At 37.0% G+C, this 57,671-nt stretch carries 46 protein-coding genes (2 of these 46 running past the window's edge); 25 read left to right on the forward strand and 21 right to left on the reverse strand.

The window, feature by feature from the left end:
* Nucleotides 1–926 carry the 5' portion of a right-handed parallel beta-helix repeat-containing protein gene (locus NDQ75_RS10560; RefSeq protein WP_202027442.1) on the reverse strand. Its footprint begins 772 nt before the window's first position, so 926 of the gene's 1,698 nt are visible here — the first part of the coding sequence; it begins with the start codon at nt 924–926; the stop codon falls past the left edge of the window.
* A 340-nt stretch (nt 927–1,266) separates the two neighbouring features.
* On the opposite strand from NDQ75_RS10560, the gene NDQ75_RS10565 reads away from it, so the two are divergent.
* The 4 genes from NDQ75_RS10565 (at nt 1,267) to NDQ75_RS10580 (ending at nt 5,669) form a co-directional block, all read left to right on the forward strand.
* Nucleotides 1,267–2,352 (forward strand): EpsG family protein, encoded by a 1,086-nt coding sequence (locus NDQ75_RS10565; RefSeq protein ID WP_202027443.1) that lies wholly within the window; start codon nt 1,267–1,269, stop codon nt 2,350–2,352.
* A gap of 122 nt (nt 2,353–2,474) precedes the next feature.
* A complete protein-coding gene (locus NDQ75_RS10570; protein ID WP_202027444.1) occupies nt 2,475–3,365 on the forward strand; it encodes a glycosyltransferase family 2 protein in 891 nt (296 codons plus the stop codon).
* Nucleotides 3,362–4,483 (forward strand): glycosyltransferase family 4 protein, encoded by a 1,122-nt coding sequence (locus NDQ75_RS10575; protein WP_202027445.1) that lies wholly within the window; start codon nt 3,362–3,364, stop codon nt 4,481–4,483. The genes NDQ75_RS10570 and NDQ75_RS10575 overlap by 4 nt, the downstream gene beginning before the upstream one ends.
* 28 nt (nt 4,484–4,511) lie before the next feature.
* Nucleotides 4,512–5,669 carry a glycosyltransferase family 4 protein gene (locus NDQ75_RS10580; protein ID WP_202027446.1) on the forward strand — a complete coding sequence of 386 codons (1,158 nt, stop codon included), beginning with the start codon at nt 4,512–4,514 and terminating at the stop codon, nt 5,667–5,669.
* A gap of 26 nt (nt 5,670–5,695) precedes the next feature.
* On the opposite strand, the gene NDQ75_RS10585 is transcribed toward NDQ75_RS10580, so the two are convergent.
* Nucleotides 5,696–7,030, reverse strand: coding sequence for a phenylacetate--CoA ligase family protein (locus NDQ75_RS10585; RefSeq protein WP_202027447.1), 1,335 nt, complete (start codon nt 7,028–7,030; stop codon nt 5,696–5,698).
* Nucleotides 7,031–7,252: 222 nt separating this feature from the next.
* On the opposite strand from NDQ75_RS10585, the gene NDQ75_RS10590 reads away from it, so the two are divergent.
* The gene (locus tag NDQ75_RS10590; RefSeq protein WP_242513619.1) at nt 7,253–9,532 is read left to right on the forward strand and encodes a TonB-dependent receptor plug domain-containing protein; all 2,280 of its coding nucleotides are present in this window, start codon (nt 7,253–7,255) and stop codon (nt 9,530–9,532) included.
* A gap of 16 nt (nt 9,533–9,548) precedes the next feature.
* Nucleotides 9,549–9,905 carry a heavy-metal-associated domain-containing protein gene (locus NDQ75_RS10595; protein ID WP_202027448.1) on the forward strand — a complete coding sequence of 119 codons (357 nt, stop codon included), beginning with the start codon at nt 9,549–9,551 and terminating at the stop codon, nt 9,903–9,905.
* 30 nt (nt 9,906–9,935) lie between these two features.
* On the opposite strand, the gene NDQ75_RS10600 is transcribed toward NDQ75_RS10595, so the two are convergent.
* The 3 genes from NDQ75_RS10600 to NDQ75_RS10610 all read right to left on the reverse strand — a co-directional run bounded on the left by NDQ75_RS10600 (nt 9,936) and on the right by NDQ75_RS10610 (nt 13,740).
* On the reverse strand, nt 9,936–10,280 hold the full coding sequence (locus NDQ75_RS10600; protein ID WP_202027449.1) for a hypothetical protein: 345 nt from the start codon (nt 10,278–10,280) through the stop codon (nt 9,936–9,938).
* Nucleotides 10,281–11,564: a tyrosinase family protein gene (locus NDQ75_RS10605; protein ID WP_242513620.1), complete on the reverse strand. Its 1,284-nt coding sequence runs from the start codon at nt 11,562–11,564 to the stop codon at nt 10,281–10,283. It abuts the gene before it with no gap.
* A 91-nt stretch (nt 11,565–11,655) separates the two neighbouring features.
* Complete coding sequence (locus NDQ75_RS10610; protein WP_202027450.1) at nt 11,656–13,740, reverse strand: fibronectin type III domain-containing protein; 2,085 nt, start codon at nt 13,738–13,740, stop codon at nt 11,656–11,658.
* Nucleotides 13,741–14,097: 357 nt separating this feature from the next.
* Between NDQ75_RS10610 and NDQ75_RS10615 the strand changes: the two genes are divergently transcribed.
* The 7 genes from NDQ75_RS10615 (at nt 14,098) to NDQ75_RS10645 (ending at nt 20,890) form a co-directional block, all read left to right on the forward strand.
* Complete coding sequence (locus NDQ75_RS10615) at nt 14,098–14,703, forward strand: sugar transferase (protein WP_202027451.1); 606 nt, start codon at nt 14,098–14,100, stop codon at nt 14,701–14,703.
* A 12-nt stretch (nt 14,704–14,715) separates the two neighbouring features.
* Nucleotides 14,716–15,804, forward strand: a complete 1,089-nt coding sequence (locus NDQ75_RS10620) for an ATP-grasp domain-containing protein (protein WP_202027452.1) — start codon at nt 14,716–14,718, stop codon at nt 15,802–15,804.
* Between the two features lie 63 nt (nt 15,805–15,867).
* The gene (locus NDQ75_RS10625) at nt 15,868–17,016 is read left to right on the forward strand and encodes a BamA/TamA family outer membrane protein (protein WP_202027453.1); all 1,149 of its coding nucleotides are present in this window, start codon (nt 15,868–15,870) and stop codon (nt 17,014–17,016) included.
* A 160-nt stretch (nt 17,017–17,176) separates the two neighbouring features.
* A complete protein-coding gene (locus tag NDQ75_RS10630; RefSeq protein ID WP_202027454.1) occupies nt 17,177–17,950 on the forward strand; it encodes a hypothetical protein in 774 nt (257 codons plus the stop codon).
* A gap of 31 nt (nt 17,951–17,981) precedes the next feature.
* Entirely contained in the window at nt 17,982–19,034 is a 1,053-nt protein-coding gene (locus NDQ75_RS10635; RefSeq protein ID WP_202027455.1) for an HAD family hydrolase, read from the forward strand.
* Between the two features lie 3 nt (nt 19,035–19,037).
* Nucleotides 19,038–19,412 (forward strand): VOC family protein, encoded by a 375-nt coding sequence (locus tag NDQ75_RS10640; RefSeq protein WP_202027456.1) that lies wholly within the window; start codon nt 19,038–19,040, stop codon nt 19,410–19,412.
* Nucleotides 19,413–20,149: 737 nt separating this feature from the next.
* Entirely contained in the window at nt 20,150–20,890 is a 741-nt protein-coding gene (locus NDQ75_RS10645; protein WP_202027457.1) for a tyrosine-protein phosphatase, read from the forward strand.
* Nucleotides 20,891–20,909: 19 nt separating this feature from the next.
* On the opposite strand, the gene NDQ75_RS10650 is transcribed toward NDQ75_RS10645, so the two are convergent.
* From NDQ75_RS10650 to NDQ75_RS10665, 4 genes are read right to left on the reverse strand one after another with little or no spacing between them, the layout of a single operon-like run.
* Complete coding sequence (locus NDQ75_RS10650; protein ID WP_202027458.1) at nt 20,910–23,261, reverse strand: GumC family protein; 2,352 nt, start codon at nt 23,259–23,261, stop codon at nt 20,910–20,912.
* Complete coding sequence (locus NDQ75_RS10655) at nt 23,261–24,025, reverse strand: polysaccharide biosynthesis/export family protein (protein WP_202027459.1); 765 nt, start codon at nt 24,023–24,025, stop codon at nt 23,261–23,263. The genes NDQ75_RS10650 and NDQ75_RS10655 overlap by 1 nt, the downstream gene beginning before the upstream one ends.
* A gap of 10 nt (nt 24,026–24,035) precedes the next feature.
* Nucleotides 24,036–25,997, reverse strand: a complete 1,962-nt coding sequence (locus tag NDQ75_RS10660) for a polysaccharide biosynthesis protein (RefSeq protein WP_202027460.1) — start codon at nt 25,995–25,997, stop codon at nt 24,036–24,038.
* The gene (locus tag NDQ75_RS10665) at nt 25,994–27,127 is read right to left on the reverse strand and encodes a DegT/DnrJ/EryC1/StrS family aminotransferase (protein WP_202027461.1); all 1,134 of its coding nucleotides are present in this window, start codon (nt 27,125–27,127) and stop codon (nt 25,994–25,996) included. Before NDQ75_RS10665 ends, NDQ75_RS10660 begins: the two co-directional genes overlap by 4 nt.
* Before the next feature lie 529 nt (nt 27,128–27,656).
* On the opposite strand from NDQ75_RS10665, the gene NDQ75_RS10670 reads away from it, so the two are divergent.
* Nucleotides 27,657–29,057 (forward strand): nucleotide sugar dehydrogenase, encoded by a 1,401-nt coding sequence (locus tag NDQ75_RS10670; protein WP_202027462.1) that lies wholly within the window; start codon nt 27,657–27,659, stop codon nt 29,055–29,057.
* A 230-nt stretch (nt 29,058–29,287) separates the two neighbouring features.
* Here NDQ75_RS10670 and NDQ75_RS10675 read toward each other — a convergent pair whose 3' ends face one another.
* On the reverse strand, nt 29,288–30,559 hold the full coding sequence (locus NDQ75_RS10675; protein ID WP_202027463.1) for a tetratricopeptide repeat protein: 1,272 nt from the start codon (nt 30,557–30,559) through the stop codon (nt 29,288–29,290).
* A 24-nt stretch (nt 30,560–30,583) separates the two neighbouring features.
* A complete protein-coding gene (gene gyrA, locus NDQ75_RS10680) occupies nt 30,584–33,136 on the reverse strand; it encodes a DNA gyrase subunit A (protein ID WP_202027464.1) in 2,553 nt (850 codons plus the stop codon).
* A 269-nt stretch (nt 33,137–33,405) separates the two neighbouring features.
* On the opposite strand from gyrA, the gene NDQ75_RS10685 reads away from it, so the two are divergent.
* The 3 genes from NDQ75_RS10685 (at nt 33,406) to NDQ75_RS10695 (ending at nt 38,260) form a co-directional block, all read left to right on the forward strand.
* Nucleotides 33,406–35,958 carry an ATP-dependent Clp protease ATP-binding subunit gene (locus NDQ75_RS10685; RefSeq protein WP_202027465.1) on the forward strand — a complete coding sequence of 851 codons (2,553 nt, stop codon included), beginning with the start codon at nt 33,406–33,408 and terminating at the stop codon, nt 35,956–35,958.
* A gap of 292 nt (nt 35,959–36,250) precedes the next feature.
* Nucleotides 36,251–37,627, forward strand: coding sequence for a 30S ribosomal protein S6--L-glutamate ligase (gene rimK / locus NDQ75_RS10690; protein WP_202027466.1), 1,377 nt, complete (start codon nt 36,251–36,253; stop codon nt 37,625–37,627).
* A 234-nt stretch (nt 37,628–37,861) separates the two neighbouring features.
* The gene (locus NDQ75_RS10695; RefSeq protein ID WP_202027467.1) at nt 37,862–38,260 is read left to right on the forward strand and encodes an STAS/SEC14 domain-containing protein; all 399 of its coding nucleotides are present in this window, start codon (nt 37,862–37,864) and stop codon (nt 38,258–38,260) included.
* Between the two features lie 33 nt (nt 38,261–38,293).
* On the opposite strand, the gene hutH is transcribed toward NDQ75_RS10695, so the two are convergent.
* Both hutH and NDQ75_RS10705 read right to left on the reverse strand, forming a co-directional pair.
* Nucleotides 38,294–39,805: a histidine ammonia-lyase gene (gene hutH, locus NDQ75_RS10700; RefSeq protein ID WP_202027468.1), complete on the reverse strand. Its 1,512-nt coding sequence runs from the start codon at nt 39,803–39,805 to the stop codon at nt 38,294–38,296.
* 94 nt (nt 39,806–39,899) lie between these two features.
* Nucleotides 39,900–41,438, reverse strand: a complete 1,539-nt coding sequence (locus NDQ75_RS10705; protein ID WP_202027469.1) for an NAD(P)H-hydrate dehydratase — start codon at nt 41,436–41,438, stop codon at nt 39,900–39,902.
* A 481-nt stretch (nt 41,439–41,919) separates the two neighbouring features.
* Between NDQ75_RS10705 and thrA the strand changes: the two genes are divergently transcribed.
* The 3 genes from thrA to thrC are packed head-to-tail and all read left to right on the forward strand — an operon-like array spanning nt 41,920 to nt 46,618.
* Nucleotides 41,920–44,367 (forward strand): bifunctional aspartate kinase/homoserine dehydrogenase I, encoded by a 2,448-nt coding sequence (gene thrA, locus NDQ75_RS10710; RefSeq protein WP_202027470.1) that lies wholly within the window; start codon nt 41,920–41,922, stop codon nt 44,365–44,367.
* A gap of 11 nt (nt 44,368–44,378) precedes the next feature.
* Entirely contained in the window at nt 44,379–45,299 is a 921-nt protein-coding gene (locus NDQ75_RS10715; RefSeq protein WP_202027471.1) for a homoserine kinase, read from the forward strand.
* Nucleotides 45,300–45,316: 17 nt separating this feature from the next.
* On the forward strand, nt 45,317–46,618 hold the full coding sequence (thrC, locus tag NDQ75_RS10720) for a threonine synthase (RefSeq protein WP_202027472.1): 1,302 nt from the start codon (nt 45,317–45,319) through the stop codon (nt 46,616–46,618).
* Nucleotides 46,619–46,852: 234 nt separating this feature from the next.
* Here the strand turns inward: thrC and NDQ75_RS15925 are convergent, their stop codons facing one another.
* Nucleotides 46,853–46,981, reverse strand: coding sequence for a hypothetical protein (locus NDQ75_RS15925; protein WP_262895535.1), 129 nt, complete (start codon nt 46,979–46,981; stop codon nt 46,853–46,855).
* Nucleotides 46,982–48,166 (reverse strand): MFS transporter, encoded by a 1,185-nt coding sequence (locus tag NDQ75_RS10725; RefSeq protein ID WP_242513621.1) that lies wholly within the window; start codon nt 48,164–48,166, stop codon nt 46,982–46,984.
* An 87-nt stretch (nt 48,167–48,253) separates the two neighbouring features.
* On the opposite strand from NDQ75_RS10725, the gene NDQ75_RS10730 reads away from it, so the two are divergent.
* On the forward strand, nt 48,254–48,820 hold the full coding sequence (locus tag NDQ75_RS10730; RefSeq protein ID WP_202027473.1) for a Crp/Fnr family transcriptional regulator: 567 nt from the start codon (nt 48,254–48,256) through the stop codon (nt 48,818–48,820).
* Nucleotides 48,821–48,827: 7 nt separating this feature from the next.
* Here the strand turns inward: NDQ75_RS10730 and NDQ75_RS10735 are convergent, their stop codons facing one another.
* Complete coding sequence (locus NDQ75_RS10735) at nt 48,828–49,355, reverse strand: DUF421 domain-containing protein (RefSeq protein WP_202027474.1); 528 nt, start codon at nt 49,353–49,355, stop codon at nt 48,828–48,830.
* 110 nt (nt 49,356–49,465) lie between these two features.
* Nucleotides 49,466–50,425: a helix-turn-helix transcriptional regulator gene (locus NDQ75_RS10740; protein ID WP_202027475.1), complete on the reverse strand. Its 960-nt coding sequence runs from the start codon at nt 50,423–50,425 to the stop codon at nt 49,466–49,468.
* Between the two features lie 630 nt (nt 50,426–51,055).
* Between NDQ75_RS10740 and NDQ75_RS10745 the strand changes: the two genes are divergently transcribed.
* The 3 genes from NDQ75_RS10745 to NDQ75_RS10755 all read left to right on the forward strand — a co-directional run bounded on the left by NDQ75_RS10745 (nt 51,056) and on the right by NDQ75_RS10755 (nt 53,900).
* Nucleotides 51,056–51,550, forward strand: coding sequence for a DinB family protein (locus tag NDQ75_RS10745; protein WP_202027476.1), 495 nt, complete (start codon nt 51,056–51,058; stop codon nt 51,548–51,550).
* Nucleotides 51,551–51,633: 83 nt separating this feature from the next.
* Entirely contained in the window at nt 51,634–51,849 is a 216-nt protein-coding gene (locus NDQ75_RS10750; RefSeq protein WP_202027477.1) for a hypothetical protein, read from the forward strand.
* A gap of 428 nt (nt 51,850–52,277) precedes the next feature.
* Entirely contained in the window at nt 52,278–53,900 is a 1,623-nt protein-coding gene (locus NDQ75_RS10755; RefSeq protein ID WP_202027478.1) for a DUF6377 domain-containing protein, read from the forward strand.
* A gap of 37 nt (nt 53,901–53,937) precedes the next feature.
* On the opposite strand, the gene NDQ75_RS10760 is transcribed toward NDQ75_RS10755, so the two are convergent.
* From NDQ75_RS10760 to NDQ75_RS10770, 3 genes are all read right to left on the reverse strand, one after another.
* Nucleotides 53,938–54,528, reverse strand: coding sequence for a TetR/AcrR family transcriptional regulator (locus NDQ75_RS10760; protein ID WP_202027479.1), 591 nt, complete (start codon nt 54,526–54,528; stop codon nt 53,938–53,940).
* A gap of 90 nt (nt 54,529–54,618) precedes the next feature.
* A complete protein-coding gene (locus tag NDQ75_RS10765) occupies nt 54,619–55,368 on the reverse strand; it encodes an SDR family oxidoreductase (protein ID WP_202027480.1) in 750 nt (249 codons plus the stop codon).
* 220 nt (nt 55,369–55,588) lie between these two features.
* Entirely contained in the window at nt 55,589–56,605 is a 1,017-nt protein-coding gene (locus NDQ75_RS10770) for a bestrophin family protein (RefSeq protein WP_202027481.1), read from the reverse strand.
* A gap of 89 nt (nt 56,606–56,694) precedes the next feature.
* Between NDQ75_RS10770 and NDQ75_RS10775 the strand changes: the two genes are divergently transcribed.
* The gene (locus tag NDQ75_RS10775; protein ID WP_202027482.1) at nt 56,695–56,970 is read left to right on the forward strand and encodes a UBP-type zinc finger domain-containing protein; all 276 of its coding nucleotides are present in this window, start codon (nt 56,695–56,697) and stop codon (nt 56,968–56,970) included.
* Between the two features lie 14 nt (nt 56,971–56,984).
* Here NDQ75_RS10775 and NDQ75_RS10780 read toward each other — a convergent pair whose 3' ends face one another.
* Nucleotides 56,985–57,671, reverse strand: partial view of an FAD-dependent oxidoreductase gene (locus tag NDQ75_RS10780; RefSeq protein ID WP_202027483.1) — the 3' end only. Its footprint extends 963 nt past the window's final position; 687 of the gene's 1,650 nt are visible here — the last part of the coding sequence; its start codon lies beyond the right edge, outside the window — the gene reads right to left on this strand; its stop codon occupies nt 56,985–56,987.

Below are 57,671 nucleotides of genomic sequence, written 5' to 3' on the forward strand. Positions count from 1 at the left end.
AGGTTATTTCTTCGGTTAGCATCGAAAGTACAATTGCTCACTACAATGTTTTGTGAAGGAATATAATTCGGTTGAAAGTTGTGGTTTAAACTATGTATTTTCATTCCGTCTCCAGACCCCATGCTCATGACAACATCTTTAATTTCAACATCCTGTGCGCCGTGCAATTCCAAAAGATGTCCCCATTCATGTGTTCCGCCAGAGCTATAATCGTGCTCGTCCCTATCACCATGCAAGTTTCCTCCAGTAATAGTAACATTAGAATCGTCTCGAATCGCCAGAAGAGCATATTTCTTTTTGTCATTTGGAAACACTCGTAAATGGGTATTGCTAGACATTTTTAGATTGAAATCAGAAGGGACATTGACCGCTTCTTTTGATGGATAATAATTCTGATTCGTAGTAGTACTGGTTACCTTGGAAACTTCGAAATAGGCATCAAATTCATCAATTTCGAAAGTAGTTCCTCCCAATCGCTTAATCTCGTAAATCAATCCTTCCAATTTTTGATTATTATCCAAGGCAACTTCCGAAGAAGTTTCCCCTTGAACAATATCCCAACGTTCGGGATCAAAGAAAAAAGTAGGTTCTTTAAGTTGTGCATCTCCAGTAATAGTCAATTGATAATTCAATAATTTACCATCTATTACACCTCCTGAAAAATCTAGGGTTCCGTTTATGATTTCTCCTCCTTTAAATTCAAAATTTACATTGGAAGGCAATACAACAGTTTTTCCTTCCAAATCAAGCTTACAATCAATCTCAACGGTGGAGTTAGCGGATACATTATCTAATGTAAAATCGCAGGGAGTGGATATAATTTCACCATTTCCATCTGGAGTATCGGTATTGTCGGTGAGTGCATCGTTTAATAAGTCCTCATTATTACAAGAGAATAAAAATAGGAAACTTAAAAGCACTATCATAGGTTTAAGGCTTCGGTACATAAGTAAGTTATTAGTTTTAAGGCTCTTACAATTAAAATCAAAAATCTTCATGTTGCTACTAATTACGTTTAATGGTTTATTTCTTCGATGAAATACACTATACTTACGTGAGGCTCAATAGGTTTGGATTACACAATTTAAATTTTAACGAAATTATTTCAACATGGTCGATAACTGCTCCCCATCTGCCATGATGAAACTATCTTTGAGTTAACTAGAATTCTGATTTTCAGAAAGATTACAAACCAATTAATTCAATTAGTGATTAAACCAAAAACTGATTGAATATAAAAAAACCAACCAACACTAGATTGCACCAATGGAACCAGCTATTTTCTATCCAATTTTTATCAATACGTGCCTTTTAATAATGGTATTTATGGTGCTTCATGCGTTGATATTGGATATCAATAGCAATAAGAATATAGTGTTTATAAATATTAGTGGTTATTTTCTTCTACTATTCTCTATTCTATTTATTGGTTTGAGGCCCGTTAGCGGAAAGTATTTTGGAGATATGATTACATATGCCAGGTATTTTGATTATTACCAAAGTGGCGGAGCAATTGCAATGGATAAAGACTGGGTTTTTCATTATTTTATGATGCTTAACGCTCAAGTTTTTCCTAAAGCCATTTTCTTTACAGTTTGCGCATTTCTTTACATTTTTCCAATGTACCGATTTTCAAAATCCATCTCAAAAAAATATTGGTTTTATTGTTTTTACCTTTTATTAGTTTCTTTTTCATTTTGGAGTTATGGCACCAACGGTATTAGAAATGGCGTGGCTACCTCCTTATTCCTTTTGGCACTGTCTTATCGCTCCAATATTTTAACGATGTACATCATCTTTTGTTTGGCATATTTAACCCACCAAACCATGTTGTTGCCCATCGTTGCTTTCAGCCTTACTTATTTTGTTAAAAAACCAAAATTGTATATCGCTGGTTGGTTAATAGCCATTCCGCTATCATTAGCTTTGGGCAGTTTTTGGGAAAATCTGTTTGCCAGTTTGGGTTTTGCGGATGAACGGCTCAGCGGATATCTAACCGGGGAAGCGGACCCAAATTCGTTTAAAAGCACTGGTTTTCGATGGGATTTTTTAATTTACAGTGCTTCAGCAGTGTTTACCGGTTGGTATTTCATTTTTAAAAAGAAATTCAAAGACCCTTTTTACCTGCAGTTGTTCCATACCTATTTAATGGCTAATGCTTTTTGGATTTTAGTTATACGCGCTAATTTTTCCAATCGGTTTGCTTATTTATCGTGGTTTTTAATTGGGATAGTAATTATTTATCCTTTTCTGAAACAAACCTTTTTTAAGTTTCAGCACCTCACTATAGGCAAAGTCGCCCTGGCATACTTTGGATTTACCTTTTTTATGTTTTATGTCTATTACTCCTGAAAAAATTCAATTATGAAATGCCCATTAAAAAATATAAACACCAACGCTATTACTAATTGGGCATTCCACCTGCTTACCAACAAGGTAGGCTTGACCATTATAAACAAATGAATATGAAGCAAATGAAAAAGATAACCGTTTTCACACCAACTTATAATCGCGCATATTGTTTAAACAAATGCTATGAAAGTTTGCTGAAACAAACCAACAAGGATTTTGTGTGGCTGCTTATAGATGATGGCTCCAGCGATAATACCAAAGAATTGGTTGCCCAATGGCAAAAGGAAAACAAGATTTCCATACAATACCATTTTCAAGAAAACCAAGGTATGCATGGCGCGCACAATACAGCCTATTCTTTAATTGAAACCGAATTGAATGTTTGTATCGACTCTGATGATTACATGCCTGAAGATGCCATTGAAAATATTTTGAACTATTGGAATTCAATTGACAATAAAAATGAGCTTGCCGGTATTATAGGTCTCGATGCTTATGAGAACAACACAATTATTGGCACAAAATTTCCTGATAATATTACCAATGCTACTTTGGAGGATTTATATTTTAAATACCACTGCAAAGGAGACAAAAAACTAGTGTATCGAACGGAAATCATTAAAAAATTTCAACAGTACCCTATTTATAAAGGAGAACGATTTGTTCCTTTAGGCACATTGTATTTGCTTGTGGATAAAAAATACAAACTGGCTTGCCTCAATGAAGTTTTATGCATTGTGGAATATATGGAAGACGGCTCGTCTAGAAATATTGTCAAACAATATTTTAGACATCCAAAAGGATTTCAGTATGCGAGAATGCTAAATATGAAATATTCCAATTACCTAAAAGTACGGTTTAAAAATGCCGTGCACTATGTGTCGCATAGCTTACAACTTAAAGACAGCTCTTTCTTAACAAAAACACCAAACAAAATGCTTACCATAGCGGCTATTCCTTTTGGCTGCCTACTTTACGGATATGTATTTTACTTTAACCGAATAAAGAAATGAAATTATTACAAATAATAAATTCGTTATCACCGGGCGGAGCGGAAAAATTGGTGGTTGAAACCGCTTTGCAATACAGCAAACAAAACTTTGATGTAAGCATTTTGGTTTTAACAGCACCTGAATCTCCTCTTCTGGAAAAAATTAAATCATATTCAGAAATAAATTTTATCAATCTGAATTGCAAGAACGTTTACAATCCGCTTAACAGCATAAAAATAAAAAAACACCTAAAGAATTACGACCTCATCCACGTACATCTATTTCCTTGCTTATATTGGGTTGCTTTGGCCTCCATCATCAGAAATTCTAAAGTTCCCATGATATTTACGGAACACAATTCTTTCAATAAACGCAGAAAAAATGCAATTTTAAAACAAGCAGATAAGTTTTTCTATCGGTATTACGATACCGTTGTGACCATATCCAATTCGGTTCATCAAAATCTAGAAAAACATTTAGGGGAAGGTTATCACCTTCAAAAAATTTACAACGGCATTCATACCCAAACTTTTTTTAATGCCAAGCCTTACGAAAGGGAGGAATTAGGTCTTGTAAAATCTGATCGTATTCTTATTCAAGTAGCCAGTTTTACCCCTCAAAAGGATCAGGCCACACTTGTAAAATCGCTTTTGAATTTACCAGACCGTGTTAAATTACTACTTGTAGGAAAAGGTCCCGAATTAGTAACGATGAAAAATTTGGTTTCAAGTCTTAATCTACAGCTCAGAGTCCAGTTTCTGGGTGTCCGCAATGACGTTCCAAGATTATTGAAAACTGCAGATATCGTAGTTCTATCAACCCATTATGAAGGTTTATCGCTTTCTTGTATTGAAGCTATGGCTTGCGGAAAACCTTTTGTGGCAAGTGATGTGTCCGGTGTTACCGAAGTTGTTGAAAATGCTGGAATATTAGTAGAAGAAAACAATCCATTAGAATTGAGTAATTCCATCTGTAGATTAATGGAAGACAGTAACTATTCAGAAAAAATCACGCAAAACTGCCTTAAGAAAGTGCAACAATTCACTATTGATAAAATGGTTGAGAATTACATTAATCTATATAATGAAGTCTTCCAAAAAAGTCAAAAGCAACTCGTAGCCCAGGCCTCACAATCATAGTGCTCCAACCTTTTCAAAAACAATTGAAATGAAAACCATTATTCGCGTTACCACTGTTCCACAATCATTTTCCGGATTATTAAAAGGACAACTGAAATTTATGAGCAATCATTATCGCATGGTAGCCATTTCCAGTGAAGGTAGCGGAAATAAAAGTCTAAAAGAAATAGCAAAACAGGAAGATGCCGATTATCACATTGTAAAAATGACTCGGAAAATCACTCCTTGGTCCGATCTCCAAGCCGTATATAAACTTTATCAAATTTTTAAAAAAGAAAAACCTTTTGTAGTTCATACGCATACCCCAAAAGCTGGAACCTTGGGTATGCTTGCCGCGAAACTCGCTGGTGTAAAAAACAGATTGCACACGGTGGCAGGTTTGCCGCTTGTGGAAGCAGAAGGTTCTAAAAGACAACTATTAAATTCCGTGGAGAGATTTACCTACCATTGCGCTACTAAGGTATATCCCAATTCTTACGGTTTATCAGAGATAATTCTCAAGAACAAATTTACCAATCCAGCCAAACTAAGCATTATCGCAAATGGAAGTTCCAACGGAATTAATCTAGAATACTTTAATCGAAAAGAAATACTTGAACAAGATATCCTCCATTTAAAAAAGCAATTAAATATTACCGAAACCGATTATGTTTTTATTTTTGTAGGGCGTTTGGTAGGCGATAAAGGCATCAACGAGTTGATTAAAGCGTTTAGTGATTTCAGCAAAAAATATGATTCCGCAAAACTACTTTTAGTGGGTTCTTATGAAGAAAATTTGGATCCGCTGTTACCAGAAACAGTTGAAGTTTTGGAAAATCACCCTAAAATTATTCCTGTTGGTTGGCAAAAAGACGTTCGCCCTTATTTTCGTTTAGCGAAGGCCCTTGTTTTCCCGAGCTATCGGGAAGGTTTCCCCAATGTAGTTATGCAGGCGTGTGCTTTTCATCTCCCAAGTATTGTTAGCAACATTAATGGCTGCAACGAAATTATTAAAGATGATTTTAACGGATTCATAATTCCTGTAAAAGATGAAAAAGCTATTTATAATGCTATGGAAAAAATGATGTCCCTTTCAGAAGAAAAACACAAAGAAATGTCTTTGAATGCCTATCAAGCAATTGCTGAAAAATACGATCAGAAATTAGTTTGGCAGGAATTATTGAAGGAATATCAAAAACTGGATTAATTTTTTGTCTTCTAGTTTTACGATAACTAGTCTTCCGACTTTAAAGCATACAAATCACCTTCAGACAACTTATTGATTACCAATTTTCGTTTTCCGGAATTTAGAACTGGAATGTCTGTTACGTATTCAATTTCAATTTGGGCGTTCTTACCCAAATGCTGTTTAAACTCTTCCACAATTTGTCGCTCCGCATCAAATTCATTGTTAACATTCAACTTAATTATATACTTGTGAGCATATTCCTGTATAAACTGAAACTGTTTGATATGTGGGTATTTTAAAATATGATAGGTAACATACGAATTAATGGGTTCGCCATTCACATTGTAAATAATATCCATTTTTCTTCCCTCAATCTTTTTTAAATAAGGAAGTTTTTCCTTTCCATCAGATTGTCCTAAATATCCAATATCCCCGGTATCATAGCGTAGCAACGGCATACTTTTATTGAAGTAATCGGTAACTACAATTCTACCCATTTGCCCAGGTTCCACAGCTTCGTCCTTGTCTGTTTTGAGTATTTCAACATAATAACTGGCTGTATTTATGTAAAAGTTATCATCCTTCGGAAACTGTTGGGCAATTATACCGTTTTCCACATTGGAGTAACGCGAAACTACAGGAGCACCGAAATAATATTCCAGTTGCTTTTTTACAATCGGCGACAAATATTCAGACATAGCCACTACCGATTGCATGGGATTAGAAATTGGTTTGTAATGGTTTGCTTCTAAGTAATTGCAAATGGTGGTGAGCGCCGATGCGTATGCCAAAAGACTTTTGGGCGATGTATCTTTTTCTATATCCGAAATTAACTTTTTAATGTCTCTATCCGAAAGATTGGCCACCGGATGCATTACCACATTTTCAGCGAAAGCAGCTAAAGAAGATTTCGCATTGTATTTATCCCAATGACGTAAATAATAAAGTCGTTGCCCAATATGGTAACCAGCCTTTTTGGCAAAGTAAAGGGTGTCTGCGGTGTTTCTTAAACGTTTTTCTTTATCGTGAAAAACCTTAAATGGCGTTCCTGTGGAGCCACTAGTGTATTTGGAGTAGAGCTTTTCCCCTAAATATAAAGACGATTTAAAGTTTTCAAAATACTCCCTAACTATATTTTTATCGATTACTGGGAAATCTGATAAGCATTCTACGCTTTTCATTTCATGGTAAAAAGGAACCGTGCTTTTGGCGTGCTCTAAAATAGTTTTCAGTCTATTTTCAAGTAAACTTTGAACCGATTGGTCTTCATAATTTTCAAGGATATAAGCAATATCCAAATACTGCTTTTTCACTTTCGATCCGCGCATCGCATCAAGGCTCCAAAAGAGCCGCTCCCGTATTGTATTTCCAAATATCATTTACATTATAGCTTATATGAAATCGACCTTTCTCATGACCTGAAAATTAGAGGATTGAATGAATTATTTTGATAAACGCAAATCATCCCTAGAAAAATCGATTTCATCTAAAATTAAATCAATTACGCACTGGATTTTCTAATTTTCTGTCAATGGTTAAAAATCTCTTTGAAATACGAAAAACAACCATAGCAAATAGTTGACGATCCTAGTTACTAAATAATGATACTGAAAATTCCTAACAATAGTTTTTTCTGGCTTGCCTTGATGGGAATCTGTTTGGGCTTTTTCCCGAATAACGTTTTTGGCCAATTAAAAATTAAAGGAAATATAGCCGCTTACAACGATCAAAAAGCACCGTTTCCGTTAAGTGGTGCTAAAATATATTGGTTGCAAGGGAATAATGAAACCATAAGTGATAGCGAAGGTGATTTTAGCATCCCGTTTAGTAAGGCATCAAAAAGAATTATCATCAGCTATCCGAATTTTAGAAACGATACTTTATTGGTTAACCGACCTGATTTGGGCAGGATTATTCTCTTTCCTGAAATTGCCTTGGAAGCGGTAATTGTGGAAGAAAATGTTAATCCGCTACAGCGGTCACTGTTTGATGTTCAAAATGTGGTTACCGTAGATAGTCGGGAAATGCTGAAAGCGGCGTGTTGTAACCTTTCCGAAAGCTTTGAAACCAATCCGTCCGTAGATGTAAATATTTCTGATGCCGCTACTGGAGCAAAACAAATACAAATGCTTGGGCTTAACAGTCCGTACCTGCTTTTTACTCAAGAAAATATGCCTTCCATAAGGGGTGCTTCTCAAGTTTACGGACTCTCATTTATTCCGGGGTCTTGGATTGAAAGCATTCAGATTACCAAAGGAACGGGTAGTGTTTTAAATGGTTTTGAAAGTATTACTGGTCAAATAAATTCTGAATTAGTGAAACCTTTTATCGACAAGGAATGGTTTTTAAATTTCTACGGAAACAGTTATGCCCGCTTTGAATTGAACGCAAGGCATAACGCCGATATTTCAGAAAAATGGGCAACCGGAATTTACTTACATGCAAACAAAAGAACCGCAAAAGTCGATGAAAACGAAGATAATTTTTTAGACACTCCCCTCGCCCAACAAATAAATTTCATGAACCGATGGCAATACAGCGATGCTGAAAAAGGGTGGGTTGGCTTTTTCAACGTTCAATATTTATTTGATGAAAAACAAACAGGGGAAATAAATTTTAATCCTGATAAGGATAAATTTACTGAAAATACTTGGGGAAGTGAGGTTCAAACAAACCGTATCGATGTTTCTTCAAAAGTTGGCTACGTGTTTCCAGATCTTCCTTTTCAAAGTTTCGGACTTCAACTCGCGTTTTCCAATCACGATCAAAATTCCTACTACGGATTTAGAACTTACGACATTCAGCAACAATCCTTTTATTCCAATGCTATTTTCAACAGCATCATTGGGAGCACACAACACAAATACAAAACGGGCATTAGCTTTACTTACGATGGTTTTCAGGAAAGTATAAACACCCAAAATTATAACCGAAAAGACAATTCCATTGGTGCATTTTTCGAGTACACCTATAACAACTTGGAAAAACTAAGCTTTGTAGCGGGTATTAGAATTGACAACCATAACCGATTGCATACTTTTTTAACGCCTCGTTTGCATCTTAGATATGCACTTTGGGACAAAGCCAACATTCGAGCGTCGATAGGAAGGGGAAAACGAAGCGCTAATATTTTTGCTGAAAACCAACAGCTGTTTTCAAGTAACCGACAAATAATAATTGAAAATAGTGAAGGGTCAACGTATGGATTATCCCCAGAAACAGCATGGAATTATGGAATAAGTTTTACTCAGAAACTTTATCTATGGAACAGAACCCTTGTCTTTTCTACTGATTTTTACCGAACAGATTTTGTAGATCAAGTGGTGGTAGATTGGGAGAATCCACAAGCGGTTTCCTTTTACAATCTCGATGGAAGTAGCTTTGCCAATAGTTTTCAAATCGACATAAATTATGAACTTATCCAGAATGTAAACCTTCGAGCTACCTACAAAAATTATCAAGTAAAAACCAATTACCAAAGTGGAAATCTGCAAAAACCTTTTCAACCGGAACATCGCTTTTTTGTAAATGCAAACTACGAAACCGTGAAGCAACCAAGTGGGAGGCAATGGCGTTTTGATGCTACTCTAAATTGGTTGGGAAAGCAGCGCTTACCCAATACACAAAGTAACCCAGAAATTTATCGAGTAGAAGAATCTTCCCCATCTTACAGTATTTTAAATGCACAAATCACTTATTCCTTTACCAATAAGTTTGAAATCTACGCAGGAGGAGAAAACATTAATAATTATACACAACCCAACCCTATTTTGGCCAGTGATGACCCATTCGGGGAATATTTTGATAGTACGCTTAGTTACGCTCCTGTTCTTGGAGGTGTTTATTACGTGGGATTCCGATTTAAAATTCAACGACAATAATTAAAACCATATAAAAATGAAAATAAAATACACAATTTTAGCCTTGTTAATGAGCCTTTTGATGAGTGCTCAAGAAAAAAACAAAAAAGAAACCTTCCTTGTATCTGGAAATTGCGGTATGTGCGAATCGCGCATTGAAAAAGCAGCTATAAAAGTTAAAGGTGTTAAATATGCTTCATGGGATATCCAATCCAATGAATTAACCATAATTTTTAACGAAAGGAAATGCCAGCTTAAAGAAATAAAAAAGGCTATTGCTGAAGTTGGTCACGATACGGAAGAAATAAAAGCATCTGATGAAAATTACGAAAAACTACCCGCCTGCTGTTTATACCGCGATCCAAAAAGCAAAGAAATGATGCATCCAGAGTAGCCTTTAATCAAATACAAATTTCCATTGCAATCACTCATCGACCTGCATGCGGATTAGAATATTTCTATTGATGGTATCAATACTGTCGATAATATAAGTAACACGATTATTCCGTTGTGATAAGGGAACATAGATACCGTAATTTTTACCTTCCACGTACACCATTAAAATCGCTTCTTCAGTAAAATCATTGTATATAGTTTGGTAATAATCCGATTGTTCATTAGGCTTTAACTCCCCCTGTAAATTGGTGCCAAATACGCGAATATGCGTTAACGTATGCTTGGTTTTGTTTGCTACCCTAAAGTTGAGTTCCTCTTGATATAAAAAGCTTAGCATTAAAAGCAGTAATGCAACACCAATTGTTTTCATCATTTACATTTTAACCACTTTTTTTGCCACTAAGGTTTCTCCATTGGCATCTACCACTTTCACCACATAAGTTCCAGCGGCCAAGCCGTACAAATCATTTATTTCAATAATGTCTGTAAATTCAAAAAATTCTTGTTTAATAAGTGCGCCTGTAAGGTTATAAATTTCTACCACACAATCTTTTTTCTTATTTAAAGTGATGGTAATTTTATTATCGAACGGATTTGGAAAAGTTTGCATGACCACTGCCGGATCTTTAGCATCCATTTCCCCTTCGCTCCAAAGCCAAACCTGCTCCAATTCTACATCGTCGAATGGTTTCTTTTCCCTCGGATATTGTTGCTGATTATTTCTAGCCAATAAAGAAGTGGTTTCCGCATCAATGGAAGCTCGAAAATTAGAACCGCTTTCTGCCAAAAAACCTGGTGTTAAAATCACTTCGGAAATAGATTGTAAATGACTCGTAGTGTTTTCAGCAGCAATAAAATTATCTCCCGCCTGAATGGTAAATCGGTAATAAAACAATTCTTCTGGTAAATGCGTGTTACTAACAATATAATTATCTAAAGTAGCTAGTCCATTTTCAGCATAAAATACGCCCAAAGCCCTACTATCTACAATGCTATTGGGATTTACGAGTGGTAAGGTTTCTCCATCAAAAACATAAGTACCATCGTACCGAAGCATATCGGTTCTTAAATAAAACGAAGCATCATGGGTTTCTTCCCAATCGTGCCAGAGTTTATCGACAAAAGTATGGTGCAAATAGAAAACAGGATCTCTTGGGGAAGCCGATGTAACCATAGCTCCACTCACCCATCTGTGGGCGCCGCTATGCGGTAATTGTCTTTCAAAAAAGTTAGAGAATTCAAAAAAATCAGACATTTGCAGCATGTTGGTAATGCTCTGTGGAGATGGCAACAAACCGTCGTGGCCAAAATTTCTATTGAGGCTCCAATTATCCTCAAAGCTTCCCATAAAATCTTCCTCCCAAAGTGGCGAAGTTTCCAACCTATCAGCTGAAGAATCCCAATACGGAATTGAAAGTTTCGGATTAATAGCCTGCATCGCTTGCTCGGTTTCAAACATTAACATTCTGTGCCATACCAAGAAAATCTCTTTGTCCTGCTCATTCGGAAGATTAAAATGAATATCCATTTGATTGGCATCAATGTTATCCATATTAAAATAATCCATATGGAAATTGGCCATGTCCGTTATCATGTCCGCTCCGCTCCTTAATTGATAAAAAGCGTTTACCAGTTCTGTTTTCTCGTAATCTGTCATCTCCAGATAGTTTTTTCTAATACTTTGACCAAAACAAAACTGGGTACAACAAATCAAACACAACGCAGCGATTTTTATATGAAAGGAAAAGTTATTCATCACCTAAACCCATTTTAGATTCCAATTCCTCCACACGCTTTAATAACGCATTAATCAACTGGTTCTCTTCTTCTAATTTTCTAATCTTTTTCTCTTGCTGAAGGGTATAAAGCGTAAGTTCTTCTATTTTGCGTAACAATTTGGCATCCATGTCACCCAGGGCGATACCATATTTTTCAATTTCTGAAGCACTCGGCACATTCATTAAATGTTTATGCTGAAGAATATGCTGTTCAACCTCTTCCAGCTTAGGAAGATGATACGCTTCTTCGAAAACGTAATCCGGCCAATTTCCTTGTAGCGCAACACGCACCTCCTCGGCAACAACATTTCCGGCAACTGCCAAGCGATAACCCAAAGTTGCTGTTGTTCCAATCCCTACATTGCCATTTGCGAAAAGATTGTTCGTTTCCCAATCCACTGATGGTAAATTTGCATTTTCACTGGTATAATCCACTATCCCTCCGGTATTCCCTCCTGTGGTCGTAACCGATGCCGTGTTGCTCACCGTGGAAGTATTCCCAGCCGCATCATGCGCAAAAACCGTAAAGTCGTAAGTTGTTTCAGCGGTCAATCCATTCACCGAAAAATTTGTTGCTCCTCCGGTTAAGCCGATGCTAGCACCGTCCTGAAAAACTTCGTAATCCGTCACGCCAATATTATCTGTGGAAGCCGTCCAAGCTAACGAAGTTCCCGTAACCGTAGTTCCCGAAGCGGTAAGGTTGGTTATCGCTGTTGGCGCTTCCGTATCGGTATTGGAAAGTGTTGTTACCGCAGCGGTATTGCTCACCGCCGAAGTATTCCCGGCCGCATCGAGTGCCAAAATCGTAAAGTTGTAAGTTGTTTCAGCAGTTAGTCCGTTGACTCCAAAATTGGTTCCTCCGCCCGTTAAACCGATACTAACACCGTCCTGAAAAACTTCATAATCCGTCACACCTACATTATCCGTGGAAGCTGTCCAAGCCAAAGAAGTTCCCGAAGCAGTAGTTCCAGATGCAGAAAGGTCGGTTATCGCTGTGGGTGCTTCCGTATCGGTATTGGAAAGTGTCGTTACCGTTGCGGTGTTGCTCACCGCGGAGGTATTCCCAGCCGCATCATGTGCTAAAACCGTAAAGTCGTAAGTTGTTTCAGCGGTCAATCCGTTGACTGTAAAATTGGTAACACCGCCTGTTAAACCAATACTCGCACCATCCTGAAAAACTTCGTAATCCGTTACACCAATATTATCCGTGGAAGCCGTCCAGGTCAAAGAAGTTCCAGTAGCCGTAGTTCCAGAAGCGGAAAGGTCGGTAATCGCTGTTGGAGATTCCGTGTCGGTGTTCGAAAGTGTTGTTACCGTCGCCGTATTGCTCACTGCGGAAGTATTCCCAGCCGCATCATGTGCCAAAACCGTAAAGTTGTAAGTTGTTTCAGCAGTCAATCCGTTGACTGTAAAATTGGTAGCCCCGCCTGTTAAACCGATGCTAACACCATCCTGAAAAACTTCGTAATCCGTCACGCCAATATTATCTGTGGAAGCCGTCCAAGCCAACGAAGTTCCTGTAGTCGTAGTTCCCGAAGCGGCAAGGTCGGTTATCGCTGTGGGGGCTTCCGTATCTTGAGGAGCACTTGAAAATATACTTACATTATCAATCAATACCATATCACCAGAAATATTATTTCTAGAACTCGGACTCGTATAAACACGAATCGTGGCCGTATTGCTGTTGGCAGTGACGGTAAAATTGTATTCCGTCCAGTTGTTCGAACCAATACCCGTTGTATTAAAGCCGCTTAAACCAGACCAATTAGCAAAAGCAGGTGAAAAAGATTGTGCTCCCCGTTTTGCCCAAATTGAGATGTTGTATTCTTCGCCATTTACAACGCTAAATGTATATTCCGCTACTCTACCGCTAGACACTCCCGTAGAAGTTATCTGCAAAGAATACGTTCCATTCTGCACATCCGTATCTATCGATTCGAGACTTGCACCTGGATTCCATCCGTTAGTTGAGTTGGATTCATTTGTAATCGATACAGCATTGGCATGCGTATGCAAGTTTTGTGCATTAATGCTACCGTAAAATAGTGCTGACACTAAAAAAAAGTAAAAAGGTTTCATGTTTTTGGTTGTTAGGTTTTACCATAACCGTAAGAAGACAGGAATCTTTTGGGGAAAGTATCTAAGTATAAAATTAGCCATTGTTGAAAGGGAATATCAGATAATTCCACCAAAAGCACCAATTTTCTTCAAAATACATAACACTCGACAAAACAGCTACTTACACCGTTAAAATGCGAATGTTCGTCGCATTGGTACTTCCATTAACTTTAGCGATGTTTATTGCTTTTTATGGAACATTTTTTTTGCTACCCACCGATTAGCCTAACTTTAGTTTTGATTAATAGCCAAGAATTTTAGTATTGAAAATCGTATTCAAAAAACTTCAAGAAAATGTATTTACATTTTTTCAAAAGATTATTGGATGTTTTTATAGCATCCCTTGGCTTGCTTATTCTTCTACCGTTATTTATAGGGATTTGGCTGGCTCTGCTATTTATTAATGAAGGAAATCCTTTTTTCTTTCAGCATCGTCCAGGAAAAAATGAAAGCATATTCAGACTTATAAAATTTAAGTCGATGACGGATAAAAAGGATAGCAACGGAAATCTTTTGCCAGACAAGGACCGAATTACTCCTTTCGGTCAATTTATCAGAAAATACTCTTTGGATGAAATTCCGCAGTTGCTAAACGTTTTAAAAGGAGATATGAGTTTGGTTGGCCCAAGGCCTTTGTTAATTAGATATCTACCATTATACAACGATTTTCAGAAGAAAAGACACGCTGTAAAACCGGGTATTACTGGCTGGGCACAAGTAAATGGAAGAAACGGTATTTCTTGGGATCAAAAATTTCATTACGATGTATTTTATGTGGAAAATCTAAGTTTTTTCTTAGATATAAAAATCCTCTTTCTGACATTTTTCAAAGTATTAAAAACAGAAGGCATTAATCAAAAAACCGGGGTTCCCATGGTTCCATTTACCGGTCAAAACTAAATTAAACGAACAATGGCTATTACAATTTTAATAAATGGCGTTGGCGGCCCAACACCTAGAAGTATTGCTCGATCGCTGCATAAGTATGGCACCCAACCCTATAATCTTATTGGTACGGATATAAACCCAACCGCGTACGGATTGTATCAAAAAGAGCTCTACCAAAAAACATATTTAGTGCCTCCTGCCGGCCATGATGAATATTGGGAAACCATCGAAAGTATCGTTAAAGAAAATGACGTAGAAATGGCCATTGTACAACCTGAGCATGAAGTTATTGAATGGGCCAAGTATAAAGAAAATGGTAATGAATGGCCGTGCAAAGCTTTTATTCCTGAATATGGTTTGGTTAAAAACTTAATCAGTAAATCTTTAATGTCTTCTATTTTAAAGGACATTCATTTAGTTCCTCCTTCCGTAATTATTAATCCGAAGAAGATTGATTTCGACACCCTGGAAAACACATTACAATATCCTTTTTGGATTCGGTCGGCATCGGGTTCGAGCGGATTGGGTTCTTTAAAAGTAACGAGCAGGGATAGTTTGAAAACTTGGATAATGATAAATCCTAAGGTTGAAGAATTTATTGCAAGTTCATTCTTACCCGGTCGAAATCTGGCTTGTAAACTACTTTATAAAGATGGGAAGTTGCTTCGCGCCGCTTGTGCGGAACGGGTAAATTATATAATGAGTAAAGTTGCTCCTTCTGGAATTACTGGCAATACCTCTTTTGGTAGGCTTTTAAACGAACCAAAACTAATAGAAAAATCCGATGAAGCTTTGCGATACCTCACCCAGAAAACCAATACCAAGCTAAATGGCTTTTTTACCGCAGATTTTAAAGAAGATAAAAACGGAACCCCCTTTATTACCGAAATCAACGTAAGAATGGTGGCTTTTAATTTATCCTTTGCGGCTGGTGGAGCCAACTTCAGTCAGGATATCGTGGACTTGCTTTCAGAAAAAAGTAATTTCGATTTTCAGTATAAAATGTACGAATCTGAAAAAGACCTTATTTTTTTAAGGGATGTGGATGCAGACCCCATTTTGATGAAAGAGAAAGATTTAAAAACGATGAATAAACTGGTTCAAATTGACTAAAAGTTGATTATTTTCTTTTAATTTAGTGGTGCTTTTACTCCTCCAAACCCATAAATTTTGTTTATGCGGTATCATTGCACCAATTTTTTTGTTAGCCTTATTTTTCTGGTAATTTCTGTTGCAGAAGGCCACTGTCAAAAAAAACGAAAATTATCTTTTAGGGATTCACTGGATGGTAAATTTGACGTCAGTGAGTTTCTTACACACCCTGTTGGATTTATTCCTTTAATACAACCTATAACAGAACCTGCTCTTGGCGATATTGGTGTTATGGTCTCCCCTATTTTTATAAAACCTAATAAATATCAGTCGGAATCTAAATACGTTCCGCCAAATATTACTTCCATATATGCCACTTATACGGCCAACAAATCGTTTTTCTTTGGTGGTTTTCATAGTGCGCATCAAATTGAATTAGGATTTAAATATTCTCTAGCCATGGGTTACGGCTCTGTAAATCTTAATTTCTACCGAAACCTGCCCATAATTGGCGATAGTGAGTTTGAATTTAATTTTAAATCGTATCCCGGTTTTGGGTCGATTTTAAAACAAATTGGCAATTCTGAATTCTATATCGGTTTAGAGTATCTCTTTTTTAAAAGCGATGTTTCTCCCAAGTTTGATGGCCCTATTCCACCTTTCGTAGAAACCAAAGACTTAGCTTCCACGATTAGCGCTCCGGGATTGGTGATAGAATACGACAACCGGGATAATATTTTCACTCCAGACAAAGGGCTTTACGTAAATACGAGTTATCACATAAATAGAGATTGGACCGGTAGTGATTTCAATTTTAACGATTTAATGATTACTGTTTTAAAGTATTTTCCTATTCGAGACAACTGGATATCTGGTTTCCGATTTCAGTCTGAATTTCAAAATGAAGGTGCTCCGTTTTTTGCCAAACCAGGTATATTTTTAAGAGGTGTCCCACGTGCGCGCTATCAGGGAAATTCTACGTATATGCTAGAAACTGAACAAAGATATGATTTTACCATGCGGTGGAGTGCGGTTGCTTTTGGCGGACTCGCAAAGGCGGTAAATGAGAATCAAAATTTTGGGAATGCTCAACTAGTTTATAATTACGGGACCGGTTTTAGATATTTAATTGCAAGAAAATTCAAACTTCGCGTGGGTATGGATTTTGCTTGGTCTAATGATGATTTTGGGTACTACATAACATTTGGAACTGCTTGGAATCAAAGAAATTAAAAGGTTAAAACATTGTATTTAACTTCAAACAAAAATATATTTAAGTCCTTTTTTTTACTATCTTCATTAACTGTTATGCTCCCCCTCCCTATTTTATTACCTAAAAAGTAAAGGCATTTTGAATGCCTATAATTTTATGAACCACCTTAAAATGAATGTTATGAATAGTATATCAAAATTTAAACAAAGAAAAATAGCTGTTTTTTTAACGCTCGGCGTCTTTATCTTCGGAATTACAAGCTGTAAACAAACTAAAAAAGAGGAAACTACGGAGGAAATCGAAATTGAAAGTGCCGATGTTGTAGAAACTGATTCCATGCCAGAAACCAATGCTTTACTGATTGATGAACATCAAATAAACAATATCCCATTGACTACATTGGCATCTTCTTCAGTTATAAACGACGAAGCTTCTATTACTGAGGAAATTAAGGAGAATGAAAGCTATAGCGAATCCATGACGGAAGCACCGCCAGAATCGGACTATGAAGTGCATTCCACAGAACATTTGGATGAACATTTGGAAAATAATGGCTACGATATCTCTTCCGAAGAAATAACGATAACAGAAGCTATTATTCCAATTGATGAAACACAAACGCTTACTAGTTACACCAAGAAAGGAAAAGTTAAAGACTCTCTTCAAGTAATTAGCGACGGCGAGGGTAATATTGAACAAATTATTTTTACGCACAAGCACCATAAAGATATTTACGATGTGCAAGCGGGAATGTCTGCCAAGGAAGTGAAAAAGTTGAGAAAGGAATTAAAACATATGATAAAGCACGGAAAAGTATTTCTATATGATGATACTTCAAACATCATGTATTTGATGGATGCTAAGGATGCTGATGGAAACGAAATTACAGAAGGAGAAATAGATAGTATGTCCGTTCAAGCCATTATTTGGAAGGACAAAAAGAAAAGTAAATAATAGCATTTCTACTTACTTAAAACATAAAAACATGATTTCTGTTATCAAAAAAGCAACCTTTATCGTTTTGGCGTTTGTAGTATTTACTAACTGTGAATCCAAAAAAGAAGAAAAAGTTGAGGATACTGCTTCAGAAGTTGAAGTAAAAAAAGAAGAAGACCCACTACCCTCATGGAATGATGGTGACGTTAAGAAAAATATTATGGGCTACGTTCAAGATATTACCGACTCGAACAGTCCTAATTTTGTGGAGGAACAACATAGAATTGCTACGTTTGATAACGACGGTACACTTTGGAGTGAAAAACCCATGTACTTTCAAGTCTATTTTATGTTCGACCGAATAGATGAAATGGCAAAAGAACATCCGGAGTGGAAAAACAAGCAACCTTATAAAGCTGTCCTTGAAAGAGATATGGAAGCCCTTAAAAAGCAAGGCATGAAAGGGCTCCTAGAGCTATTAATGACAACACATTCGGGAATGACATCTACCGAATTTGAAGATATTGTATCACAATGGATTACTACTGCTAAGCATCCAGAAAAAGATAAACTGTTTACCGAATTGGTGTATCAACCAATGATAGAACTTATTGATTATCTGGAAGCCAACGACTTTACCGTCTATATTGTTTCTGCGGGGGGAATGGATTTTATGCGTCCGTGGACGGAAAAAGCGTATGGTTTACCAAGAAATCGGGTTATTGGCAGCACTATTAAAACTGAATATGATTACAATAATGGCAAACCTGTTTTAAAAAGAAAAGCTGAAGTGGATTTTATTGATGACCACGCAGGGAAACCGGTAAGCATCTTTAAATATATCGGACAAAAACCGATTATTGCCGGCGGAAACTCTGATGGAGATTTGGAAATGTTGCAATGGACGGACTCCAACGATTTTAAAAGCCTAAAAATCTACGTGCACCATACTGATTCTATCAGGGAATGGAGCTACGACCGAAATTCTATGGTTGGTAAATTTGATAAAGGACTGGATGAAGCCACAAAAAAAAATTGGACTATTATAGACATGAAGAAAGACTGGAAGGTTATTTATCCTTACCAACTTGAAGAGAAATAACCAATGGAAAACATAAAATTTACCGGAGGGATTAATATTGCGGTAAAAATACCAAAATCCAAATACGAGAAAACCGTAGCCTTCTATCGTGATGTTTTGCAGTTACAGGTTACCGAAAAACCTATTGAAAACCCAACGGTTTCGCGAACGCATGAAGTTATATTCGGTCCGAATATCCTTTGGTTGGACTGTGTTGATAATTATACCCATTCCGAAACCTGGTTGGAACTCCGAACGCCTGATGTAGAAAAGGCTACACAATATTTAGAATTGAACAATGTTCACACTTGCGATGAGCTAGAACAGATACCAGACGAAAACCATTGGATTATGGATCCCGCTGGTACTGTATTTATCCTTAGCAAAGAGAAAAGATAATGTAAGCTTTCCAACCCATTGCTTTCGGTTATAAATGTCAATGGATAGGTTTAATAACCCTCCCGATACGTTACTAAACCTAAATTTCGGTATTTATTAGACCAAAAGACACGTTCTACAACCTAATTTTTGCTGTTGAAAATACTTCTCAATAGGTTCAATAATCCTCCCGATACGTTAGTGAACCTAAAATTTGACATTAATTAGGCCAAAAAATCGGTTGCCCAACCTATTCTTCGGGTTGTCTGACTTCAACTGAGGTATTTTTGATGCCAAAAAATACGTTGACCGACCTAAATTTTTGTGTTTTTAACGTATACAGAACATTGTTTAACGTGTCTGTCGCGGCAAAAGACCGCAAGCGATAGGTTTTGTATTCCAACCGATACGTTGGTAGACGTGTCCTGCGAGGTCCTGGACGTATCCAGATACGTTGGTGGACGTGTCCTGCGAGGTCCTGAACGTATCCCGATACGTTGGTGGACGTATCCGGCAAGGTCTTGAACGTCTCCCGATACGTTGGTGGACGTGTCCGACGAGGTCCTGGACGTGTTCCGATACGTTGGTAGACGTATCTGGCGAGGTCCTGAACGTGTCCCGACACGTTGGTAGACGTGTCCAGCGAGGTCTTGAACGTCTGCAGATACGTTGGTGGACGTATATTTTTGTGTTTTTAATCGGTTGATTTTAAGTTCTTAATAGAAATTACCTATTTTGGCAGTACCAAAACGACACCTATGCTAACTATTTTCCGAAGAAATAAAAGATTGGTAGACCTTTTCAACAATTTTATAGATATCCATTGCCACATCATGCCGGGCATTGATGACGGTGCTAAAAATGTGGAAGCTTCCTATTATTTAATTAAAAAAGCGCAAAGCTTGGGTATTACAGGCTTCATCGGTACACCGCATGTAATGGCCGACTTGTACCCGAATACACCCCAAACTATTGGTGCCAGTTTTGATGAACTTAAAGAACATTTACTTCAGCAGAAAGTAGAACTCTCTTGGTTGGGTGTAGCTGCGGAATATCAGATAGACAGTGAGTTTGAAGTCTTATTGAACAACAAAAATCTATTGTTTTTACATGAAAACTATATCCTGGTGGAGTTGCCATTTCTTCAGGTTCCTATGAATGTAGAACGCATTGTACAACAGCTTATTGATAACGGATATCAGCCTATATTGGCACATCCGGAGCGGTATCGGTATTTTCATCAGCAAAAACACGTGTTGGATGTACTTAAAAACATGGGGTGTAAACTTCAAGTAAATGCCTTGTCTTTAAGTCAATATTACGGGAAAAGCATTCACAAAATGGCGCTTGATTTAGTTGAAGAAAATTACATTGATTTTATTGCTACCGACATGCACCACCAACAGCATCTAGCAAACATTACCGAGATTATGCTGAATAAAAAAATTGAAAAAAATATTGAAGAACTTGTCCACGACACTAAATCTATTTTTTGTTAGAAACCTTCAGATAGAAATACTAAGCAATAGCCCACCTCTTTTTCTTTACGGCAGTAGCTCCATAACCATACCCCATTTTAGCACCATATCCCAAGTTGGTAGTTTTAACATCATTGATTAGCAAGGAGACATTTTTGAGTTTTCCTTCCCTGTAAACCTCACTTACAAACTTTAAAAGTGATTTCTCGGTATAATCTGCCCGAGTAACATAAATTGTTCGGTCTGCAAACTCCCCAATAAGAATAGTATCTGTTACAGGCATCGAAGGAGCCGTATCTACAATGATAACATCGTAATTCTGTTTAACGGTATCAAACAAAGTCTTCAATCTTTCATCCATCAAAAGTTCCGCAGGATTCGGTGGTATTTTACCCGACTGAATAATATCTAAGCTGTTGAACGAAAGTACAGGCTTAATTATTTCATCTAATTCTGCATCACCGTGTAAATACTCTGAGAGCCCAACAGATGACGTATTCGCAATAAAATCCGTTAAACTAGGCTTTCTAATATCAGCACCAATGAGCAATACGTTTTTATTGGAATGCGCATACACCGTGGCCAAATTGTACGAAATAAATGTCTTCCCTTCCCCAGAAATACTGGATGTAACATACACCACCTTGCCTCGCTGCTTATCCGTTTTTTTGAAAAGATAATCTATGTTGGTTCTTAATATCCGGAAGGATTCTGCCAGAACAGACCGGTCATTTTCTTGAATGGCCAATGCCTTTTTGTTTTCAATTCTAGGCAGTTGCGCCAGTACGGGAATTGTGGGCAATGCTTCGGTAATATCTGTTTTTTTATGGATTTTGGTATCCAACAAATTCCGTAGATAAATAAAACCGAACGGTAGTAAAAGTCCCAATAAAACACTTCCGAAGTATACTTTCTTGGCCGAAGATACTACGTTGTATGAATTATATGCAGGTTCAATTACCTTAGAAACGGGCGGAGTTGCCGCCATGGAGATAGCTGATTCTTCTCTTTTCTGAAGCAAATAGAGGTAAATGGTTTCCTTAATATTTTGCTGACGCTGAATATCCCTATTCTGTCTTTCTTGTCCGGGTACTGCCGAAATTCTATTATTAATTAATTCTTCTTGTGCCCTTAAATTACTACTCTTGATGGAGATAGTATTTTTTACATTATCGAGACTGTGTCCTAAGGTTGCTTTTAAGCCATCCAGTTGATGGTCCAGTTCCACCACTACTGGGTTGTTCTGTCCAGATGTTTTAAGAAGTGCTTTACGCTTTATTACAAGCTCATTGTACTGCGTAATTACCTTACCGATACTTTCGTCCATGAGTCCGAGATTGCTAGGCAAAGCCTCGTAGCTATCCTTTCGGGATAGATAATTGGACATGTAATTAACGGTATTCAATTCGGTTTGTAGCTGAATAAGATTCTGCTCATTCGTTGCGCCGGATTCTAGAAATAATCCAGCTTCCGAAGTAATATCCGTCAGCCTGTTCCCTACCTTAAAACGCTCTTTTGTTCTATCAACATCCGATAAATCAGAGGCCATTAAAGCAATTCTATCATCAATAAAGTTGGCGGTAGCCTCTGCCACCATATTCTTTTCTTTAATAGAGTTTTTGTTGTACGTGCTAATTATCGTATTCACCAAATCAGTAGCTTTTTCCTGTACCAAATCGGTAAGATGAATGGAGATAATATTGGAACCTTTACCTACATTGCTCACCACTAATCTATTTTTATAACGGCTGCCCACTTGCGAAAGCGGCTCTTTAACCACCTCTATGGTTTGCCCTACATACCCCTTTATATTTGTGAGGTTTGGAAGCAAAATGATATTCCCTAACGAAGTGGGTACATTTTCACCGAACATATAGGCTTTAGGGATACTTTCATTTCTGCTGAATTCGAAACTTTCTTCAGAAAGTATTTTGATAGAAAATTTGAGATATGCTTTTTCTATGATGGAGTCATTATTCAAATAATTAACCGTAAATGGCTTATTTCTATATATTTCCGTGTTATTTATTCTTCCTTTTGAATATAATTGGGTTGTTAACCCAAGGGATTCAACCACTTCTAGCATTAATTCCCTGGATTTTAAAATTTGTATTTCACCCTCTATCTTTTTATCACTATATGAATTTTCCGATAATCCTTCTAAAATAGCGGCTTCCGGAGACATATTGGCTTCGTCTGCAATAAGTATGGTTGCATTAGCCGCGTACATGGGCTTAGAGTAACGCACATAAGCATAAGCCAGACTCACCATAATCAACAAGGAGAGTACAAACCAATACCAGTTCTTAAGATAAGGAGCTATAATCTCCTTAAAGTTTATTTTGGGAGCCTGGCCATCTATTCTTTCATTATTATCCATATCCTTCGTCATTATCTAGTAAATAATAAAATGGTGGTAAGCAGCAGTGAAAACACCGATAACCCTATGGTTAACCTACTGTCTAAAGAAGAGGTTTTAATAACCGAGTTATTAGGTTCTACGTACACTACATCGTTTTGCGTTAAATAATACACTGGTGAATGAACAAACTCCTTGGTAGTTAAATTAATTCTTGTGTAAGTTTTTGCACCGTTAAAGTCTCGAACTACCAATATATTGTCCCTTCTTCCTTTTATGTCCAAATCACCCGCCAAACCGAGGGCTTCTAAAATGGTGATGCGTTCACCGGCAATGTTGTAAGTGCCGGGATTACGTACTTGCCCCAAAACGGTTACCCTAAAGTTTTTAATCCTAATATTAACAATGGGGTCTTTTAAATATCCATCTTCAATAAGCTTATTTCTAAATAGTTCTTTTGCTTCACTGGTTGAAAGCCCCAACAATTTTATCCTTCCCAATACGGGAAAATCTATAGTTCCGTCCTTATCAATTACATATTCTAATTCTTCCACATTTTCACCTGTCCCTTTAGATAAGTTGAATGGCGCTGTTGCTGCCATATCGAAACTGGAAATATAGATACTTAAAATATCGTCTACTTTAAACTTAGGCTCGAAAGTATTTGTTTCTACCTCGGTTTCAAATTGCTGCGCATTTTGCAGGTATACAATATCCTTTCTGGAGCCGCAAGAGGTTACCATTAAAATCATTAATATACAGTATGCTAGGTGTTTAGGTTTTATGAGTTTATTCATTATCAATTCATTAAATAGCGTTAGGATGTACGTAGTTTAGGGATTGTAAAATGCCATAGTTGGGCACTCTACTTTGATATGTTTTTTTGTCTAGATTTTCAAATTCTGAATTTTGGGAAATAAACTCGGGTACTATTTCTTTTAGCTTCTTCACAATAATGTTATTATCATGGTATAAATTGAGTACACAAAGCGAGTCAATCTTTGCTTGGAGTCGCTTATAGTCCATTTCCTTCGTTTTGGAAATCATTATTTTTTCATGATAGGTTGGCAAGGTGTTCTCTCCATTGGCAAGCAATTCTTCATACAATTTTTCCCCTGGGCGTAATCCTGTTATTTTAATATCGATATCTTCTGGGTATCGCAATCCAGATAGACGAATCATATTTTTGGCTAGGCACAGTATTTTTACGCTTTTGCCCATGTCGAAAATGAAAATCTCTCCTCCTTTTCCCATAACTCCAGCTTCCAAAACCAATTGGGAAGCCTCTGGAATGGTCATGAAAAATCGGGTGACTTCCGGATGTGTTACTGTTAATGGTCCGCCTTTTTCCAATTGCTTTTTAAATAATGGAATTACGGAACCATTGGATCCTAAAACATTTCCAAAACGGGTAGTGATAAATTTCGTGTGGGTAGACTCTTCCTGTAAGCTACCTATAAATATTTCTGCGGTACGCTTTGTAGCGCCCATCACATTTGTTGGATTAACCGCCTTATCCGTAGAAACCAACACAAACTTATCTGCTTTATACTTCAAGGCCAGTTTAGAAACCATGCGTGTTCCGCCGACATTGATTTTTACCGCCTCGTACGGATTTTTCTCCATCAAAGGAACGTGCTTGTAGGCCGCTGCATGAAAAATGATATTTGGCTGAAACATTTCAAACACACGCTCTACAGCATGTTGATCCCTCACATCGCAAACCACAGGATAAAAATTCTCAATGCTTTCCTGCTTTAACTCTTGCTGTAAATCATACAAGGCCGATTCTGCAATATCCAGTAAAATCAGTTTTTTAAAATTGAAACGAGACAATTGCCGTGAGATTTCGCTTCCAATAGACCCCGCAGCTCCAGTTACCAACAAAACCTTGTCTGTAAATTCATTTTGCAATTCTTTGTTGACGATTTTAATGGGCGTTCTATCCAATAAATCCTCCAACTGAATCGGTTTAATTTGGTTAACATTTAATTCTCCATCTATCCATTTATTAATAGGCGGCACAATTTTAATATTCGGAACGTAATCTATTAATTTATCAACACGGTGTCTTAACTTTTCTGAAGACGTATTCTGAATGGAAATAATGATTTCATTGATTTGATGACGTTTGATAAAATCTTCATCTACCAAAGAACTATCCATAATTGTTGTTCCATTGATGCTATTTCCTATCTTTTTACTATCATCATCCAGAAAAGCAATTATTTTATTTTTTTGTTCTATATTGTTTATCAATGCATTATGCGTCATAATTCCCGATTCCCCAGCACCATAAATAAGAATTCTTTTAGTGGAAAGCATCTTACATTTTATATACTGATAGGTGATTTTAAATACCAACCTAGATTTTGCAAGTACTACAAAATTTAAAAATGCATGCATTATAATTATTGAAATGGGAATGGTTAATCCAGGGACTATAGCCAACTCTTTATTTAGCGCTACCAGACCCGATGTAAGTATTGCGAGTAAGGATACGGCCATAAATATGTTCATTAAATCCTTAACACCTGTGTATCTAATAATCCCTTTATGGGAACCTGTTATAATAAAGCTTACAAATGCTAAAACACCTATGATGGGTAGTTCAAGCAGTAAATTTTCAATATTGAAATTAAACGTAAGGTGGAATCGTATAAAATACACCAGAAAAAAGGTAATTAATACCAGCAAAATATCAATAGCCAGTACCAACCATTTGGAGGCGTATTTAGGAGCTTTCGAGATTAGGTATTTAACAATCATTTTTGTAAGGTGTTTTTTATTAGGTTGGTTATTCTAAAAAGGTCTGCTTCTTCGAGGTTAGAGCCGCTTGGTAAGCAAAGGCCTCTTTCAAAAAGGTCTTGGGAAACGCCATTTACGTAAGCCGATGATTCAGCAAATACGGGTTGCAAATGCATTGGTTTCCAAAGGGGTCTAGATTCAATATTATCTTTAAGCAACTCAGTTCTAACCAGTTCCCGAGTGTAGAAAGAGTCGAATAAAACAGTAGTAAGCCATCTATTGCTAAAAACGCCCTCTTTCTCTTCTAAAAAAGAAATGCGGGGTAAAACTTCTAACTGTTCTTTATAAAACTGATAATTTCTTCTTCGTTGTGCAATTCTTTCTGAAAGCACTTCCATTTGTCCGCATCCAATACCGGCCACAACGTTGCTCATTCTATAGTTGTAACCTGTTTTAGAATGTTGATAATGCGGTGCATCGTCTCTAGCCTGAGTTGCTAAATGAATGGCCTTTTCCTTCATTTTTTTACTTTTGGAAATAAGTGCTCCTCCTCCGGAAGTGGTTATAATTTTATTTCCGTTAAAGGATAAAATGGAGAAATCGCCTAATGTGCCGCATTTTATTCCTAAATAAGAACTTCCCAAAGCCTCTGCGCTATCTTCAATAACAGGAATATCATATTTCTTGCTTATTTTATTTATTCGCAATGCATCATACGGTATACCGTATAAATGCACGGCTATAATTGCCTTTGGTTTTTTACCTTTTTTAATACGTTCTACAATTGCTTCCTCGAGTAAATCGGGACATATATTCCAACTGTGTTTCTCACTATCAACAAAAATGGGATTCGCACCTTGGTATAAAATAGGATTGGCAGAAGCAGAAAAAGTAAAGCTTTGGCACAAAACATCGTCGCCGTTGGAAACCCCCAATAGAATCAAAGCTAGATGAATAGCCGCCGTGCCAGACGAAACTGCGGCAACTTCTACATCTTCATGTAAAAAGGCTGCAATTTTATCTTCAAGAAGGTTTACATTGGGTCCCAAAGGGGCAATCCAATTGGTATCAAAAGCCTGTTTTACATACCATTCTTCTTGTCCGCCCATGTGCGGTGATGAAAGCCATATTTTTGTTTTTTCTGTAATCATTTTACCCTTATTAACTTAATAATAAGTGGCAAGCTATTTTGATAAGATGGTTGGGCCAGTCGCAGTTTTAAGACATTAAAAGCTGAAACCAAGTGAGTTGATTACTACGGAAGAAAATAATTGGAATTAAGCACTTACTGATGAAATGCTGAAAACAGAAACGTTCTTACATACTAAATCAACTTCTTGCTATTAATCAATTTAATATTCAAAAGAACAGACTAAAATTAGTAAAGTATTCACATGCCGATATTGTATTTCGGTGAACTATGTTTAAAAATCGGTTAACTGTTTATTTATTAAATTCGTGTTAAATAGAATGGTTTTTGAATTCAAAATAGAAGACGATTAATACTTTAATTCATTTTAAATCAAAAATTTACACTTGAAAATTTACGAAAACTACTTTAAAACATTAACCTAAAGAAGATATCCATAAGTTTGTAAGAAGCTTTTATATTTGCAAAACTGATTCCTTTTTGTAGGTTTTTCAGTAGTGTCTATTAATCTTATTTTGAAAACCTGAATTTTGAAAAAAATAAATAAAATCTGTTGTATCGGTGCTGGTTATGTTGGAGGGCCCACCATGTCTGTTATCGCTTATAAATGTCCTGATATTCAAGTAACAGTTGTTGATATAAACGCAGAAAGAATAAAAGCTTGGAACAACGACGATTTAGAGAAATTGCCTGTTTACGAACCGGGACTGAAAGAAATTGTAGCAGAAACCAGAAATAAAAATCTCTTTTTTTCCACGGAAGTTGACAAAGCTATCGACGAAGCAGAAATGATTTTTATATCCGTAAACACCCCTACCAAAACTTATGGAAAAGGGAAAGGGCAAGCTGCCGATTTAAAATATATTGAGCTTTGTGCGCGTAATATTGCGAGAGTTGCCAAAACTGATAAAATAGTAGTTGAGAAATCTACGCTTCCAGTACGCACGGCGCAAGCCATTAAAAACATATTGGATAATACTGGGAATGAAGTAAACTTTGAAATCCTTTCCAACCCTGAATTCCTCGCAGAAGGTACTGCAATTAACGATTTACTCTATGCCGATAGAGTTCTTATTGGAGGTGATGAAACACCAAGCGGGGGAAAAGCAAAAGAAGCGCTGAGCGCCATCTACGAAAACTGGTTGCCAAAAAGCCATATTCTAAAAACAAATATATGGTCATCTGAGCTTTCTAAATTGGTTGCAAATGCCTTTTTAGCGCAACGTATATCTTCCATTAATTCAATTTCCGCGCTTTGCGAAAAAACTGATGCCAATGTGCAGGAAGTTTCCAAAGCGATTGGATTGGACAGTAGAATCGGACCGAAATTCTTGAATGCTTCAGTCGGATTTGGAGGTTCTTGTTTTCAAAAAGACATTCTAAATCTCGTTTATATTGCCAAAAGTTATGGTTTACAAGAAGTGGCCGACTATTGGGAGCAGGTAATCTTAATAAACGATTATCAAAAATCCCGATTTGCAAACAATATCGTAAGTACACTTTACAACACAGTTTCCGGTAAAAAAATTGTTTTCTACGGATGGGCATTCAAGAAAGACACCAATGACACAAGAGAGTCTGCCGCTATTTATGTTGCTGATGCTTTGTTGGAGGAACAAGCTGAGATAGTGGTGTACGATCCGAAAGTAAGTGCTGAAAGAATTTATGCTGACTTGGATTACTTAAATACACGAACAGAGGCTGAAAACCGCAAGTTAGTAACAGTGGTCAAAGACCCTGTTGAAGCTACCAAAGATGCCCACGCTATTGCTGTTTTAACCGAATGGGATGAATTTAAGGACTATAATTGGGAGACTATTTTTAAAAACATGCTAAAGCCAGCTTTTGTTTTTGATGGAAGAAGAATTCTCGATAAAGAAAAGTTAAACGAGATAGGTTTTAATTACTACCGAATCGGGGAGAATTCCTAACAAAGATTAAAAATAATAGAAACTGATTGTCCTTAATTATTCATAACATGAAGTCACCTCGAGCGCAGTCGAGAGGTCGTTAACTACAATCTATTGATGAACAAGGTCTCGACTGCGCTCGACCTGACAATAAATATATTTCTAATGAAGAGTTATGGATAATCAAATAATGGAATATAAAAAACGCCTTACAATTTTTGTAAGGCGTTTTTTATATTGTAAATGAAATACTATTGCTCTAAAGTAGCTAATTTTTCTTTCATTTCTTTATACTTAGCTTGCTCACCAGTAGTTCCATAAATGTTCATTAACGTTCTTACCGCATCAACATTTTTAGGATTGATAGTTAGCAATTTTTCCAAATAAGGAGCAGCTGACTTGTAAAGGGCCTCACGCTCTGCCTTCAATTCGTCATAACGCTTGTTATCAGCAGCAGAGTTTCCTAGACCGTTCATTTCTTCAACCATCGCTCTTTCATCAGAAAGGATTAAAGAAGCCATGTTTAAATAAACATTTTCATTCTCAGGATCCAATTCCATTGCTTTCTCGTAGTACTCTTGAGCTTTCTCCTTGTTTCCTTGCTCACCTAGAATAACTCCTAAGTTATAATAAAGCGTTGGATTGTTTGGATCTTTTTGGATAGCTTCCTCCATTAAAGATTGGAATTTAGCTTTATCTCCCATTTTGATGTACATATTTGCTTCTGTAAGCAATAAGTTAATGTCATCTGGGTTTGCAGCTCTTGCTTCTTTAATAGCTTCAGCAGCTTTCTCAGTTTCTCCTTTTTCGTTGTAGATCAATGCAATGTTCTTAACGATTTCAGGCATTCTGGATTCTGTTTTTTCTTCCTTAGGATCTGTATACTGACCACTCTTAACCATCAAGTCACGGTTTTGCTCAGTCCCTAAGTTTTCAACTTCACCAGTTTCTTTGTTGGTTGCTACATATGCAGTGCTTTCACCTGTATATCCAGCATCTTTTAATTGCTCGTAATAACCAAGAGCAGTATCAAAATTACCACCGTTTACGGCACTTGAAGCAGCAAAATAAAGATAATCTTGATTATCTGTCATTTCGTAAGCCATGTGCAGCTTTTTAGCAGCACCTTCAAAATTTTGGTTTTTGTTATCTTCTACAGCAGCATTTACGATGTCTCCAGAAAGGTTGTTAAGAACCTCATTGGCATCATCTGTATATTTCGTTTTGTAGCTCTTTTCAAACTCAATGGTTTTGTTTAAGAACTCAACTGCTTTTTCATAATCGGCATCTGCCCCACTCTTCTTGGCAAGATCTGCATACGTTTTACCGGTTAAAAAATAATATTCTGCTTTGTATTTATCATCTGCAGATTCTATGGTAGATGACAAAGCCTGTAAGGTAGTTTTAGCTTGAGCAGCACTTCCATTATCTAAGGCTTTTTCAGCATCTCTAAGTTCGCTTCTTTGCGCCATTGCAAAAGAAGATACCAATACAGCAGACGCTAATAAAACTTGCTTTTTCATTGTAAAAAAAATTTGTGTTAAGTGTTAATCGTTATTATTGGGTTCATTATCGGCTGATTTAGAATCAATATCTATGCCATCTTCGTTAACGTCGATATTGTCTATGTCTTCTATTTCGTCTTCCTCTTTCATTACTTTGGCTACGGCTGCAATAGAATCGTTCTTAAGGTTAATCAATTTTACCCCCTGAGTAGCACGACCCATTACCCTTAAATCTTCAATAGCCATACGAATAGCTACCCCAGCTTTGGTAATAATCATTAGGTCGTCATCATCAGAAACATTCTTAATAGCCACCAAAGCTCCTGTTTTTTCAGTAATGGACATGGTTTTCACACCTTTTCCACCACGGTTGGTAATTCGGTAAACGGCTTCGCCATCTTCTGGATCGTCCAAATAAGTACGCTTACCATAACCATTTTCAGAAACAACTAAAATATTTTCTTCCAAGTTATGTACAGAAACCATTCCAACCACTTCGTCATTGTCATCGGCTAAGGTAATACCACGAACTCCAGAGGCATTTCTACCCATTGGGCGGGTCTTGCTTTCCTCAAAACGTATCGCTTTACCAGATTTAACCGCCAACAAAATTTGACTATTACCTGTGGTTAACTTAGCTTCTAACAGCTCATCACCTTCCCGAACCGTTATGGCATTAATACCATTTTGTCTAGGGCGCGAATATTGCTCCAACGAGGTTTTCTTAACCACCCCTTTGCGGGTTGCCATTATGACAAAATGGCTGTTTATATACTCCTCGTCTTTTAAGTCTTTCGTACAAATAAACGCTTTAACCTTATCATCTTGCTCGATATTGATCAGGTTTTGAATAGCCCTTCCTTTTGAAGTTTTACTTCCTTCAGGAATTTCGTACACCCGCATCCAGAAACATTTTCCTTTTTGGGTAAAGAACAGCATGTATTGGTGGTTCGTTCCAACAAAAAGATGTTCTAGGAAGTCCTCATTTCGGGTAGATGAACCTTTTTGTCCAACTCCTCCCCTGTTTTGGGTTTTGTACTCTGTAAGCGGAGTTCTCTTAATATATCCAGCATGGGAAATGGTAATAACCACCTGCTCATCTGGAATCATATCTTCAATGCTTAAATCTCCACCCGCATATTCAATGGTAGAACGTCTTTCGTCACCATATTTATCTTTCACCTCAAGAAGCTCTTCTTTAATGATTTCCATTCTGCGCTCCTTACGGGCTAGAATATCTTTGCATTCTTCAATAAACTTCATGATCTCTTCATACTCGGTACGAAGTTTATCCTGCTCCAGTCCGGTAAGCTGTCTCAATCGCATTTCTACGATTGCCTTCGCTTGAACTTCACTTAATTTAAAGCGCTCAATTAACTTCTCACGAGCCTCTTCAGCATTACTGGAACCACGGATAATGGCGATTACTTCATCAATATTATCAGAAGCAATAATCAATCCTTCCAAAATATGGGCACGCTCTTCCGCTTTGCGAAGTTCATATTCTGTTCTACGCACCACTACCTCATGACGATGCTCCACAAAATGGTGAATCATGTCTTTAAGGTTAAGCAGTTGCGGTCTTCCTTTTACCAATGCAATATTATTTACACTGAAAGAAGACTGTAGCGCCGTATATTTAAATAGTGTGTTTAAAACAATATTTGGAATTGCATCCCTTTTAAGGATGTAAACAATACGCATTCCGTTTCTATCCGATTCATCACGGATGTTCGAAATCCCTTCTATTTTTTTGTCATTGATAAGATCGGCAGTTTTCTTAATCATGTCTGCCTTGTTCACCTGGTAAGGTATTTCGGTCACCACGATACATTCTCTACCATTCACCTCTTCAGTGGTAGCCTTGGCGCGCATAACTACGCGTCCTTTACCGGTTTTAAAAGCTTCACGAACACCATCGTACCCATAAATTATTCCACCTGTAGGAAAATCCGGGGCTTTTATGTGCTCAATAAGCTCGTCAACTTCAATATCGTTGTTTTCTATATAAGCTACAGTCCCGTCCACTACTTCGGATAAATTATGTGGTGGCATATTGGTAGCCATACCTACAGCAATTCCCGAAGCTCCATTAATTAATAAGTTAGGAACTCTTGTAGGAAGAACTTTAGGTTCTTTTAGAGTATCATCAAAATTTAGTTGGTGGTCTACAGTATCTTTGTCGATATCGGCAAGCATATCTTCCGATATTTTTCGCATACGCGCTTCTGTATAACGCATCGCTGCCGGACTATCTCCATCAATAGAACCAAAATTCCCTTGTCCGTCTACCATCATATAACGCAAGCTCCAACTCTGAGCCATACGCACCATAGTATCATAAACAGAAGTATCTCCGTGTGGGTGATACTTACCTAATACCTCTCCTACAATTCTCGCAGATTTTTTATAAGAACTGTTAGATCTAACCCCCAGTTCATGCATCCCGAATAAAACTCTTCGGTGAACTGGTTTTAATCCGTCCCTAACATCTGGTAGCGCACGTGACACAATGACTGACATCGAATAATCGATATAAGCCGATTTCATCTCGTCCTCAATATTAATAGGGATCAGCTTTTCTCCTTCTGCCATATTAAATATTTATTTATGGTTTAATTATAAATCGTGCCAATATACGCATTTTATGAACGCTTTCGGGTGTTGACACCTGCTTTTTTCATGTTTTTATCAACAAAAGAAACCGCTCGAAACGTTAATAAAATCAATGTTAATTTTTTTGATTTTGACGCTTTTTTTTGTCTATTAGCTAAAACTAGTCTTAAATGATATAAATTAAGGTATAGTTTTTGCCTACTTATAGTTGTTTTACTATTTTTAATTGAAGAAAGAAAGGAAGAAGTATGGATGATAATTTTTCACCTAGAGTAAAAGATGTAATTGCCTACAGTAAAGAAGAAGCTCTGCGTTTAGGGCACGACTTTATTGGGACGGAACATCTCATGCTCGGACTTTTGCGTGATGGAAACGGAAAAGCAATAGATATTTTAACAGCATTAAGCATAGATTTAGAACACTTAAGAAGGAAAGTAGAAATATTGAGTCCCTCCAATCCTGCAGTGGGAGTAGCGGCAAATGATAAACGCAACCTACACCTTACAAGACAGGCAGAACGTGCTTTAAAAACAACTTTTTTAGAAGCAAAACTATTTCAAAGTTCGTCAATCAATACGGCTCATTTGTTACTTTGTATTCTTCGGAATGAAAACGATCCGACTACAAAGCTGCTCAACAGGCTTAAAATTGACTATGATAATGTTAAAGAACAATTTAAGCTTATGATTACAAGTGATGACGATTATATAGATTCTCCAGCTGCCGAGTCATTTTCGGATGAAACCGGCGCAGGCGATGAAGGAAGGGACAATCCTTTTGGAAGCTCAGGAAATGCTCCTAAGTCCAATAAAAAATCGAAAACCCCTGTTCTGGATAATTTCGGAAGGGACCTTACGCAACTTGCGGAAGAGGACAAACTCGACCCAGTGGTTGGTAGGGAAAAAGAGATTGAGAGGGTTTCGCAAATTCTAAGCCGAAGAAAAAAGAACAATCCGCTCCTTATCGGGGAACCCGGAGTTGGTAAAAGTGCTATTGCCGAAGGATTGGCGTTACGTATTGTTAAAAAGAAAGTATCTAGAATTCTTTATAACAAACGAGTAGTAACGCTCGATTTGGCTTCTTTGGTTGCTGGAACCAAGTACCGCGGACAGTTTGAAGAACGTATGAAAGCGGTAATGAACGAACTGGAAAAGAATGATGATATCATTTTATTTATAGATGAAATTCACACCATAGTAGGTGCTGGTGGCGCTACGGGAAGTTTAGATGCTTCTAATATGTTTAAACCTGCATTGGCAAGAGGTGAAATTCAATGTATTGGTGCTACTACGCTAGATGAATACAGACAGTATATTGAAAAGGACGGTGCTTTGGAAAGAAGATTCCAAAAAGTAATTGTGGAGCCTACTTCTGTTGAAGAAACCATCGAAATCCTTAACAATATTAAGGACAAGTACGAGGAGCATCACAACGTGACTTATACTGATGAAGCCATTGAAGCTTGTGTAAAACTTACGAATAGGTATTTGACGGATCGTTTTTTACCAGACAAAGCAATTGATGCCTTAGACGAAGCAGGTTCTAGGGTTCACATTACCAACATGGAAGTTCCTAAGCAAATCCTTGAGCTGGAAAAACAGTTGGAAGAAGTAAAAGAGCTTAAAAATTCTGTCGTTAAAAAACAGAAGTATGAAGAGGCAGCTAAACTTCGTGATGACGAAAAACGTCTTGAAAAGGATTTATCCATAGCGCAGGAAAAATGGGAAGAAGAAAGCAAACTTCATAGGGAAACGGTTACTGATGAAAGCGTTGCCGATGTAGTATCTATGATGAGCGGCGTTCCTGTTACCAGGATTGCCCAAGCGGAAAGCTCAAAATTGGCACAGTTACCAGAACTTATTAAAGGAAAAGTCATCGGTCAAGATGAAGCTGTTGGTAAAGTTGTAAAAGCAATTCAAAGAAATAGAGCCGGATTAAAAGACCCAGATAAACCTATTGGTTCATTTATATTTTTAGGTCAGACTGGTGTCGGTAAAACACAGTTAGCCAAAGTATTGGCCAACAAATTATTCGACTCGGTTGATGCCCTCATTCGAATCGACATGAGTGAATACATGGAGAAATTTGCGGTTTCAAGATTGATTGGAGCGCCTCCGGGATATGTTGGTTATGAAGAAGGTGGTCAACTTACGGAAAAAGTAAGAAGAAAGCCATACGCTGTAATCCTTTTGGATGAGGTAGAAAAAGCGCACCCTGACGTGTTCAATATGCTTCTTCAAGTACTGGATGATGGTTATATTACCGATAGTTTGGGAAGAAAAATTGATTTTAGAAACACTATTATCATAATGACCTCCAATATTGGTGCGCGTCAACTTAAAGATTTTGGTCAGGGAGTTGGTTTTGGAACTTCTGCCAAAAAGGCACAAGCCGATGCTCATTCAAGAAGTGTTATTGAAAATGCACTTAAAAAGGCGTTTGCTCCTGAATTCTTAAACAGAATTGATGATGTAGTAGTTTTCAATCCTTTGGAAAAAGAAGATATCTTCAAGATTATTGACATAGAATTGGAAAGACTTTACATCAGAATTAGTGGTCTTGGCTACAACTTGAAATTAACAGATAAAGCCAAAGATTACATTGCTGAAAAAGGATTCGACAAGCAATATGGTGCTCGACCGCTAAAAAGAGCCATTCAAAAATATATTGAAGATGCCTTGGCGGAAGAAATTATCACATCCAAACTTTCAGAAGGCGACAGCATTCTAATGGATTTGGATACTGATAAAGATGAACTTACTGTGGATATTAAAAAAGCAGAAAAATCCACTGAATCTTAAAATAGATATTACACCGGAGGCAGACTGAATTTATCAGTAGTTCTTCCGTGTATCTATCAAAAAATAAAGAATCTCACCCCAGTGGGTAGAAAACTTAATAATTATTTATAACGTGCGGTCTTTCACCGCACGTTTTTTTATTTAATTTTACTCCCTCCATTTTTCTTCTTAAATTAGAAGAATAATGGTTTTTCTCGCGCTAATTCAATACAATCTGTAGGCACCCAATACACGGTCCTGCATTTTATTTTCAAGAGAAAGCAAATCAAAATTAGTTACTAAAAAAAATTAAATGAGCAACAAAACAATTATTGGTAGCCAAGAATGGGTTTCATTACCAGAGTTAGATATATCAACCATCAAAGTACGCGTAGATAGTGGCGCCAAAACATCGGCACTGCACGCGGTCAACATACAGCCTTTTCAAAGAAATAAAGATACTTGGGTTACTTTTGATGTATATCCCATTCAGCACAATGGAAAAAAAGTGATTCATTGTGAAGCCATGGTTGTAGATAAAAGGGTTATTAAAAGCTCAACAGGTACGCGGGAAAACCGATATATCATTAAAACCTCATTAAATATTAATGATACTTCTTGGGATATTGAAGTATCCCTCACCAATCGCGACAGCATGGGTTACCGTATGTTGCTGGGAAGAGAAGCCATGATGGGAAGACTTATTGTAGATCCTGAGAGCAGTTTTATGTTGGGAGATCTTAGCGATGAGGATGTAAATAAAAGATACAAGGCGAATGTTCAAAATCAAGGCGGACTTAAAATTGGGCTTTTGGCCAGTAATCCAAACTTATACAGTAATAGAAGAATTATTGAAGCCGGTGAACGTTTAGGGCACGAAGTTGAGTTTTTCAATATTCGCCAATGCTACATGAAGTTGGACGCAGAAACTCCGGAAATCCACTATCGGGGTGGAAAAATTTTAAACGACCTAGATGCAATTATCCCAAGAATACGGCCTAGTATGACATATTATGGCTGTTCTTTGGCGCGACATTTTGAATCTATCAACATAGCTTGTTTGAACAAAGCAGAATCGATACGTCAGTCAAGGGACAAACTTTTTTCACTTCAATTATTGCTGAAAAATGGAGTTAGCATCCCTACCACAGGTTTTGCAAATTCTCCACTGGATACGAATGACCTTATTAAAATGGTTGGTGGTTCACCGCTAATCATCAAACTATTAGAAGGTACACAAGGTAAAGGAGTTGTCTTAGCAGAAACTAAAAAAGCTGCTGAGAGCGTAATCAATGCCTTTAAAAGTCTCAACGCCTATATACTGGTACAAGAGTTTATAAAAGAAGCAAATGGTAAGGATTTGCGTATTTTTGTAATCGACGGTAAAGTGGTTGCCGCTATGCAAAGAGAAGCACCTCCAGGAGAGTTTAGGGCAAATATGCATCTTGGTGGGACTGCATCGATTGTTAAACTTTCTTCCGCAGAAAAAAGAATCGCTATAAAAGCTACAAAAGCCATGGGACTGGATGTTGCAGGCGTTGATATTATTCGTTCTTCAAAAGGACCTTTGTTGTTGGAAGTTAACTCTTCTCCTGGTTTAGAAGGTATCGAAACAGCTACTGATATAGACATTGCCGGACTCATGATTAAATCTATTGAGAAAAAATTAAATTGGAAACCAAATAAATAGATTTTCATCCGCAGTTTACTCACTGATAATCAAACTAATAATATTGCCTTTCTTTTTCGGAAGGCAATATTATTTTGTAAATTATACAAACGAGAATTTTTTTTGAGAATAATAGATCTGACTGCGATCATCCATTTCAAATTTGAAATGGTATTAAAACCAATAAAACAGGTAGTTAATCTAATATTACTCAAATGAAGTAAATGTTATTTGAAAACCAATTAATTTTGTGCCATGAATGTTGTTGCGGATAATTATAAGCTTATAAAGTCCTACAATTTGGACTTTGGCACGGTAGAGATATACTCGAAATTTGCTATTGGTATAATTAAGGATGGAGTTGATTTAACACTTGAAAATATCTCTGACTTAGCAACTGTGGCAGACGTCCACTTTAGGGAACAGGATTTTGGGTACATTTCACTACGTAAAAACTCCTACGCTATTAATCCCGCATTGTACAATTACATTAAAGAACTTTCCAACTTAAAGTCGGTCGCTATTGTTTCTGATAAAGAAATTTTCAAACATAATTTCAAGATTGAAAAGTATTTCTACGGAAAAGAAATGGCTTTATTTAAAAACGTGAAAAGTGCTGTTGAATGGACGATTGACACAATCGAAGCGAACTAACAGCTAACTCTTCAGAAAAAAGATTAAACTCCGTTAATCTTTAAAGATTTCTTCATTCATTTCAAGACTGTCCATAAAACGGATTGTTTCTACAATATCATCGTGAAATATTCGGTCTTTCCCTACAAAAGGAACTTTCTCTGTATACTTTTCAAAATAGTTCTCAATAATCGGCGACGATTTAGCAGGTCTTCTAAAGGCAAGCGCTTGGGAAGCATTTAATAACTCAATTGCCAAAATGGTTTTCAAGTTTTCCATTATTTTAAAACACTTGGTGGCTCCATTAGCACCCATACTCACATGATCTTCTTGTCCGTTGGATGACACAATGGTATCCACACTAGCGGGCGTTGCCAATTGTTTATTTTGACTAACAATACTGGCTGCGGTATATTGCGGAATCATCAAACCAGAATTTAACCCAGGATCGTTCACCAAAAATGATGGTAACCCACGTTGACCAGAAATTAATTGATACGTTCTTCTTTCTGAAATACTCCCCCACTCTGCCAAAGCAATTCCTAGATAATCCAACGCCATCGCCAATGGTTGTCCGTGGAAATTACCTCCCGAAAGGATTTCATCTTGATCAATAAAAATATTGGGGTTATCCGTAACGGAGTTAATTTCAGTTTTAAATACTTTTCGTACGTGCGCCAAAACGTCTTTAGAGGCGCCATGAACTTGAGGCATACATCTAAAGGAATACGGATCTTGAACCTGTGTTTTTTGCTGAAGCGCAATTTCACTTCCGTCTATAAATTCTAAAATACGGGCTGCCGTTTTTATTTGTCCGCGATGTGGTCTTACCAGATGAATCAACTTATGAAATGGCTCCGTTAATCCGTTAAACGCATCCAGAGACATCGTTCCCACTAAATCGGCAAGATAGGATAGTTTGTATCCATTTATAATACACCAAACACCATAAGCGCTCATAAATTGAGTACCATTAAGCAACGCCAAACCTTCTTTGGATTGAAGCTGAATAGGATTCCAGTTCTTTTCTTCATACACTTTTTCAGAAGAAATCCTTTTACCTTTGTAATAAACTTCTCCTTTACCTAGCAATGGAAGTGATAAATGTGCTAGCGGAGCAAGATCGCCAGAAGCCCCAAGGGAACCTTGAGTATAAACAACCGGAATAATATCTTCATTGTAAAACTCTATGAGTCGGTTGACGGTTTCTAATTGCACGCCGCTATGCCCATAGCTTAGCGATTGAATTTTCAACAAAAGCATCAATTTTACTACTTCCTGAGGCACCAAATCCCCTGTTCCACAGGCGTGGGACATCACCAAGTTTTCTTGTAACTGACTTAAGTGCGTATTGGCAATCTTTACATTACACAGAGAACCAAACCCAGTATTTATGCCGTAAATCGGTTTTTTGTTCGAAGCTATTTTTTCGTCCAAAAACTTCCTACATTTCTCGATATTTACTTTGGCCTCGTCAGAAAGACGTAGCTTTTGCTTCTTTTCAATAACATTCCAAATAGTTTCGATGTCCAGTAAATCTGAGCTTATGTAGTAAAATTCGTCCATTAAAAAGTAGTTATAATCGGTCAAAATTCTTTATTCAGCTATAAAAATCCAAGGAAATTCATATAATTAACCTAATTGTTGTGTTTTATGAAGCTTAGCTCGGGTTTTCCTGATAATCACTTCTATTTTTTTTATGTAAATCTAAAAATGCATCACCTGTAAAATCAATAATATCAGTCGCCGTTAAAGCCTCTACTCCCGATCGCATCACAGCAAGATCGCCTGCCCTTCCATGAATATAAACTCCTAGAATCGCTGCTTGTAGTAATGAATACTTCTGTGCTACCAATCCGGTAATAATTCCTGTTAACACATCTCCGCTTCCTCCTGTAGCCATCCCCGGATTACCGGTAGAATTAAAAAACAGCTGATCTCCATAAACTACAGCAGTGTAAGCGTCTTTTACAACCATTACTAAATTATAATCCTTAGAAAAACTCTTTACCATTTCCAACTTTTCAAAATCATCGTTCCACTTACCAATCAGCCTTTCCAATTCTTTAGGGTGCGGGGTTAAAATTGCTTTCCCGTTTAAATAAGTAAGTAAATCATTATTTTCAGCTATAATATTAAGCGCATCCGCATCAATTACCATTGGTTTTTTGTTCTTCCGAAGGAAATTAGATATTGCTTTTACAGTTTTTTCATGCGTTCCCATACCAGGACCTATTCCAATTGCGGAAGGTTCTATGTCGTAATCAATTTTAGTTACAAAATTTTCTTCCTCGTCGGTAAGCACCATGGCTTCCGGAAAGGCAGTTTGTAAAGTTTGATAACCGCATTCAGGAACAAATGCCGTTACCAGTCCGGCCCCAGCGTGCAGTGCCGCTTCACTACTCATTAATACAGCGCCTACTTTCCCGTGGCTACCGCCAATTACCAAAGCATGTCCGTATGTACCCTTATGGGAAAATCGACTACGGGATTTGTAAAAACTTAAAACATCCTTTTTATCAACATAAACCATGTTGGATTCTTCTTCCTCTAAAAATTTCGGATCCTGACCAATATCCAAAATATCCCAATATCGCGTGTATTTCCCTGTTTCCGGTAGTAGAAATATCAACTTTGGAAGTTGAAAAGTGAGTGTAAAGTCGGCTTCAATTACAGCATCCTTTTCAGAAGGCACCTTATCCATGTACAACCCAGAGGGAATATCAACAGAGAGTACAAAAGCACCACTTGTATTGATTTCATTAATTAAATTGGCCACCCAATCATCTGCTGGACGATTAAGACCAATGCCGAAAATGGCGTCTATGACTACATCTTGAGAACTAATGTTCGGAATTTCTGTGTCTTGTGATAGTAATTTGGGCCATAATTTTAGTTCTTTAATCCGATCGAAATTCAGTAAAAAATCCTTCGAACGTTTATCACTAAAATTTACTACGTATACTTCAATATTATATCCTTGCTCCAATAGATGCCTGGCGACTACTAAACCGTCCCCTCCATTATTACCAATTCCACAAAAAATGTTAATTTTCACTTCTTTTGTAGGTAACTGTTGCTTTATCCAGTTAAAAATGGCAACACCAGCCCTTTCCATCAAGGCATCGCTAGTGATATGTTGCCGTTCGATTGTCAATTTATCAGCTAAACGTATTTGTTCAATCGAAAAAATTTTCATTTTATAACAATTCTTTAGTTAAATTATTAAATTCTCAATAATTATCTTTTTGTTTTTTTAGTACTATAAAAGTACTACATTTGGCATCTACAACGAGTAAGTAATGCAAAAAAATAATAGCACATATACCATTTCTACATTCCCAACGGGAATTCTGTCTATTATTACCATTATTCGTAACACTACTATTATTACCCCTTTTGGGGTATAACATTTTACATATCGTCCGTACTTATATTTGTTTTAAAAACAAACAAAACAGCATTTTAGGCGTTTTAATCGAATAGAATGCATTGAATAACAAATGCCACAAATCGATCAAACAAAAAATAATGTTCTTACTTTCCAGCGCCAACTAATTGCTGGAGAAATTTAAATTATAAAAACTAACAAATGAAACCCGCAATGGGTAATTAACGAGTAAAGACAATACCAATAGACATAATCAAAACTGAATTAAAGAATTGTAAATTTTATTTAAATGAAAGTATTAAAGTTTGGCGGCTCTTCCGTTGCCAATGCAGAGAATATAGAAAAGGTTAAAAATATAGTGGCCAATGCATCCAAAGGAGAAAAAGCTATTGTCGTGGTATCTGCTTTTGGTGGTGTAACCGATTTATTAGTGAAAGCATCTTTGTTGGCCGCCGCTCAAGATGAAGCTTATAAAAATGTCTTACAGGAAATTGAAGAGAAACATATTTCCACTGCACAGGCACTTATCGAAATAAATAACCAAAGCAAAGTCATCAGCAATGTAAAAAGAGAACTCAATGTTTTGGAAACATTACTTGAAGGTGCATTTCTTATTGGGGAAACTACACCAAAACTATTGGATAAAATTGTTGGTTTTGGTGAGCAATTGTCATCATTTATTATTAATGAATATTTCTTAAAGGAAGGACTGGATAGCGTTCATAAAGACAGTAAAACTCTTATAAAGACCAATGACAATTTTGGAAAAGCTGCAGTAGATTATAAAACGACCAATGAGCTTTGTGAAAATTACTTTGGAACGGTTTCTTACCAAGTTATTGTTGCGCCTGGTTTTGTAGCTTCTTCCGCAAAAGGGGACTCCACCACTTTAGGTCGAGGAGGATCAGACTATACCGCGGCCATTTACGCTGCGGCCATCAATGCTAAAACATTGGAAATATGGACAGACGTAAGCGGTATGTACACTGCCAATCCGAAATTGGTAAAACAGGCTTTTGCAATTCCGCATATTTCTTATGAAGAAGCGATGGAATTGTCTCATTTTGGCGCCAAAGTTTTATATCCGCCAACCATTCAACCGGTACTTTCCAAAGGGATTTCTATTCATATAAAAAATACTTTTGCACCAGAAGAAGAAGGTACTCTTATCACCAAAAATACAAATGGAAAAGAACGTGCTGTTCGAGGCATCAGTCATGTAGAAAGTATTTCGCTTATTTCCTTGGAAGGAAGTGGTATGGTGGGTATTCCCGGTATTTCAAAACGTTTTTTTGAAGTACTTTCTCAAGCTAAAGTAAGTGTTGTTTTCATTACGCAAGCTTCTTCAGAACATTCTATATGTATTGGAGTTGCTTCAGAAGATGCCGAAAAAGCGAAAAGTGCATTGGAAATGGCTTTTGAATATGAAATGACCCTAAAGAAAATAAATCCGGTGGTGGTTGAAAATAATCTTGCCATTGTAGCATTGGTGGGCGATAACATGAAGAGTCATCAAGGGTTAAGCGGACGCATGTTTAGCGCATTGGGTAAGAATAATGTAAACATTCGTGCTATTGCGCAAGGTGCTTCAGAAAGAAATATTTCGGCCGTTATCAATAAAAATGATGTAAAAAAGGCATTGAATACGCTGCACGAACAATTCTTCGAAGATAATGTGAAGCAATTGAACTTGTTCGTAATGGGCGTTGGTAACGTTGGTGAAAAGTTTTTAGCGCAAATTGAAAAACAGCGTAAATTCCTAAAAAAGCAATTAAAACTAAATATACGTGTGGTTGCTTTGTCCAATTCACGTAAAATGGTTTTTAATGATAATGGTCTCGATCTTAAAAATTGGAAAGAGCAATTGGAAAATGGTGAAGAAACTGGATTAGATAAATTTTTCAGTAAGGTAAAAGAACTGAATCTTCGAAACAGTATTTTTGTAGACAACACTGCCAATGAAGCTGTTTCCAACACCTATGCTAGCTATTTAAATGATAGTATTTCCGTAGTAACGTGTAACAAGATTGCAGCATCGTCACCTTACAAAAATTATGTCCATTTAAAGGAACTTTCTAGAAAATACAACGCTCCTTTCTTGTTTGAAACCAACGTGGGTGCAGGATTGCCAATTATTGATACATTGAAGAACTTAATTGCTTCCGGTGATAAAATCACTAAAATACAAGCAGTATTATCAGGAAGTTTAAACTTTGTTTTCAATAATTTTAATGACAGTACCAATTTCGATGAAGTTGTAAAACAAGCACAGGAAGAAGGATATACCGAGCCAGACCCTAAAATTGATTTAAGTGGTATTGATGTAATGCGAAAGATTTTAATTCTTGCTCGTGAAAGTGGAAATGAATTGGATATTGAACAAATTGAAAATGACTCTTTCCTTCCGCAGGAAAGCTTAGATACGGATAATGTGGAGGATTTTTATAAAACTTTAGTGAAGCATAAGGAGCATTTTGATGGTATTTACAAAGCCGCAGCCGATAAGGATTGCCGACTGAAATATGTAGCGCAGTTTGAAAACGGAAAAGCAAAAGTTGGATTACAACACATCCCGAAAGATCATCCATTTTATAATTTAGAGGGAAGCGACAATATTGTTCTTTTCTTTACGGAAAGATATGTGAAGCAACCGCTTATCATCAAGGGAGCAGGTGCCGGCGCAGATGTTACTGCTTCTGGTATTTTTGCAGACATTATAAGAATTGGTAATTTTTAACGGCGCCTATAATGAACGAGATTAAACTATTTTGTCCAGCTACCATCGCCAATGTTTCTTGTGGTTTTGATGTACTCGGGCTATGTCTTGACAGTACCGGAGATGAGATGCTGGTTCGAAAAACCAAGGAAAAGGGCGTTAGAATTACCAAAATAACAGGCCAAGATTTACCACTGGAAACCGAAAAAAATGTTGCTGGTGTTGCCGTTTTGGCTCTTTTGAAAGAGATAGAAACCGAATTTGGTTTTGAAATCGAAATCATAAAAAAAATAAAACCGGGAAGTGGTATTGGTAGCAGCGCTGCCAGTGCCGCCGGAGCGGTTTTTGGAGTGAATAAATTACTTGGCGAACCCTTCACCAAAGAAAAGCTCGTGGAATTTGCCATGCTTGGAGAGGAATTGGCCAGCGGAGCGGCACATGCAGACAATGTAGCCCCTGCCCTCCTCGGTGGATTCACGCTCGTAAAAGGCTATGAGCCTTTTGAGGTAATAAAACTCCATAGTCCGAAAGAGATTTATGCAACCGTTATTCACCCTCAAATTGAAGTAAAAACAGCCGATGCGCGTTCGGTAATCAAACAAACCATTCCACTAAAAAAAGCCATAATTCAATGGGGAAATTTAGCAGGTTTGGTTAGCGCTCTTTATACTGAAGATTACGAACTCCTATCCCGTTGCTTGCACGATGAAATTGTAGAACCCATGCGTAGTCCGCTTATTCCGGGTTTCCATAAAGTAAAGCAGGCAGCTAAAGATGCCGGTGCACTCGGAAGTGGTATTTCCGGCTCTGGGCCTTCAATTTTTGCTTTATCAAAAGGAGAAGATATTGCAAAAAAAGCTGCCGAAGCCATGGCAGAAGTTTATAAAGATTTCGGAGTGGATTACGATATCCACGTTTCAAAAATAAATACTGAAGGGGTGAAAATCCTTTAAGAAAACATTATACATAGATGAACTATTACAGTCTTAACGACACTAAAAATAATGCTAAAACTAGCTTCGAAGAAGCGGTTGTAAGAGGCATAGCACCCGATAGAGGACTTTATTTTCCAAATGAAATAAAACTGCTGGAAAGTGATTTTATTGATAATATTGAAAATTACAGCAATGAAGAAATTGCTTTTAAAGTAATTGAACAATTCGTAAATAATGAAATTCCAACTGATGTTTTAAAGGAAATAATTCAAGATACTTTGTGTTTTGATTTTCCTACAGTGAAAGTAGAAGAAAATGTGTATTCGCTTGAACTGTTTCACGGGCCCACAATGGCATTTAAAGATGTAGGCGCACGTTTTATGGCGCGTTGTTTGGGCTATTTCAATAGAGATAAAAAAGAAGAAACCGTTACAGTATTGGTAGCCACTTCTGGAGACACAGGTGGTGCGGTAGCCAGCGGTTTTCTTGGGGTTAAGGGTGTGGAAGTTGTTATTCTATATCCTAGCGGAAAAGTTAGTGATATTCAAGAAAAACAATTAACAACCCTAGGAAAAAATATTACTGCTTTGGAAGTAGATGGTGTTTTTGATGATTGTCAAGACATGGTGAAAACCGCTTTTCTAGATGCCGAATTGACCGAGGAAAATCTTACATCTGCCAATTCCATTAATGTGGCACGTTGGCTGCCTCAAATGTTCTACTTCTTTTTTGCTTATAAACAGTTAAAAGCGGAAGGAAAAGAGCTCGTTTTTTCCGTTCCTAGTGGGAATTTTGGAAATATCTGTGCTGGAATGATGGCCTATAAATTAGGATTGCCGGTAAAACATTTTGTGGCTTCCACCAACATAAATGATACAGTTCCGCAATACATGGCTACCCAAGAATACAACCCTAAGCCTTCTAAACAAACCATTTCCAATGCAATGGATGTTGGAAACCCAAGTAATTTCATCCGTATCCAAACGTTGTTTGATAATAATTTTGAAGCGCTCAATCAGTTGTTTTCATCTTTTAGTTATACTGATGAAGATACTAGAAAGACCATGAAAGAGATTTACGGGGAATCTAAATATGTTGCTGATCCGCATGGTGCTGTAGGCTATATGGGACTAAAAAAATTTCAAAAGGCAGCACCGGAAACCCTTGGTGTTTTCCTAGAAACAGCGCATCCTGTTAAATTCTTGGATGTAGTTGAAGAAACTTTAGATGTTAAAGTGCCTATCCCAGAGCAAATAAAAGCAGTTCTTGGCAAAGAGAAAAAAGCACATGCCATCAAAAATTATGATGATTTGAAAGCGTATTTAAAAAATAGATAGTCTTTCGTTTAAATATTTATAGAGATAAAGAAGTTCGTTTGGTTTGCGCCAACGGACTTTTTTTATTGTTGATTTGTTAAGTCGTGGAGTTGTTAAGGTGCAAAGTTTTCTCGTTGTCCGTTGCCCGTTGCTCGTTATTCGTTATTCGTTATTCTCTGCTAGTTGTTCGGATAGAAACTAGAAACTTTTCAATCTTCTAAGGTCATATCGACCATCGGGAGATATCGCATCCAGTTATTCAAAATATAATGTGATTTCTCTGTCTTCCCTTCGGTCAGCTTCGAAATGACTTGAAAAACTCTTTAAACTTCCCGCATCCGTCTCCTGTCTTCCGTCTTCAGTCTTCAGTCTCCTGTCTTCCACCTATCTCGAGGTTCTTTTAAAGATATAGGCAAGCGCAATTAATGCAATTCCAGCGGCTACAAACATGGCGTTGGGAATTACTTCGGTTCGTTTTTGATAGTACCAACCCGAAAACAATGCTCCGAGTCCGATTCCTGCTTCCAGAGCAATGTACATCGTTGCAACGGCCTTTCCCCGAGCGTGTTTATGACTCATATCAATGGTCCATGCGTTTAATGATGGAGAAACCACTCCCATCGCGATTCCGTATAAAATTCCGCCAGCGATAAATATAAAATAGGATGAAGCCATCCCAATAACTGCCATGGCAATAGCTAAAATTATTAATCCTAATTTAATAATTACCGTACGTCCATATTTATCCGAAGCTTTTCCCGATAAAAATCGAACCACTAGGGAGGCTATTGTAAATACAATAAAGAACAGCCCTTTATTGGCAATCCCCAAATGGGCGGTCCAATCTGGTATGAGGGTTAATATCACCCCTAAAGAGCTATAGAACAGGAATGTTACAATAGCAGCGGGCATTACTTCCAAAGCAATAATATCCCTTCTGGTAATTTTAAGTAGCGACCATGAAAATTTCTTTTTAGGCTGAAGTGTTTCCGGCATGTTTACGATAATAAGCATGGAAAGAAAGGCACACACCGAAGAGGAATAAAACAGCACATCGTAGGAATAGGTAAGTTTTATAAAGCTTCCCACGGCTGGCCCCAGCGCCATTCCCGTACTGTAAAAAAGACTTTGCATTCCTATTGCCTCCCCCAACGAGGGCTGCGGTGTAATATCTGCTACATAGGCCGATGTAGCTGTGGGTTTAAACCCTGTTGAAAATCCATGGAGTAAACGAAGTAACAAAAACCCGAAAACAGAATGTAAAACGGGATAGAGAAAGCCGCAGAAAACACATACCAAAGCTCCAAATACCATTACAGGCACGCGCCCAACGGTATCGGTTAGTCTTCCACTAAAAGGTCTTGAAATTCCAGCCGTCAAGGTGAAAAGCGCGATGATGAGTCCGATATACTTGGCGCCTCCCATCGAACTTAAGTACGCGGGAAGCTCGGGTATGAGCATATTGTAACTAGCAGAAAACAATAACGAACTAGAACATACCATTGCGAACTTTAGATTGTAAATAGGGTGTGTATTGTATTTTGAAAGGGTATTTTTTAAGAAGCTCATCCGTATTAAATATCTTTGCGCATATAATTGGTACAAAGAAAGACTTTGTTTTAGGATTTAAAAAGGACATTTGTCCGACGCCAAAAAATGATACGAAAAAACGCGAATCTCTTACACTATATCACAAAACATCTCTTGCAACATTCAGAAGGTACCATTGAAAGTTGCCAGTATGCACCCAGAACTGTGGTGTTAGGGCAAAAGAAACGGGTTTCTTCGGTGTTTATAATTAAAAGCGGACTCGCAAAATGTTATCTGACAGAAGATAACGGAGTGGAATTCATTCAAGAATTCTTTGGGGAAGGTGAAATATTTGGAGAACTCGAAGCCATCAACGAGAAACTGAGCTTTTGCTGTATTGAAGCCGTTAATACATTAGAAGTTTATAAAATAGAAACTACTTATTTTAAGGAACTTTTGGAAACTGACACTACCTTTAATTCACTTATTTTAAAAGCATTGGCAAACAAACTAAATTATACTGCCGTTCGCCATGCGTACAATCAGTCGCATACTTTAGAGGATAATGTAAAACGTTTAATGGAGCACTACCCTAATTTAATTCAAGAGATTGCAAAACAGGATATTGCCAACTATTTAGGAATCAACGTGCGTAGTTTGCATCGGGTGCTAAAGACAATTGCGCAAGACTAGTACATTTTTAGGGTTTTTCTCGAACACCCTCCAACAAACTATCACTTAAAGAATTACTTTCGTTTTCTGTGGTATGCAATACGGAAATATCTCCTGTTGATTCCAATACCACGGCCTTCACTTGGCTAAAATCCAGCACGTTTGCCTCCCGTAGTTTTGCTATGAGTTGTGATTTTTCAACCCGTGCATATTTTAAATTATCTTCCAAAATTTCACTTCCGTTCATTAATAACAAAGGTTTATTGGATATCAATTTATTTATCCATCGAAATTTTCGCTGTAAATAAGAGACAATAAAGGTAAGTAATAACAAAGCGCCTACGGCCACAGAACCATGTGCGATGGAAGTACTGGAAGTCAAGGTAGAAGAAATAATACTTCCTATGGCAATGGTAAAAGCAAAGTCGTATGCCGTAAATTTGGCAAACGACCGTAACCCAATTATACGTGTTAAAAAGATTACTGCAATAAAAATCAAAACACTTCCGCCGATGGTTTGCAAAAGCGGGTCACTACTACTATAAATCCATTTCATATTTTCCATATTTCAATTGAAAAAAGGGTTGAATTTAAAGATAGTAAGTTTTACCCATAATGTAGGCTAACAACCTAGAAACCTTTGCCTGTAAAACTACGAGGAGTACATTAAGACAACCGCTCCCCTGCCTGTCTAATAATTTCTTTAATACGCTGTTTTAAGCTTTCAGGTTGAACGATAGTAGCATAATCAGCAAACATTAAATACCATCGGGCAAATCGGTTTTCCATATCGACGGTATTAAATTCCATCTCGACTTCATTACCCACTGTTTTTTCTGAAACTAATCCGTAGTAGGAAAGATTATGACTGAGATACCGAGCTACTTTCTTGTCCACCCGAATAATTACATTTGTTTTTATTTGATTGGCTTCTTTCTGAAGAAAACTTTCCAGTGGTTCGTGCTCTAGCACAAATGATTTTTGCGTTGTAGAAATCTTTTTAATTCTATCCGTGCGAAATTGTCTGTAATCCTTCCGAAGATGGCAATATGCCATGATGTACCAAAATCCATTTTCATTGAATAAACCTACAGGCTCTATCCATCTATCCGTATAAGACGTTGCGTGCAAAGCTTCATACACCAAAAACACCTGCTTTTTTTCAGCAATACCACCGAAGAGAATCTCCAAGGCGTTGGGTACATCTTTATTGAAAAGTTCTTGGGTGGGATAAATGGATATTTGCGACGCCAAGGAACTCATCCAATCTTTCTCACTTCCCCTCAAAACAGATTTAATCTTAAACATGGCCGCTTCAAAATACTTCCCCAAAGAAGCATCGGTGTACTGTTGCATTAATTTTTCGGCAGCAATAAAACTACTGGCCTCTTCTTTGGTAAACATTATGGGAGGTAAACGATATCCTTCCATAATACTATACCCCGTTCCAGCTTCACTAATTATAGGCACTCCCGAAGTTTCCAAAGTTCGTACGTCTCTGTAAATGGTGCGTAAACTCACCCCAAAACGGTCGGCAAGTTCTTGGGCTGTAACAATTTTCTTGGATTGTAACTGAATGAGAATGGCTACAATTCTGTCAAATTTTTTTAAGGTGTTGTCGGTCATATCCTCTAGAATTCCCTTCCCAAAGATACTGTTTTTGTCAACTGAGCAAGAGCTTATTCACTATCTGAGATGTATTATAACGTTTACATCTCCCATATTTCAGGGTTCTTTACTGAATGCGATAGGTTGTTTACCTATTTCATGACGTTTAAAATACAACGAGATACGTTGTTAGACCTGTCTGGCGAGGTCTAAAACCTTACAGTTTAGGTTATTAAACTTATCTGGACACGTTCAAGATGTCAAAATATACGTTATACAACGTATCGGGATACGTCCTACAACCTCAAAATATACGTTATACAACCTATCGGGACACGTCCAAGACCTCAAAATATACGTTATACAACCTATCCGGACACGTCCAGAACCTCAAAATATACGTTATACAACGTATCTGGACACGTCCAAAACTTCAAAATACACGTTATACAACGTATTCGGACACTTCCAGGACCTCAAAATATACGTTTGTTAACGTATACCTCGCAGATTATTAATTTCTGAAGTCATCTTCATTTATAGAAAAATTTATTTTAACACTTTTTCAGAATTGGCTACTGACAAACAGTTGTCACACCCCGCTATTACTTTTGGTTTCAGAAACATTAATCAGTAAAAATTATCATTATGGAAAATTCGAACACTATTGAAAAAAGAACAACTGTATTTACTTCGGAAGAATTACTGGCACATTGGCAAGGGCACCGGGCCTTAACCCGAAGAACGATTGAAGCATTTCCCGAAAAAGAATTCTTTACCCACAGCATCGGCGGGATGCGAACATTTGCAGAACTTACCATGGAGCTTCTTGGAATAGCTGCGCCAGGAATGAAAGAAATTGTGGTTGGAAACACCGAAAAATTAAAAGAACACTTCGACCACGGAAACAAAAAAGAATACCTACTAGCCCTTTGGGACAAGGATACGGAAGCCATTAATACCTATTGGGAACAGTTAAAGGACGAAGATTTCTCTAAAAATATTAAACTTTTTGGAGAATATGAAGGAACCGTTATTAGCTCTATTCTCTATTTTATCGACAATGAAATTCACCACCGCGGGCAAGCCTATGTTTATTTAAGAAGCCTTGGTATAGAACCTCCATTTTTTTGGGAGCGATAATTGAAACAATCCTAGCAAGCGTATTGCTTGCTAGGATTTTCATTCAAATCATTTTTAAAATCTTCTGATAATATGTTTAAAAAATGAAAGGTATCTATGTATTTAAAACTTCCGTGAAAAGAAAAATAGAAATTAAAAACCTAAGTCCGGCTTTAAACAATCTTTTAAAACCCAACAATGCTTGGAATTTTGATCTCGAAGACCGTGATAAAATATTGCGTGTAGAAATGGAAGAAAAGAAGAAAGCATCCATTGAAAACCTATTGCATTCTTACGGTTTTGTTTGTGAAGAAATGTAAGTTGATAATTGAGGGCGTTTACGGTACGAAGAATTATAAATCTCACTAAGTGAGTAAATTGAGAAGGCTTTCCGTTAAACTTAATCCATTGATTCAGCTAACTATTTTTTAAATTAATGTTTTTAATGTTTAAGACCTTTATGGAAAGCCCTTTTCTTCTCAACTTAACTCAAGCTTTTCCGAAAGTACGTTTAAGAACAAGCATTAAAAAAAAGTAAGAAAAAAATCAAGATAATTATTAATTATAATTGAATTTAAGATATTGAAAATAAGACCATTAACCAATTACTGGCCTTTTTAAAATCAAGACGCAATAGAAGTATTAAATTAGCGTGTTTTTGCGTTTTAGATAGATTTTTAGCATAATTATGAGCAAAACTATCTTATTTTAGCAACTATTATATTAATAGTATATAAAACACCAACCATTGAAGCCATTAATTGCCGTACTACTTTTTATCTTAAGCTCTCTATTTGTTAGTGCACAATCATATGAAAATACACTGGATAAATTAGATGAAGAACTGGAAAATTCTACTTACTTCGTTCAGTTAAAACACCAGGAAATTGGAAAGCTAAAAAAAAATGTAAATCAGTTTACTGTATCGGGTAATACGAAAAAATTATATGGAACATATATAGATTTGTTTAAGGAATACAGCAAATTTAAATACGATTCGGCTTACTTTTATTTGGAAAAAGCCAAGTCTATTGCGCTTAAACAAAAAAATGATACCCTTTTAAGCAACGTCCGTATCAATGAAAGTTTTATTCTGTTATCTTCTGGCCTCTTTAAAGAAGCTATAGATACGCTGAATAATATTGATACCACTACCCTAACCCACAAGCAAAAATTTAAGTATTACAGCGTAAAAGCCAGAAGTTATTTTGATTTATCCGACTATAATAGGGATAGCAGATTTACGGTTCTTTATACACAGAAAGGCAATCGTTACCTAGAGAAAGCCTTATTATTTGCAACCGAAAATACCAACGACTATTGGTATGCGAAAAGTTTGTTGGCGTTAAAAAAACAAGACTTAAATGCAGCCAGAACCGTTTTTGAGAATTGGATAAATAACTACCAATTATCGTCTAAATATCTCGGTATTGCTACGTCTAGTCTTGGCTATATTTATGCCGAACAAAACAACCCGGAAAAGGCCATTGAATATTTTGCTAAAGCAGCGATAGCAGACATAAAATTTGCCACGAAGGAAACTACCGCCTTGCGTAATTTAGCTTTTGAACTTTATAAGGTTAACGATTTGGAACGCGCCAATAAGTACATTCATCTAGCCATGGATGATGCCACTTTTTATAATGCTCGACATAGAAAAATACAAATTTCCAGCATCTTACCTATTATTGAAAAAGCTCAACTTTATAACATGGAGCGACATAACAAAGTTCTGGAAAGAATTGTTATAATTTTGACAGTTCTATCCATAGCCGTGCTCATTTTACTGGTTATCATTTTCAAACAATTAAAGTCTCGAAATCGATCTAGAAAAGAACTACAAACCTCTTATAATCAATTAGCTAAACTAAATAGTTCGCTGAGGGAATTGGATGCCATAAAGCAAGAATATATTACCTATTTTATACAATCTACCTCCGACCTTATAAAAAGAATAAATACGCTCAAAAAGAGTGTTCAACAAAAGATTTTATCTAAAAAAATGGATGATGCTTTGCGCATTCTAAATACGTATAACACCAAAGAAGAACGTAAAAATCTCTTCAATCAATTTGATGAGATATTCCTACAGCTTTTTCCCACGTTTATAAATGATTTCAACCAATTTTTTGATGAAGAACAAGAACACAAGAAAGGCAATGAGTTATTAAACACGGAATTAAGAATTTATGCTTTATACCGGCTGGGGATTCAAGACAGCAATCAAATAGCCAGTTTTTTTGATCTTTCGGTTTCCACAATTTATTCCTATAAAACGCGTATTAAATCCAGATCGCGTTATAAAGATAATTTTGAAGAAAAGGTTATGGAGATTCCATATTTAGGAGTGAGAGAGGATATAACCATTTAACCTAAGTATGACATTATATTTTGTAAACTACATATTTTCAGGAAGAAACCGCAATAGCAGACAACGCAATTTGCAAGGTATCCTGATAGCTTGCAGCGTCCTTTGTAACTTTCCCCTCTACTCTTAAACCGCTAATTAGCGTATAAAAATAATGCGCTAAGGCTTCTGGATTGTTACTGGCCGAGAGTTCACCGGTATCCATACCTTTTTGAATGGCTTTGGTAATGGCTGAAATGATATTCGTTCTATTTTGCTGAACAAGTTTTAAAATCTCGGTGTCATGTGGCGCTAATTCAATAGCCGTATTCACAATAAAACAACCTTTACTATCGGCATCACCAAGGTTTTCTTGGATAAGCTGGTTTAAAATATTCTCCATGGTAGGAAAAAAACAAGTACTCTGCTCTAATATGGCAATCATCTTGGCAGAAGTATTTTCAATATAATGCCTAAGTGTTAGGATAAATAGGCTTTTTTTATCCTTAAAAGCCCCATACATGCTCGATTTACTAATTCCAAAGGCACTAATCAAATCTTGGGTGGAAACCGCATTATATCCTTTCTTCCAGAATAAATCTTTCGCAATTTCCAAAACCTCCGTTTCATTAAATTCTCTTTTCCGTGCCATTGTAAATTAATTTATATGCAAAAATAGTGAGGGGGAAACAAATTCCCGCCCCACTTATCTATAATTTATCTCGTTATGTATATTCAATTATTAAAACTGAACCATACCACCATCTATATAAATTTCTGTACCATGAATATAAGATGCATTTTCTGAAGCTAGAAACAATACGGCATCCGCTATTTCCTTGGACTTACCGAATCTTTTCATAGGCACTTTATCCAATACCGTTTCTGCAAAACCTTCTTGTTCTTCATCGTTCATTCCGGTTTTATTAAAGAAATCGGTTTCTATCGGTCCAGGACTAACCGCATTCACGCGGATTTTCTGTTCAGATAATTCCGCAGCAAATGTTTTCAGCAACGATTGCACTGCCGATTTGGCCGCAGAATAAACCGATGCTCCTGGCATTCCTTGTTCTGTTACTACGGAAGTATTCAAGATTATGTTACTTCCTTCGCCCATAAGTGGTAAAATAGATTGAACTGTAAAGATGGAACCCTTCACCAATACATCAAACTGTTGGCTATAGTGCTCTTCGTCTATTTCAGGAATAGGAGCAAATTTACCGTAACCTGCGTTTACGAAAAGAACATCTACTTTTCCAGTTTTGGATTTTACCGTTTCAGCTAGCTTTTTTAGATCGGAAATCGAACTAGAATCGGCTACAACACCGTGTCCGCGTTCTCCTAATTCTCTTGCCGTTTGATCCACCGTATCTTGATGCCTACCCGTAATAATAACGGTTGCGCCTTGTTCTATAAATTGCTGTGCGGTGGCTTTACCTATTCCGCTTGTTCCTCCAGTAATTAAAACTACCTTGTCATTAAATTTTTCCATTTTCTTTTGATTTTTTTTGATTAAATGTCCTCTCACTGAATGAGATTTACATCGTTATTTTTTGATTAGGAAAGCGACTGCGACACACTGTAATGAGCATAACTTTCAACGCAGTATCAACTCTCCCACTGTAAAGGTATTTAATTATGGACTGATTAGTTCAAATAAAATCATAAAGTTTTCTAACGGAAATATTAAAGCCTAAAAACCTAAATTTTAATTAATAAAGAATATTATCTTTTGGAAGCACAGGATCGGGAAGGTCGCTCTCATCGAGCATATCCCGTAGATCAATCTCAATGGTTCGACAAAGCGCGGTCATCGGGACATCATTTATACGTCCTTCAAAAGGATCTTCGCTATTGTCGCCAATCATTTCCATGGTAAGAAAAATCCAAGCAATCAACACCGTAAACGGAATCATCAGAAAAATATACCAATCACTAATGGCTCCGGAAACGGTAGAAGCGTCATCTTCAAAAACATCTAAAAGACCAAATGGCAAAAGCAATACGAAAATCCAAGTAAAAACCTTAGAAAAATACCCATACTGCCTAGGGAAAGGCGTGTTCTTAATTCGTTCACACATCCCCTGAAGATTGTAGAATTCTTCTAAAACAGACTGCATTTGATCTTCCTGAAAACCATCCAAAACTCCTTTTTTTCTCAATGTAGAAACATCAATTGCTTGGTTTTTCACTAAATGTGTAGCTGGGTTTACTCGCTTTTTCAGGTCGCTAAATTCCCTCATACTAACATAGTTATAGGCTTCATTACAGGAAATATTACGCTCTTGATGTTTGTCAAAAACCTTTTCTACCATCGGGTTTTCTTTAATTGCCCAAGATTTTGGTTGCCTTAATTGAACACGCAGGGCATTGAGCCAGCCTATATGTCTATGAATCATTTGTGTGTGCATTTTCTTGTCATATTCAGCATCATCAGTTTTTACAAAAGTCAGCACTTGAATGGCCCAAGTACGGCTATAATTTACAATACCGCCCCATATTTTCCTTCCTTCCCAAAAACGATCGTAACTCTGACTGTTTTTAAAGCCTATATAAAAGGCTACCGCAATCCCTATAACACTTAAAGGCTGAAATGGAATATCTATAAATTTAAACTGAAGAAAATAATAAACTGCAAAAATAGCGGTGGCATAAAGCGAAAAGAAAATTAAATTCTTCCAGCTGTACCGTAAAATCATACCCCAGCCAATGTTTCTTTTAATGTACATAGCAAATCTTTTTTTGGTTGTTTTAAAAATAATTAATTCTAAATAGATTTCGCCACACACAAAACGATAAACTTTAACTATCTTTAAACATGGCTTTTAAAGTAAAAAAATGTAATCACCTAAAAGTAATTAACGAGGTAAAGAAATCTACCTCCTACCAATGCGAAGAATGTATTAAAACAGGTGACGATTGGGTTCATTTAAGAACCTGTCAAACCTGTGGTGTCACCCTTTGCTGTGATAGTTCGCCCAATAAACATGCTAGACAACACGCTATTGCAGAAAATCATCCTGTAATTGGTTCTGCAGAACCAAATGAACGTTGGTTATGGTGCTACATAGACGAACTGATTAGCAAATACTAAATCTCGCTTTTTAGCTATTTTACAGCCGTTTTACTGAGGTATTTGTGAACTGAAGAAATCACTACTGAGCCTTCCCCTACCGCTGAAGCTACGCGTTTTACAGAGCCACTTCTAATATCACCAACGGCATACACCCCGGGTAAGGAAGTTTCAAAAGCTAATGCCTCGTTATCAGCATCTTTATCAGTACAAACAAAACCTTTGTCATCCAAACAAATTTCACCGTTCAACCAATTGGTATTAGGTACAGCGCCTATCATGATAAACAAAGCTTTTGATTCAATTTCTATAGTTTCTCCGTTAGAATTGTTTTTTATTTTCACACGCTCAAGATTCTCACTCCCTTCAATCTCACAAATTTCGGCATGAGTAATTAAATCAATACGGTTATCTTGTTCAATTCTATTGGTGAGGTAAGAAGACATGGTAGCACTCAATCCTTCTCCCCTTACAACAACATACACATGTTTGGCAAAACCGCACAAATACATAGCTGCTTGTCCTGCAGAATTACCTCCACCCACAACTACCACATTGCTATCTGTGCAATATTTCGCCTCTAGATCGGTGGCGGCGTAGTAAATGCCTCTATTTTCAAAATATTCCAATCTATCCAGAGGTAAGCGGCGATATTGCACCCCGTTAGCAAGTATAACGGACTTTCCACGAACGCAGCGCTCGTCATTTAATCCTAAATGAAA

It is taken from the genome of Galbibacter mesophilus, from assembly GCF_023721415.1.
GTDB classification, from domain to species: domain Bacteria; phylum Bacteroidota; class Bacteroidia; order Flavobacteriales; family Flavobacteriaceae; genus Galbibacter; species Galbibacter mesophilus.

Excerpts from the sequence above, each read along its gene's own strand:
- NDQ75_RS10565 (WP_202027443.1), top strand. The coding sequence starts at position 1,267 with ATGGAACCAGCTATTTTCTATCCAATTTTTATCAATACGTGCCTTTTA.
- NDQ75_RS10570 (WP_202027444.1), top strand. The coding sequence starts at position 2,475 with ATGAAAAAGATAACCGTTTTCACACCAACTTATAATCGCGCATATTGT.
- NDQ75_RS10575 (WP_202027445.1), top strand. The coding sequence starts at position 3,362 with ATGAAATTATTACAAATAATAAATTCGTTATCACCGGGCGGAGCGGAA.
- NDQ75_RS10580 (WP_202027446.1), top strand. The coding sequence starts at position 4,512 with ATGAAAACCATTATTCGCGTTACCACTGTTCCACAATCATTTTCCGGA.
- NDQ75_RS10585 (WP_202027447.1), bottom strand. The coding sequence starts at position 7,030 with ATGATATTTGGAAATACAATACGGGAGCGGCTCTTTTGGAGCCTTGAT.
- NDQ75_RS10590 (WP_242513619.1), top strand. The coding sequence starts at position 7,253 with ATGATACTGAAAATTCCTAACAATAGTTTTTTCTGGCTTGCCTTGATG.
- NDQ75_RS10595 (WP_202027448.1), top strand. The coding sequence starts at position 9,549 with ATGAAAATAAAATACACAATTTTAGCCTTGTTAATGAGCCTTTTGATG.
- NDQ75_RS10600 (WP_202027449.1), bottom strand. The coding sequence starts at position 10,280 with ATGATGAAAACAATTGGTGTTGCATTACTGCTTTTAATGCTAAGCTTT.
- NDQ75_RS10605 (WP_242513620.1), bottom strand. The coding sequence starts at position 11,564 with ATGACAGATTACGAGAAAACAGAACTGGTAAACGCTTTTTATCAATTA.
- NDQ75_RS10615 (WP_202027451.1), top strand. The coding sequence starts at position 14,098 with ATGTATTTACATTTTTTCAAAAGATTATTGGATGTTTTTATAGCATCC.
- NDQ75_RS10620 (WP_202027452.1), top strand. The coding sequence starts at position 14,716 with ATGGCTATTACAATTTTAATAAATGGCGTTGGCGGCCCAACACCTAGA.
- NDQ75_RS10625 (WP_202027453.1), top strand. The coding sequence starts at position 15,868 with ATGCGGTATCATTGCACCAATTTTTTTGTTAGCCTTATTTTTCTGGTA.
- NDQ75_RS10630 (WP_202027454.1), top strand. The coding sequence starts at position 17,177 with ATGAATAGTATATCAAAATTTAAACAAAGAAAAATAGCTGTTTTTTTA.
- NDQ75_RS10635 (WP_202027455.1), top strand. The coding sequence starts at position 17,982 with ATGATTTCTGTTATCAAAAAAGCAACCTTTATCGTTTTGGCGTTTGTA.
- NDQ75_RS10640 (WP_202027456.1), top strand. The coding sequence starts at position 19,038 with ATGGAAAACATAAAATTTACCGGAGGGATTAATATTGCGGTAAAAATA.
- NDQ75_RS10645 (WP_202027457.1), top strand. The coding sequence starts at position 20,150 with ATGCTAACTATTTTCCGAAGAAATAAAAGATTGGTAGACCTTTTCAAC.
- NDQ75_RS10650 (WP_202027458.1), bottom strand. The coding sequence starts at position 23,261 with ATGACGAAGGATATGGATAATAATGAAAGAATAGATGGCCAGGCTCCC.
- NDQ75_RS10655 (WP_202027459.1), bottom strand. The coding sequence starts at position 24,025 with ATGAATAAACTCATAAAACCTAAACACCTAGCATACTGTATATTAATG.
- NDQ75_RS10660 (WP_202027460.1), bottom strand. The coding sequence starts at position 25,997 with ATGATTGTTAAATACCTAATCTCGAAAGCTCCTAAATACGCCTCCAAA.
- NDQ75_RS10665 (WP_202027461.1), bottom strand. The coding sequence starts at position 27,127 with ATGATTACAGAAAAAACAAAAATATGGCTTTCATCACCGCACATGGGC.
- NDQ75_RS10675 (WP_202027463.1), bottom strand. The coding sequence starts at position 30,559 with ATGAAAAAGCAAGTTTTATTAGCGTCTGCTGTATTGGTATCTTCTTTT.
- gyrA (WP_202027464.1), bottom strand. The coding sequence starts at position 33,136 with ATGGCAGAAGGAGAAAAGCTGATCCCTATTAATATTGAGGACGAGATG.
- NDQ75_RS10685 (WP_202027465.1), top strand. The coding sequence starts at position 33,406 with ATGGATGATAATTTTTCACCTAGAGTAAAAGATGTAATTGCCTACAGT.
- rimK (WP_202027466.1), top strand. The coding sequence starts at position 36,251 with ATGAGCAACAAAACAATTATTGGTAGCCAAGAATGGGTTTCATTACCA.
- NDQ75_RS10695 (WP_202027467.1), top strand. The coding sequence starts at position 37,862 with ATGAATGTTGTTGCGGATAATTATAAGCTTATAAAGTCCTACAATTTG.
- hutH (WP_202027468.1), bottom strand. The coding sequence starts at position 39,805 with ATGGACGAATTTTACTACATAAGCTCAGATTTACTGGACATCGAAACT.
- NDQ75_RS10705 (WP_202027469.1), bottom strand. The coding sequence starts at position 41,438 with ATGAAAATTTTTTCGATTGAACAAATACGTTTAGCTGATAAATTGACA.
- thrA (WP_202027470.1), top strand. The coding sequence starts at position 41,920 with ATGAAAGTATTAAAGTTTGGCGGCTCTTCCGTTGCCAATGCAGAGAAT.
- NDQ75_RS10715 (WP_202027471.1), top strand. The coding sequence starts at position 44,379 with ATGAACGAGATTAAACTATTTTGTCCAGCTACCATCGCCAATGTTTCT.
- thrC (WP_202027472.1), top strand. The coding sequence starts at position 45,317 with ATGAACTATTACAGTCTTAACGACACTAAAAATAATGCTAAAACTAGC.
- NDQ75_RS10725 (WP_242513621.1), bottom strand. The coding sequence starts at position 48,166 with ATGAGCTTCTTAAAAAATACCCTTTCAAAATACAATACACACCCTATT.
- NDQ75_RS10730 (WP_202027473.1), top strand. The coding sequence starts at position 48,254 with ATGATACGAAAAAACGCGAATCTCTTACACTATATCACAAAACATCTC.
- NDQ75_RS10735 (WP_202027474.1), bottom strand. The coding sequence starts at position 49,355 with ATGAAATGGATTTATAGTAGTAGTGACCCGCTTTTGCAAACCATCGGC.
- NDQ75_RS10740 (WP_202027475.1), bottom strand. The coding sequence starts at position 50,425 with ATGACCGACAACACCTTAAAAAAATTTGACAGAATTGTAGCCATTCTC.
- NDQ75_RS10745 (WP_202027476.1), top strand. The coding sequence starts at position 51,056 with ATGGAAAATTCGAACACTATTGAAAAAAGAACAACTGTATTTACTTCG.
- NDQ75_RS10750 (WP_202027477.1), top strand. The coding sequence starts at position 51,634 with ATGAAAGGTATCTATGTATTTAAAACTTCCGTGAAAAGAAAAATAGAA.
- NDQ75_RS10760 (WP_202027479.1), bottom strand. The coding sequence starts at position 54,528 with ATGGCACGGAAAAGAGAATTTAATGAAACGGAGGTTTTGGAAATTGCG.
- NDQ75_RS10765 (WP_202027480.1), bottom strand. The coding sequence starts at position 55,368 with ATGGAAAAATTTAATGACAAGGTAGTTTTAATTACTGGAGGAACAAGC.
- NDQ75_RS10770 (WP_202027481.1), bottom strand. The coding sequence starts at position 56,605 with ATGTACATTAAAAGAAACATTGGCTGGGGTATGATTTTACGGTACAGC.
- NDQ75_RS10775 (WP_202027482.1), top strand. The coding sequence starts at position 56,695 with ATGGCTTTTAAAGTAAAAAAATGTAATCACCTAAAAGTAATTAACGAG.